The sequence below is a fragment of the Rhodococcus sp. NPDC003382 genome (assembly GCF_053589135.1).
Window position 1 is genome coordinate 1 of record NZ_JBSFRH010000052.1, and the last position, 45437, is coordinate 45437.

The window sequence follows — 45437 nt, forward strand, 5'->3', positions numbered from 1 at the left end:
AAGTCCGAGTCCGACATCCGCAAGATCGTGATGGACAAGCTCGAGCTGGTCGGTCTGCTCGGGGCCGAGGACAAGCTGCCCGGTGAGATCTCCGGCGGTATGCGCAAGCGTGCCGGCCTGGCCCGGGCGCTGGTGCTCGATCCGCAGATCATCCTGGTCGACGAGCCGGACTCGGGGCTGGATCCGGTGCGCACGACGTACATCTCGCAGACGTTGATCGACATCAACGCCGAGATCGACGCGACGATCCTGATCGTCTCGCACAACATCAACCTGGCGCGGACGGTGCCGGACAACATCGGCATGCTGTTCCGTCGCGAGCTGGTGATGTTCGGTCCGCGCGAGGTGCTGCTGACCTCGGACGAGCCGGTGGTCAAGCAGTTCCTCAACGGCACGATGATCGGTCCGATCGGGATGTCGGAGGAGAAGGACGAGGCGCAGATGGCGCACGAGCAGGCGCTCGTCGACGCCGGGCATCATGCCGGTGGTGTCGACGACGTCGAGGGCATCGTGCCGCAGATGCAGGCCACGCCGGGCATGCCCGAACGCCGCGCCGTGGCGCGCCGCCAGGACCGTGTCCGCTCGATCCTGCACACGCTGCCCGAGGCAGCGCAGCACGCGATCCGCGAAAGCCTCGGAGCCGAACCGGCATACGCCGAGTACCGGGACTTCGACACCCCCACCGAAGAGATCCCGGCGGTGGTCGTCCGATGAGCGCACCCGCCATCGCACCCCTGGCGGAAAAGAAGCGGGGGATGTCGGGCCTGTCGCGCCTCGCGAAGTACCTGACGAGCAAGCCGGCCGCATCCCTCGCGACGAGCGGCCGGTCCGCCCGCCTGGGCGGAAACGTCCTGCGCTACTGCGTCACCGACACCATCGCGATGAAGCTGCCCTTGCGTGAAGTCATCGAGCAGATGTGGATCCTCCTGAAGGTCACCGCACTGCCGGCGCTCCTGATGGCCGTCCCGATCGGCGCCGAGGTCTCGGTCCAGGTCGGCGGCATCATGAACCAGGTCGGCGCCAACTCCCTCGCGGGCGCGGCCAGCGGCCTCGGCGTCGTCGGCCAGGGTGCGCCGATGGCGGCGGGTCTGCTCATGAGCGGCGCGGCCGCCTCGGCGATCGCCTCCGACCTCGGCGCCCGATCCATCCGCGAGGAGATCGAGGCGATCCGGGTCATGGGCATCGACCCCGTCCAGCGCCTCGTCGTTCCCCGCTTCCTCGCGATGATCGCGATCGCCCCGATGCTGTGCATCGTCATCATCGCCGCCGGTGTCGCCGCCGGCCTGACCATCTCTGCCAACGTCAACGACGTTGTGCCGGGCAGCTTCTGGCAGTCCTTCGGCGCCTTCGCCACCCCCACCGACCTCGCATTCTCGGTCCTCAAATCGGTGATCTTCGCCGCGATGGTCGTGCTCATCGCCGGCCTGCGCGGCCTCGAGGCCAAGGGCGGACCGACCGGCGTCGCCAACGCCGTCAACGCTTCCGTCGTGCTGAGCGTGTTCTGCATCTTCATCGCGAACCTCGTCGTCAGCCAGCTCCAGCTGATGTTCTTCCCGGCAAGGCTCGCGTGATGACGACCGGAACACCCGCGCATCGCGGGATTCGCAAGCACACACCGGTGTCGGCCCGACTCGGTGCGGTGACCCGACGCGCCAGGGGAGCGGTCGAGGAACTCGGCCAGATCGTGCTGTTCACGGCCCGCACCTTCTACCTGCTCCCGAAGACCGTCAAGCACTACCGCAAGCAGACCCTCGCGACGATGAACAACATGGCCTGGGGCAACGGGTCGCTCGTCGTCGACGGCGGTGTCATCAGCCTGATGTTCTTCCTCGGTATCGCAGTCGGCGCGGTCGTCGCCATCCAGGCGTTCATGGCCTTCGACCTGCTCGGCTTCGGCGCCCTGACCGGCATCATCGGCTCGTTCGGCAACGTGCGCGTCATCGCGCCGATCATCACCGGCATCGGCTTCGCGGCCCAGGCCGGTTGCCGGATGACGGCCGAGATCGGGTCCATGCGCATCTCCGAGGAGATCGACGCGACCGAATCGATCGGTCTGCAGGCTATCCCGTTCGTCGTCGGACCCCGCCTGATCGGCAGCATGCTCGTGGTCCTGCCCGGCTACCTCATGGCGCTCGTCGTCAGCTTCATCACCGGTGGTCTTGTGGTCAAGAACTTCCACGACCAGCCGAGCGGCACCTACGACCACTACTTCGGCCAGTTCCTCAACGTTCCGGATCTGGCCGCGTCGGTCGCCAAAGCCCTGATCTTCTGTGCCGTCGTCACGATGATCCACTGCTACTACGGGTATTTCGCGTCGGGCGGGCCGGCGGGCGTCGGCTCGGCGTCGGGACGTGCGATCCGCGCGAGCCTGGTCGCCATCGTCGTCCTGAACTTCGTGATGACGGTGATCATCTGGGGCCTGAGCCCCGAACTTGTCTTCAAGGGATGAGGAAACGAACATGTCGAGAAGCCAGGACTTCCTGCGCGGAACAGCGGCAGAGCAGTCGCGGAGGCTGGCAACGACCGGAATGGCTACCCTCGCGGTACTCGGGGTCGCAGCCGCCGTCGGCGCGACGATGTACCCGAAGTGGTCCGCCCCGAAGGGAATCGACGTCGCAGTCGACGTCGCCTATGTCGGACCGGGCGTCACGGAAGGAACGAAGGTCGTGTTGCGCGGCCGGTCCGTCGGAACCGTCACCGAACTCGAACGCACGGACACCGAATCGGTGCGGATGCACCTTGTTCTCGACGAGGAGCAGATCGGCGGACTCACCGACCGGTTCGAACTCGACTTCCGGCCCGAGAACTACTTCGGCACGTCCGCGGTGAACCTCGTCGCGCAGCCGGGTGGCAACCCGATCGCCTCCGGGATGGAACTCGCACGTGAACCACAGGGCGACTACACGATGTCGACGATGATCGAGCAGGGCTCGCTGACAATCGACGGCACCCTGACCGACGACATGATCTCGTCGCTCGACAAGACCGTCCACTACCTCGACGGACTGACGCCGTGGATCGACACCGGCGTCGAGGTCGCCGATCACGTCGCCGACACCCAGCAGGAACTCCCGACCGTCCAGATCGCACACTTCAACGACATCCTCGAGGCGATGCCCGGATTCAGCGAGCAGGCGATCGCGTCCCTCATGGCCATCTACGACAGCAACTACAACCACCTCGCGGACGGCTCGATCGGCGTCGACGATGCGGTGTTCGACGAAGCGAATGCGGGTCTGACGCTCGCCGCGAACCAGCTGTTCGGTCAGGCCGGCGCCCTGCTGGCGTCGCACGGCGGTGAACTCACCCCGTTGATCGACACGGTGGTCGTGGCCTCGGACGTCTTCCCGCACCTCGTCAACGGCGGTATGACCCCGGCCGCGGCCCGCGAGATCGTGCGGCGCCTCGACTCGACCTTCGTCGACACCCCCGACGGACAGCGCCTGCGCCTGCGCATCCTCGTCGACGGTTTCCCCTCGTTCACAGCGCCCCTTGGACTCGGAGCGGCACCGGCCCCGGAAGGAGGCGAGCGATGACGACCCGAGCCACCTACATCGCGACCATCGTCAAACTCGTGATCGCGGCGGTCATCTCGGTCATGCTGTTCGGTCTGGTCATCAGCGCGATGCGCAGCCCCGTGGACGGCGCCACCCGCAGCTACACCGCGGAATTCTCCGACGTGTCCGGTCTCGGATCCAACGGCGACATCCGCACCCGAGGCGTCCGCATCGGGAAGGTCGAGTCCATCGACCTGCACCGCCGCGACGGCAGCACCATCGCCGAAGTGCGATTCACGATGGAGGAGCCTTACACCCTCACCGACGACACCACCCTGGCGGTCAAGTACCAGAACCTGACCGGCGTGCGGTACATCGACGTCGACTTCGGATCCGGGTCCGGTACTCCGGTGGATCACGTCGCGCTCGACCGGACCCGGCCGTCGTTCGACATCACCGAGCTGTTCAACGGCCTCCAGCCGGTGCTCGCCACGATGAGCACCGAGGACATCAACCGGTTCGCCGCGAACGCGATCTCGCTGCTGCAGGGCGACGGCAGCGGTCTCGCCCCGATGATGGACGACGCGCAGAAGCTCGCCGACCTCGCTGCCGACCGCGAGCAGGTCCTGTCCACCCTCGCCGACAATCTCGCCCGGATCGCGGACAGCATGGGCGGCCGCTCCGACGGCGTCGTCGAATTCCTTCGCTCCGTGAGCTTCCCGATCGGAAAGGCCATGACCGTTCTCGACGAGTTCCCGAAGACCGCGTCCTACGGTCCGCAGTTCCTGACCCCCGTCAAGCGACTGCTCGACGCCTACGGCCTCGCGCCGGGTGCGGACGTCGACGCGATGGTCGCCGAGGCGTTCACGTCGCTGGAGGAAGCCGCGGACGCGATTCGGTTGCTGCCCCCGGCGGTCGCCGGCCTGCAGTTGCCGGCGAGTCTGCCCGCTGGAGCGGGAGCGGGCTGCACCCACGGTCTCGCCCAGTTGCCGACCGATGTCCAGGTTCTTCTCAACGGTAGTGAGGTCGTCGTATGCAGCGCGTCATGAGCAAGGGACGATTCGGATCGGGCCGCATCGCGGCGTGGTTCGACAACGATCTCCGGATCGGCGCGGGCGTCGCGGCTCTCGTCGTCCTGGGTCTCGTCGCCACCGCGGTCCTGTACACGAATCCGCCCGGACGGAAGACCATCTCGTTCGAGACGACCGACGTCTCGGCCATCTCGGTGGGGCAGGACGTGCGCGTCGCGGGTGTGTCCGTCGGCAAGGTGTCCGACATGCAGCTCGGTGACACCTCGGTGCGCGTCACCGCCGAGGTCGACGACGACCTCGAGGTCGGCACCGACACCCGCGTCGAGGTTCGCATGCTCACCCCCGTCGGCGGCTACGCGGTGACGCTCGTTCCCCTGGGCGAGGTTCCGCTCGGCGGCTCCACCCTCCCCGCCGCGCAGGTCACCGTCCCGTACTCCATCGGCGACGTGCTGCAGGCGGCTCCCAACGTCACCGACAACGTCGAGGCTGAGCTGATCGACGCCAACCTCGCGCAGGTCGCGGAGGCCCTCAACAAGAACCCCGGCTCCGTCGAATCGGTGATCGCCGGAATGAGCGCGGTCGCGCGCGTCATGGACCACCAGCGCGCCCAGGTCCACACCGTCGCGAGCCTCGCCTCGGAGTACCTGACGACGTTCAACGCGAGCCGCCAGATGGTGTTCGACCTGATCCGCGAGATCGACATCGTGTTCGCCACCTACAACACCACCCACGCGGGCTTCAACGAGGCGTACCGCCTGCTCGGCCACGTCCTGATGACGGTCGCGCCGTACGAGGAGTACTACCTCGACCACCGCGAGGAGGTGGCGGCCGGCATCGCACAGGTCCGCGGCATGATCGAGCAGTTCAACGCGGAGTTCGGGCCGTCGATCGACGCACTGGCCGCAACCCGCGATCAGCTCGCGAACTGGCTCACGCCCACCGGCATCGCCGAGATCGGCGGCGGCACCCTGATGGCCTCGGACATCTGTGTCCCCGTACCGGGACGCCAATGCTGATGCAGCCCTCGACATTCCGTCTTGATGACACGAACGGCAGGTTGTTGTGAAGAGAACGACCAGAATGACGATCATCGCGCTGACCACCACCGCGATCGCGTCGTCGTGCGGCGTCGCCGTCACCCACGCCCAGGCGAACGACACCGGGGCACCGTCCGAGACCCTGTGCGCCGAGATGCCCGACGGCATCGGCCTCTACCCGGGAAACCCCGTCACGCAGATGGGTTTTCCGGTCGGCAAGGTCGACTCGGTGGTGTCGAAGGGCGATCACGTCGAGGTCGTCTTCACGACCGACGGCGGACGTCTGTTCCCCGCCGACGTCCAGGCCGTGACGCGGTCGAAGTCGATCCTCGCGGACCGCAGCCTCGAACTCGTCGGGAACTACGAGTCGGGGCCGACCCTCGAACCCGGATCGTGCATTCCGCTCCGGAACAGCCACACACCGAAGACGATCTCCGAGGTCGTCGGATCGGCCGCGGACTTCATCGAGGCGCTCTCGCCGGAGGGTGGTGAGGACACCATCGAGATGGCCGTGACCGGATTGAACGAGTCGCTGCGAGGCCAGGGACCGAACGCGCGGGCGATGATGGAACACGCCGCCAGTGCGATGGAGAACCCCGACCGGTTCGTCGCGGACATCGGCTCGTCCATCGACAACATGGCCCCGCTGACCGAGGACGCCCTCGCCCAGTGGGCGGCGATCAAGAACATCGTCGCGAATATGCCCGACGTCGTCGACGCCGGCATCGACCTGTGGCCCGGAACGATCGACGTCTGCGTCGGCATCGGATGGCTCGTCGCCCTGCTCGACGACGTCCAGAACAGGTACGGCGACGAGATCTGGCCGTTCGTGCACGGCCAGGCGACCGATGCGATCGCTCTCGCCGCGGCCCGCTCCGGCGACATCGGCGACCTCGTCTCCACCGTGCCCTCCCTGAAGGGAGCCGTGGACCAGCAGACCGCACAGTCCGGGCCGCTGACGGCAGGGTTCACCCCGCCCGCGATCGCTCTGAAAGACGAAGAAGCAGAACGGCTCTGCGCTCTCCTCGAATCGCTGAGCCCGGGAAGCTGCAATCGTGCGGGCTCGGGAGAGAAGATCACCGAAGAGGGCCTGCTCGGTCTGCTCGACCTGAACGGAGCGGTGCGATGACCTCGACCACGATCCGGCGCGGAATCCGGACCTTCACGGCGCTGGCCCTCATCCTCGTCGCCTCGGCGTGTTCGCTGCGCCCCGAGGACCTGCCGTCCGTGCGCGGCGGTATCGGCGACGGCTACGAGATCTCGATCGAGTTCGCCAGCGTGATGAACCTGCCGTCCGGCGCCGACGTCATCATGGACGGCGTCCGCGTCGGCGAGGTCCGCGAGGTTGCCCTCCAGGACGACAGCGTCGCCGTGACGGCCGGGATCCGCTCCGACACGCGCGTGCCGGCGAGTATCCGTGCGATCGTCCGCCAGAACACCCTGCTCGGCGACACCTACGTCGCGCTCGTGCGGGACCCGCAGGGCAAGACGGGGGAGTACCTCCGCGACGGCGCGACCGTCCCCACCGAGCGCACCACCTCGCCGCCCCAGCTCGAGGACACGATGGCCGTCCTCGCGACCTTCATCAACGGCGGCAGCATCCGCCGCATCGAAGAGGTGATGGGTCGCGTCAACTCCGTCATGCCGGACGTGCCCGAGATCCAGCGTCTCGCTTCGACCGTCGCCGTCGACCTCGACGATCTCGGCGGGCGAACCGCGGAGATCGACCGCATGCTCAACGGGTTGGACGCCACCGCAACGACTTTGAACAACAACGCGGAGTCGCTCGAGACGATCTTCGATGCGGAGACCGTGCACTACTGGCGTCGCCTCGCGGTCGATGTCGTCTCGCACATCGGCCAGATCCTCCCGTCGGTCGGCAGCCTCTACGAGGGCGGCCTGTGGTTGATCCCGATGTTCGAGTCGCTCGCCGACACCACCGACATCTCACGTGGCACCCCGTCCGCGGCGGTGGACCTGTCCAACTTCCTGCGGACCACGCTGATCCCGTTCGCGCAGAAGCCGGCCGTCGACGTCGTCGCGGTCGACTCGACGAACGGCGACCAGCTCGTGTCCGACGCCGAGAACATCCTGCGAATGTTGGGAGCTGTGAAGTGATGCGGCGAACCGTACTGTCCCTCGGCGGCATGGCCGTCATCGCGGCCCTGTCCTTCGGATACATGAGCCAGCAGGGTCTGCGCACCGGACTCATGGAGGACGTCTACACCGCGCAGGTCGAGGTGCCCGACACCAACGGGCTCGTCGTCGGATCGCGAGTCCTGCTGCGCGGCATAGACATCGGTGAGGTCACCGACATCACGGCGTCGGCCGACGCCGTCATCGTGTCGTGGAAGTACGACCGGAACACCCCGATTGCCGCGGACAGCACCGTCCGCCTCGACAACCTGTCGGCCCTCGGGGAGCCGTTCCTCGCCGTGTCACCCGGCTCGGACGGTGGACCGTCCCTCGAGGACGGCGCCGTGCTCGCGTCGGACCATGTGGTCGTGCCCACGACGTTCGAGGAACTGTCCGAGCGGCTCACCAATCTGCTCACGCAGGTCGAACCCGACGGCGTCCGGGAGATCTTCCGCACCCTCGACATCGCACTGCCCGACGACCAGCGCGTCTACAGCAACCTCGAGCGGTCGGGGGAACTCATGGCCGCGACGATCACGCAGAACTCCGACACCTTCACCACGCTGCTCCGCACCGTCCAGCCTCTGCTGCTCGACAGTGGAACCATTCCCGAGGGGATGCGCGCCACCGAACCCCGTGTTGCCGAATTCGGTAGTGGTTTCAAGGATCTGCTCGCCGGTATCCGCTTCGCCTCCGACCGCGGCCCCCTCAACGCCGGCATCAAGTACGGCGCGAGCCCGTTCATCGGCGAACTGCAGAAGTTCCTCGACGCCACCGCGCCTGACCTCCAAACCATCGGCGTCAACCTCCTGCCTGCCGTGTCCGAAGCCGCGAACAGCATCCGCAGCATGGACATCGGCACGCTGATGAACAACGTCCTCACCTCCACCGAATCCGGGGACGCCCTCACCCTGAAATTGGAGATGCCCGGCAACTGACTGTCCCCCTCCCCATCCCGGCCAGCCACGACAGACGAGGAAACGATGAACGTCACCACCCTGCCCAACGCCACCGACCGCACCGATCTGGTCGAAATCACCGCCGACCGCAAGCGGTGGACCCCGCCCCGCGCCGCGGTCGGGGCCGCCGGGGTGGTGCTCGTCGCCGCCCTCGGCCTGACCACCTGGCAGTGGCTCGACGCCCGCAGCGAACGCGACGCGCTCCTCGCGGACGCGGCCGGTCGCGAGCAGGCCGAACAGGTCGCCCTCGACTACGCCATCGGCGCCGCCGAAATGGACTTCCGCGACCTCGGAGCATGGAAGGGCCGCCTCGTCGCCGGCACCACCCCCGAACTCACCGACCGCCTCACCAGGGCCGCCACGTCGATGGAACAGATCATCGTGCCCCTCCAGTGGTCGTCCACCGCCGAACCCATCACCGCCAAGGCGGAAGCCGGCCCCGACGGCACCTACACCGTCGACTGCTTCGTCAGCGTCCACACCACCAACGCCCAGGCACCCGAAGGAATCCAATCGACCGCGACGTATCGCCTGACCCTCGACAGCGACGACGAATGGGCGATCACCGAGATCAGTGGGATCGGGGGAGAGGCACTGCCCGAACAGCCCCGGTGACGCTTCCGTCCGGATCCGCGCGCTGATCGGACAACCGCCGACGTCCAGGACCGACGTTTCTGTCCGTCCGGCGAGCGGATTACGCCCTCGGGTACATCCGGTCGGTGCGGTCCGCGATGGAGACCATGTGCTCCCGAGCCTTCCGAAGTGCCCACAATGCGTCCGAGAGTTCGTCGGCGACCACCTTCAGCACATCGGCCGTGGCCGTGTCCGACAGGGTGCCCAGTTCCGGGTCGATCGTCTGAATCTCGGCCGGGTCGAGGGCGGCGAACTTGGGAATCGCGAACTCGACGAGGATCTCGGCGGACTCGAGCGCGTCGGCGGTGACGCGCATGTTGACGGAGAGCTTGTCGATATCGACGGGTGAGGGGATCGGGTCGTCGTTCATGTCAGGTGTACTCGAATTCGTGATGGTGTGATCGGGGCGGGACCGGACGGAGCGTTGACGATCCGAGGTCCCAACCCGATCGGGATGGTCGGCACAGTGTGCCATTCGAGGCCGACAGATCAACCAGGTCCCCGTTTCCAGGCGTGTCCGACGAGGAGTCGCGAGAGATGCCGTTCTTCGGATTGCGCGTCGGCAGGAACAGATTCCCTGGCGTACTGCAGCAGGCCGGTTGTGACGGCGGTTACCTGGCGGAGCTGGCGACGCGGGACGTGATCGTGCCGCAAACGTGCAGGTCAGGACGTTCGACGAAAAGTGTTGCACTGGCGTAACAGTGCAGACCCGTGCAGCGGTGGCAATCCGGCGACATCTGGCGCATCTTTCCCTCAGCTAACTAGGAGGTGAAGATGGCCGGAAGACCTGGAATCGACGAGATCATCGGCGTCGCGGAACGCCTGGGAATCGGAATCACGTCAACAGAGGCGGAGGTTTACCAGAGCCATCTGGTGAACGTCCTCGAGGAGTTCGACGCGTTTCTCGGTTCGGACCTGCCCGAGGATCCGCCGCCGCAGTTCGCGACGGCACGGCCCGCCGGGTATCGGCCGAGCGAAGCGGAGGATCCGCTCAACGCCTGGATGTGGAAGACACGCATCGAGGGTGCCGAAGGCGGACCTCTCCACGGACTCACTGTCAGCTTCAAGGACCACATCGCGGTGGCCGGGACGCCGACGGCGTACGGATTGCAGGCCCTCGAGGGCAACATCGCGGACTACGACGCCACGATCGTCTCCCGCAGCCTGGCTGCCGGCGCAACGGTCGTCGGGAAGAACGTCATGGACGGCCTCGGCGGCGGCTTCGGCTTCGGCGGAGGGATCGGGGACTTCGGACGAGTCTTGAATCCCCATGATCACAAGCATCTTTCGGGTGGCTCGTCGTCGGGATCGGCGGCCGCGGTGGCGGTCGGAGACGTCGACATCTCGTTCGGAGGGGACCAGGGTGGTTCCATCCGGATCCCGGCGTCGTGGTCGGGCACGGTCGGCCTGAAGCCGACCTTCGGCGCGGTCTCGCACTTCGGCGCAGGGTTCGGCTCGGATCAGAGCGTCGATTACGTCGGGCCGTTGACCCGGACGGTGCGGTTGGCCGCGGCTGCGTTCCAGGCGGTGGCAGGGCGTGACGGTCTCGACCCGCGGCAGTCGGCGACGACACCCGAGTGCTTCGACGTTCTCTCCGGGCTCGAGGGCGGGGTCGAGGGGATGCGTATCGGGATCCTGGGTGACGGGTTCGCCGATGCCGATCCTGCGGTGGCCGAATCGGTGATGGCGGCCGCCGAGGTCCTGGCCGGCCTCGGTGCCGAGATCGTGGAAGTGTCCGTGCCCGCGTTCGCCTGGGCTTTGCGTGCGCAGACGGCGCTGATGCCTGAAGGCGCCCGGGCGGTCTTCGACACCGGCTTCTTCGGGGTGTTCACGCGGACGTGGTACCCGGCGGAGAACATCGAGGCGATCAACCGGATGTGGGCGAACGATGCCGACGGGTTGGATCCGCGGATCAAGCTCAACTATCTCGTCGCCGATTTCAGCCGGCGACTGTACGGCGGGCGCGTCTACGCGAAGTCGCAGAACCTGCGTGGCCAGGTGATCGGCGAGTTCGATCGTGTCCTGGCCGGAGTCGACGCACTCGTGATGCCGACGACGCTCACGACGGCACCCGAGTACGAAGCACCCGCGCCCGGCGAGGCGCTCGCGGTGAAACTGGCCGGTGCGGTCGTCGGCAAGGCTGTCCGGAACACCCGGCCGTTCAACTACACCGGTCATCCCGCGCTCGCCGTGCCGTGCGGAATGATCGGCGGTCTGCCCGCGAGCATGCAGCTGGTGGGTCGATTCTTCGACGAAGGAACACTGCTTCGCATCGCATATGCCTTCGAGCAGGCGAAGCCCGACCTTCAGGAAGAGCTGGTGTCGAGTGCACGAGCGACCGTGACCGTATGAGGCGCCGGAACAACTCCGCACGACACGAGGGGCGGGTGTTCCGGTCACTCACGGTCCCGAACTATCGCCGCTATTTCTGGGGAAGTTTCGTCAGCAATATCGGCGTGTGGATGCAGCGGACGGCCCAGGTCTGGGTCGTCATGCAACTCTCGGGCGGCAACGGCGTCGCACTGGGGGTCGTTGCATTCCTGCAGTTCGCCCCGACCCTCGTGTTCGGTTTGTACGCCGGCCTGGTGGGGGACAGGTTCAGCAGGGCGAAGATTCTGCTCGTCACGCAATGCGCCATCAGTGCCGTCAGCGCGCTGATGGCAGTCCTCGATTTCGCTGGGCTGATGTCACTTCCGATCATGTACGTGCTCGCCGCCGTGGTGGGAATTGTGACGGCATTCGATGCGCCCATTCGACAGACGTTCGTTTCCGATCTTGTAGTCGATCCCGAATTCATCGGAAATGCGGTCGGATTGAATTCTGCTGCATTCAATTCGGCGCGTTTGATCGGGCCGGCGGTGGCAGGCGGAATCATGGCGGTCACCGCGACCTGGACCGTATTCCTGTTGCACGTCGTGGCATCGCTGGGAATTATCGTCTCGCTCTATTCGATCGGCCGCAGCGTGCCCGGAGGTGGACGTGTGCCACGGGAGAAGGGGCAGCTCCGGGAGGGGATCCGGTACGTCCTGTCGTCGACGGACCTCGTCGGTTTGCTCCTCATCGCCGGAGTCATCAGCGCTCTCGGTCTCAACGGCATCCAGGTGTTCATCCCGCTGGCGTCGGGTGAGCTGTTCGGTCGCGGGGCTCTCGCCTTCGGAATGCTGACGTCGGCAATGGCGATAGGTTCCGTCTTCGGCGCGCTCGTATCGAACTTCCGATCGGGAATGCCGAAGCGGCGAACCGTCTTCGGTGGTGCTGCCGCGGCGGGAATCTGCGAGTGCATCCTCGGTGTGATGCCGACGTACGAGCTGTTCGCGGCAATGCTGATTCCGACCGGGATCGCGCTGATGTACTTCGTGGTCGCGGTCAACACCCGAGTGCAGATGTCCAGTGCGGACTGGGTGCGAGGGCGGGTCATGTCGTTGTACATGATGGTGTTCTTCACCGGCGCCGCACTCGGGTCGACCGCAACGGGCGGCCTGTCGGAGCTGCTCGGAGTTCCGCTCGCTGTCGTGACCGCGGGGGCGTCGATGATCGCGTGCGCGCTTCTCGTCGGTGCAGCATTGCTTGTTCGAACCGGAAGGCGCGCTTCGGATGAAAGTGACGGCGTGACCGGCAATTCCGATTCTGCAATTGCGACGAAGGTCACGTCGACGGTTTCCTTGCGCGCAAAATCGCGGGTGTGATCCAGGCTGTGCGCTCTACTGTGTAGGGCTGCATTTGTCCGTCGATCAGTTCGATTGTTACGAAATGACCTGTGCTGTAACACTCGGTGCAGTTTCAAGAAACAACACTCTGGAATATTGGTCCTCGAAAGATCAAACGGGCCCGATCATTTCACGATTCATCGGATGCCCACACGAAGATGCACACTTTCTCCTTCGTTCGGTGCTGCGACGATGCCGGCCGCGATGAAGCGAGTGACACGGACGCGAGGAGGCGTTCGTCATCGAGGATTTCGCCCACAGATCAGCGGCAACGTGAAAGGAAGGGTGAGTTGATGAGCCAGGCAGTTGTGAAGGAGCCGGTCGTTGCTACCGGAGATCAGTTGCACGTTTCGGCGCCGGCGCTCGAAGTTCGCGACCTCGTCACCGAGTTCCGCACGGAGAAGGGCAATCTGAGAGCGGTCAACGGTGTCTCGTTCTCGGTGCAACGCGGTGAGGTTCTCGCCGTGATCGGAGAGTCGGGCAGTGGCAAGAGCGCAATGCTGCGGTCGATTCTCGGCATCCAGCCGCCGAGCACCTTGATCGAAGGTGAGGTGCGGCTCGGGGGCCGGGACCTGCTCGCGATGAGCAGCCGCGAACGCCGGCGCGTTCGCGGACGAGACGTCGCGATGGTGTTCCAGGACCCGCTCACCGCGCTCGATCCGGTCTATACCGTCGAGCAGCAGCTGGTGGAGACGATTCTCGTCCACCAGAAGATGTCTCGCTCTCGTGCCCGAGCCCGGGCGCTGGAACTGCTCGAACTCGTCCAGATTCCCTCGCCGGAAACGAGACTGAAGGCGTATCCGTCCGAGTTGAGCGGCGGCATGCGGCAACGGATCGTGATCGCCATGGCGATCGCGGGAACCCCGCAGGTGCTGCTCGCGGACGAGCCCACCACTGCCCTGGACGTCACCGTGCAGGCCAGGATGATCCGGCTGTTCCGCCGGATCCAGATGGAAGCGGACATGGGACTCATCGTGGTCACCCACGACCTCGGTGTGGCGGCCGAGCTGGCCGACCGCGTGGCGGTGATGTACGCCGGGCGGATCGTCGAGTACGGCACAGCCAAAGCGGTGCTGACGAATCCGCAACATCCCTACACGGAAGGGCTGATCGAAGCCAACGTCCGACCCGGGCAGGATTCGCGTCCGCGGGCGATCATCGGGGCGCCGCCGAGCTTGAAGCGGCTTCCTCCGGGTTGTTCGTTCGCGCCGCGATGCCCGGACGCCGTCTCGGAATGCTGGTCGGAGCTACCGGCATTGGCAGAGATCGGCGAAGAGCGATTCAGTCGCTGTGTTTTCAGTCCACGTGCCGAAATGGCACTCAGTACCAGGGAGAACTGACCTATGCGGATGGGATTGGTGCGCCGTGGCAGCCGAGCTTCTAAGCCTCGGCGGCTACGGCTTCTGGCCCTCGGCCTCGCCGGAACGATCGCACTCACCGCGTGTGGTTCCGCAAGCGGGGCGGATGGTGGGGACCAGGTTCTGCGGATCGCGATGTCGGCGGGAAACATTCCTTACCCCGCGACTCCGCCGAACGAAGGCTACGAGGGCTACCGATTCGTCGGGAACAACATCTACGATGCTCTGACCCGACTGAATCTCGATCAGGCCGAAGAACTTCCGACGCCCCAGCCGTCTCTGGCCGAATCGTGGGAATCGAGCGAGGATCTGACCACCTGGACGTTCAAGCTGCGGGAGGGAGTCAAGTTCCACGACGGCACGGACTTCAACGCAGATGCGGTCATCTTCCAGTTCGACCGGATGCGCAACCCCGACTTCGAATTCTATTCCGCCACCGATGCCGGCCGCGGCGCGGCTGCGTTCCGCTTCATCTCCGGCTGGGAGAAGGTCGACGACTACACCGTCACGATCCGGACCTCACAGCCCTACGCCTGGGTTCCCTGGGACGTCGCATCGATCTACATCCCCAGCCCGACCAAGGTCAAGGAAGTAGGCAACGACGCCTACAACCAGTTCGCAACGGGAACCGGGCCGTTCGTCATGACCGAGTACGTCGACGGCGAAGTGATGGAGCTGACCCGGAACGACGACTACTGGGGCAATGTGCCGAAGCTGGACAAGATCGTCCTCTACCCGCAGGCCGAGGCCGCGTCGCGTTTCGCCGCGCTGACGTCCGGTGAGGTGGACTGGGCAGAAGTGCCGGCTCCGGACTCGATCGCTCAGCTCGAGGCGGAAGGTTTCAACATTCAGCTCGGCAAGTACCCGCACGGAATCATGCCTCGGTTCAACCAGTTCCGGGCTCCGTTCAAGGACAACCTGGCGCTCCGGCAGGCCCTGAACTTCGCGCTGGATCGTGAAGGCACCGCCGCGCTGATCAACGATGTGGGCTACCCGGCCTCGCAGTGGGTGTACGACGGTCATCCCGCCTTCGACGTGGACAACAACTCCGGGTACACCTACGACGTCGAGAAGGCCAAGAAGCTCCTCGCCGAGTCGGGAACCCAGCCCGGAACGCTGAAGCTGACGATGGCCTACCCGACGGGTGGATCCGGGAACATGTTCCCCGACGTGATGATGCAGAAACTGCAGGCGGACTTCGCGGCGATCGGGGTCGACGTGACGCTGGAACCGATGGAGTGGAACACGCTGCTCACCGCGAGCCTCGAAGGTCTCGACAAGCCGCAGTGGCAGCACATCGACATCCTGTGGGCGTCGCCGGCGGCGGGAATGATGCCGTCCCTGTATTCGACCGCCTTCATGTGCGTCCTTCCCGGCGGTTCGCCCAACGCCTCGGGCATGTGCAACCAGAAGGCGACGGACGCGCTTCTTGCCGCCGCTCAGCAGCCCGATGTGGCCGAGCAGGACCGCTATCTCCAGGACATGATGGGCGCGGCAGTCGACAACGCCGACTTCTTGTTCTGGATGCACGACCTGAACCTGCGTGTGCTCTCACCCAGGGTTCAGGGCTACGTACATCCGCAGTCCTGGTGGGTGGATTTCACCACCATCTCCATGGAATAGCTTCGAGGGGGAGTCAATGCTCTCGGTGATCTTGAGACGTACCGCGCTGGCGGTGCCCACGCTCTTCGGTGTATCCATCGTCGTCTTCCTGCTCATGCAGGTCCTACCCGGTGACCCGGTCGCGTCCTTCATGACCGAGGATTCCACCGACGCAGAACGTCAGGCCATGCGTGCCGAACTCGGCCTCGACCGACCTCTGCCGATCCGCTACTTCGATTGGCTGACGGCGGCCCTCCAGGGTGATCTCGGCTATTCCCTGCAACGACGCAGGGAAGTCCTCGATCTTCTGACCCAGGCGATCGGCAACACCATGGTCCTCGCGCTCGCTTCCGCGGTGTTCGGCATCGTCGCCGGCGTCGCAATCGGATTCATCGCAGGTATCCGCCGCGGTTCGGTCGTGGACCGGGTGGTGTCGGTGATCAGCCTGTCCGGCCTGAGCATCCCGTCGTTCTTCCTTGCGATCGTGCTCCTGGCGGTGTTCTCCGGAGGATTGAAGTGGTTCCCGTCCGGCGGGGCGGTCCTCGACGAGGGTCTCGGCACGGCGCTGCGGCACCTGACGCTTCCCGTCCTCGCCGGATCGCTGGTCACGATGGCGATCACGGCCCGGGTGACCCGGGCGAGTGTCGTCGACGTGTACAGCGCGGACTTCATCGAGACACTTCGAGCGAAGGGCCTGAGCTCCACCCAGATCAACCGGCACGTCATGCGGAACGCGATCTCCCCGGTGCTCACCACGTCCGGTGTCCAGATCGGTGCGCTGCTCGGCGGATCGGTCCTCGTGGAGACGATCTTCCGCTGGCCCGGCATGGGAATGCTCGTGTTCAACGCAATCTCGTCGCGTGACCTCCTCGTCGTGCAGGGCGCCACCCTTGTGATCGCCCTCTGCTTCGTCCTGATCAACCTGGCCGTCGATCTCGCCCAAGCGGCAATCGATCCCCGAGTGAGAGCAGGTGTCGCATGACCACTCTTCTCCTGCAACAAGGACCACTCGCCGGCAGCGCGCCGACGACCGAATCGAAGGTGGAGGCGGAGCGACTCCGCGAAGCGTGGCTGGCGCAGGAAGAGAGCGTTCGCAGCCAGTCGTTCTGGAAGGAGACCGGCCGCCGATTCCTCGCCAACAAGGTCGGTGTCGGTGCCGCGGCCGTCGTGCTGCTCCTGGTCCTCGCGGCAATCTTCGCGCCGCTGATCACGAGCCACGACCCGCTTGTCGGGAACCCCGCGGACCGCCTGCTCGGGGTGTTCAGCGGAGGGCACATCCTCGGCACCGACGAACAGGGCCGGGACATGTTCGCCCGCATCGTCTACGGCGGACGGCTGTCGCTGGTGGCCGGCTTCGTGCCCACCCTCGTCGCGGCACTGATCGGCACCGCGATCGGCGTCACGGCGGGCATGGTCGGAGGGCTGATCGGCAGCGGTCTGATGCGCGCGATGGATGTGCTGTACGCATTCCCGGCCATTCTGCTGGCCATAGCGGTCGGCGCCTCCCTCGGCCCCGGCCTGACCAACACCGTGATCGCCGTGACGATCGTGTTCATCCCCCCGGTCGCACGTGTCGCGGAATCGGCGACCCGCCGGGTCGTCTCCCGCGAGTACATCGAGGCCGCCCGGCTGACCGGAGCATCGCGCATCCGGATCGCCCGCAGCCAGGTGCTGCCGAACGTGTTGAACGACATCATCGTCTACTCGTCGGGCCTGGTCGGCGTCGCGATGATCACCGCGGCGAGCTTGAGCTTCCTGGGCCTGGGCTCCCCGCCGCCGGCACCGGAATGGGGCTACATGCTCAACAGCATGCGTGGCGCGCTCTACGTCGAGCCGCTGGTGGCCATGATTCCGGGCATCTTCATCTTCCTTGCCTCGGTCGCATTCAACATGGCGAGCGACGCCCTTCGCGAAGCAATGGATTCGCGTCTGTGACAAGACGATCGACGGAAGGAGCGTGAAATGACCGTCACGACTGAAAATCCCGATCTATCCACGCCGAAGTCCCGGCACCCGGTTCTGGAAATCCTCGACGTCTCCAAGTCGTTCGCCGTGCGGGACGGATTCAAGACTCGTTCGCTGTCGGCCGTGGACCACGTGTCGCTCTCGGTCGACGAGGGCACCACACTCGGCATCGTCGGCGAATCGGGTTGTGGCAAGTCCACACTCGCCCGGATCATCGTCGGTCTCCACACGGCGAGCACCGGCGAGATCATCTTCGACGGCAAGCAGATCTCGACCACCGGCAAGCGCGACCGCGCCGCCGTCGAGCAGATGCAGATGGTGTTCCAGGACCCGTCGTCCGCTCTCAATCCCCGGGCCACCATCAGCGAGTCGATCGCCTTCCCGCTGCGGGTGCAGGGTGTCGCCGCCGACGAGATCGACAGACGCGTCGCGAAGGTCATGGCCGACGTGGGCCTGCCCAGCAACTACGCCGGCAACTACCCGCATCAACTCAGCGGCGGGCAGCGCCAGCGCGTGAACATCGCTCGCGCACTTGCGTTGCAGCCCAAGCTTATCGTCCTCGACGAGGCGGTCTCGGCACTCGACAAGTCGATTCAGGCGCAGGTGCTGAACCTGCTCGAGGATCTGCAGGAAGAGTACGGGCTCACCTACGTATTCATCAGTCACGATCTCAACGTGATCGAGTACATCAGCGATCGCATCGCGGTGATGTACCTGGGGCAGGTCGTCGAATCCGGTGCCGCGTCGGACCTCTACGAGCATCCCCTGCATCCCTACACCCAGTTGCTGTTCTCCTCCATTCCGAATCTCGATCCCGACGAGAGCCGGCGCGACGATCCGGAGGCCGTCGACGCGGGCGAGATTCCCAGCCCGCTGAACCCTCCGAGCGGGTGCCGGTTCCGGACCCGATGCTCGTTCGCCCACGACCGGTGCGCGAGCGAGGCGCCGGTGCAGGTCGAGGTGTCGGCCGGGCACGCCGTCGCTTGCCACCTCTACCCGGAAGGAGGTGCGCGAGACCTCGTCGAGTTCCTTCCAGGAGTTTCCGAGCATTGAAATCGAGAAAGGCACCAATGATGGCTGTTTCACCGAACGACATGGTTGCGGCGATCCTGTCGGCCGCACAGTTGACCGTGAGCGAACGCGAATTCGACACCATGGTCAGGGACTATCCGGTCATGCGGGCAGCGGCGGACTCGCTGTACCTCCCGGAACTCGAGTTCGTCGAGCCGGCCGTGACCTTCGATTCGAGGACTGCATTTCTTCCCGTGTAGGCGCTGAAGCTCAGAAAGGAAAACTCCTGTGACAAGCGATATTCCGCTGACGATCAAAGAGGCCGCGGAGGCACTGCGATCGGGCGAGACGACGTCGGTGGCGATCACCGAGACCGTGCTCGCCCGGGTCGAGCGACTCAACGACGAACTCGGTGCCTATGTCACCGTCACCAAGGACCAGGCCCTCGAACAGGCGGCCGCCGCAGACGCGGATCTCGCTGCCGGGAAGGACACCGGTCCGCTCCAGGGAATTCCGCTTGCGATCAAGGACATCATCGCGATGCGGGGCGCAGGTACCACGGCCAACAGCCGCATCCTCGACGGCGGCTGGTGCCCGGACCACGAGGCCCCTGTGGCGGCACGCCTGCGGGCCGCCGGGTCGGTCTTCGTGGGTAAGTCGACCACCAGCGAGTTCGCGCTGGGTCTTCCGGACCCGGACAAGGGCTTTCTCGTACCGCACAACCCGTGGAATGTGGCCCACACGCCCGCAGGTTCGAGTTCGGGCACCGGAATCGCGGTCGCGGCCGGGTTGGCGCTCGGCGGTCTCGGAACCGACACCGGCGGATCGGTGCGCGGCCCCGCGGCTGCGAACGGCCACACCGGCCTGAAGGTGACCTTCGGACGTGTGCCGAAGAGCGGCGTGGTCCCGCTCGGGTACAGCCTCGACAGCATCGGGCCGATGGCCCGCAGCGCGTACGACTGCGCGCTCATGCTCGAGGTGATGGCCGGACACGATCCCAGCGACCCGAACGCCGCCGACGTGCCCGTTCCCGCGTACTCCGCGCAGCTCGACGGGGACGTCGACGGGCTGAAGATCGCGCTCCCGATGCCGTACTTCTTCGACCACGAGATGCTCGACCCTCAGGTGCGCGAAGCTGTCCTGGCAGCGGTCGGCCGGCTGGGCGAGATGGGTGCGGCCGTGGCGGAGACCAGCCTCGCCTACGCCGCGGAGGCCAAGGAAGCGAACCACATCATCCTGGTCGCCGAGGCATTCGCGTACCACCGCAACAACCTCGTCTCGCGCTGGTCCGACTACGGCGCGTTCACCCGCCCCGCCCTCGCCCGCGGAGCCTTCTTCTCCTCCGCCGACGTGATGCAGGCGAACAGGCTGCGGACCGCATTTTCGGCGGAAGTGGCTGCGCTGCTCCGCGAGCACGACGTCATCGTGACGCCTGCCGCGGCCACACCGGCCGAGCGCGCCGACACGATGGACGTCAGCAAGCGACTCAGCCAGCCCAGCTACACCGGCCACTGGAATCTCACCGGCCTGCCCGCAGTCGCCATTCCCGTCGGACTCAGCGCCGAGGGACTGCCCATGTCGATGCAGATCATCGGGCGGCCGTTCGCCGAAGCGACGGTCCTCAAGGTCGCCGACGCCCTGCAAAGCGTCACGGATTGGCACCTGCTGGTGCCGCCGATCGCTCAACCCGCCGCTGTGTGACAACGGGCTCCGCCCGGTGACCGCACACACCGGGCGGAGCGCGTGCCGTCCAGACCGATGAATGGAGGATCGATGGATCAAGACGTTTCGAAGGCCCGAACGCTCGAGATGCTGGAGCTCGCAGGACTGACGATCCCCGAGGACGAGGTTCCCTACCTGGTCGAGGCGTTCGAGCAGTCCCGCTTCCACGCCGACCGCGTCCGGTCGATGGCGCAGACGCGTTACGAGGAACCGGCCATCGTGCTGCGTGTGGGGACGGTGTCCGCATGACCACCTATCGGACTATCGCGGGGAGCGCGGCCCAACTGCGCAGTGGTGAGATCACCGCGGTCGAACTCGTGGAGGAGTCGATCGCCAACGCTGACCGCACGAACACGGAGATCGGCGTCTACCTCCGCCGTTTCGACGACGAAGCGCGCGCCGCAGCCGAGAAGACCGACGCCGCTCTGAAAGCCGGGAACGACCCGGGACCGCTCGCCGGGATTCCGCTCGGCGTCAAGGACATCATTGCGACCGAAGGTGCCCCCACCACCGCGCAGAGCCTGGTGCTCGATGCGGAATGGTCTGCGGCACTCGGCGATGCGCCGGTGGTCGCGCGACTGCGTGCGGCGGGCGGCGTCATCACCGGCAAGACCACCACCATGGAGTTCGCGACCGGCGTCCCGGATCCGGAGAAGCCGTTCCCGATTCCCGTAAACCCCTGGGATACGACGCGCTGGGCGGGCGGGTCGAGTTCCGGGACCGGCAGCGGTGTCGTCGTCGGCGCCTTCCTCGGGGGACTCGGCACCGACACCGGGGGCAGCATCCGGATGCCGGCCGCGTTCTGCGGTATCTCGGGGCACAAGCCGACGTTCGGGCTGGTACCGAAGTCGGGATGCGTTCCGCTCGCCTACAGTCTCGACAACATCGGGCCCATGGCCCGGACGGCCGAGGACTGCGCGATCATGCTGAACGCCCTCGCCGGGTTCGACCCCAGCGACGCGTGCAGCGCCGAGGTCGCAATACCCGACTATGTGGGAATGCTCCAGCCCGATCTCACCGGGCTGCGCGTCGGAATCGACACTCTCGAGCGCTTCCCGACCTCCTTCGACGAGCCGGAAGTCTTCGCTGCGCTGCGTGCCGCGGCCGAAGTTCTCGAATCGCTGGGTGCGATCGTCGTCGAAGTCGAGGTGCCGTACTACGAGGAACTTTGTTCGGCGGCGCGGATCACGTCGAGGTCCGAGTCGTTCGCGTATCACGCGGACGATCTGGCCGCACGGTGGGACGACTACTTCCGTTCGACGCGCCGAGGGGTGAGCGGAGGCGCGTTCTACACCGCAGCCGAATACGTTCAGGCTCAACGAGTCCGACGCGTCGTGCAGCGAGCGCTCGCCGAGCTCTACACCACGGTGGACGTGGTGATCACACCGACCGCCACGGTGTCGGCGTTCCTGATGGACAACCTCGACTCGCTGCAGGGGGAGCGGTTCGTGGCGCTGAGGACGAACTACTGGAACGGCTCCGGAAACCCGGCGCTGTCGGTGCCGATGGGGTTGTCGGCCACCGGCATGCCGTTCGGAATGCAGATCGTCGGCCGCCACTTCGAGGACGGGACCGTGCTTCGCGTCGGCGACGCCTACCAACGCCGAACGACATGGCACGAACGCGTTCCCGCCGGCTCGCAACTCGTCGCTGCCGGATCGGAGGAATGACATGGCGGAAACACGAATTCTCTCGGGGACCGCGGAGAAGATCGGGGTCCTGGCTGCGGTCGCCGGATTGGATCTGACCGCTCAACGGATCGACGCGCTGAAGGCCTCGGTCGAGGACATGTGGCTGGCGGCGGCACGTGTGCGCGCGATCGACCTGGGTGAGGTCGCGCCGGCTGCCGCGTTCGACCCGGAATGGACGTGACGATGCAGCCGTACGAACTCACCATCCAGGAAGCCGCGCAACGCATGGCGGAAGGTTCGCTCACCGCCGTCGAACTCACCGAATCCAGCCTCGACCGGATCGGGGAAGTCGAGCCGGCCTTGAACGCGTTCGTCGCGGTGACCGGCGATACCGCGCTCCGGCAGGCCGAGGAGGTGGATGCGGCACGACGCGCCGGCGTCACGTTGGGGCCGCTCGCCGGCATCCCCATCGGCGTCAAGGATCTCTACGACATCGGCGGGATCCCGACGACGTCGAGCTCCCGGGTCCGAGCCGACTACGTTCCCGACCGGGATTCGACGGCCGTGGACAAGCTGCGGCGGGCCGGATCCGTGCTGGTCGGCAAGACTCACACGCACGAGTTCGCCTACGGTGGAATCACTCCCACCACGCGGAACCCCTGGAACACCGGCCACATTCCCGGAGGTTCGAGCGGTGGCTCTGCCGCCGCCGTGGCAGCGGGGGAGTGCATGGCCGGTCTCGGCAGCGACACCGGCGGTTCGATCCGGATGCCGGCTGCCGCGTGCGGTGTATTCGGGATCAAACCGACCTACGGGCTGGTATCGCGTCGCGGCGTCACCTCGCTCTCGTGGTCGCTGGACCATGTGGGCCCGTTGACCCGCACCGCGCTCGACTCCGCATATGTGCTGGCCGCGATGGCGGGGTACGACTCCGGTGATCCGGCCTCGGCCGACCGGCCACCGGTCCAGTACGCCGAAGGGGTGCTCGCCGCCGCCGGCCGAGACGTCGATCTGCGAATCGGGATCCCGCAGAACTACTTCACCGATCGGGTCCAACCCGAAGTTCAGGAGGCAGTCGAACGCGCGGTGGAGGAACTGGTCGGGCTGGGGGCGACCACTGTTCCGGTGGAGATACCGTTCGCCGACGAGTTCGCGGCGGTCTCGCGGCTCATCGTCGGGGCAGAGGCTGCGGCGTATCACCGGACGATGCTGCGCGACCGTGCGGACCTCTACACCGACCAGGTGCGAACGGCACTCGAAACCGGCTCGCTGGTGATGGCCACGGACTACATCGATGCTCTGCGGGTCCGAGCGTTGATCCAGGACGCGTGGAAGGTCATGTTCGACGGCATCGACTGCCTCGCGGCGCCGGTCTCGCCGATCGTCGCGCCACCGGTCGAACTGGGCCCGATCGAGTGGCCGGACGGCACGGTCGAGGAGTCGGCGCGCGCGATCGGCCGGTTCTCGGCACCGGCCAATCAACTGGGCCTTCCCGCCGTGGCCGTGCCCGTCGGAGTCGCCGACGGCATGCCGATCGGGATGCAGTTGATCGGGCGTCCCTTCAGCGAACTGCCGCTGCTGTGTGCCGCTGCGGCGTACGAAAGTCTTTCCACCGTCAGACGTCCCGTGGACGTGTGCGTCCGCTGAGAAAGGAGGACAGGCGTGGCGACGTCGCTGGTCGTCGAAAATGAGACATCGTCGCCGCGAGGACTACCGATCGGCTTTCACCTGTTCTCGATGCTGGCAGGTTTGTCGCTGGGCCTCACTGCACCGCTGACGGCCGGATTCGCGGTTGCTTTGGGGTCCAGTGCCTTCCAAGCGGGTCTGTCGGTGGCATCGCTCACCGCGGTGGTGTTCGTGATGGATATCTTCGGGACGCGACTGCTTCCGTATATCGAGGCGCGGCGCTCGATCTGCTTCGGGATGGCGTTGTGGAGCATCGGTTCCTTCGGTTCGGCACTGTCGCCGAACATGCCGATCATGGCATCGTTCCGGCTGCTCCAGGGCCTCGGACTGGCATTCTTCGCGTCCGCGGCGCCTCAGGCCGCGGTGGCGATGGCGGGTCCGGGCAATGTGGGGAAGGCCCTGGGGCGGTTCACGGCATGCATGGCATTGGGTTCGGTGGTCGGCCCGCTGGGCGGGGGTGCCCTTGCGGCGATCGGCACCGGAGATACGGGTCTGCGCATCGCATTCCACGTGTGCGGGGTACTCGCTGCGATCTGCGCAATCAGTGTGTGGTGGGTGATCCCCGAACACGGAGCCGGGTTTCCTTCGATGGAGCGACCGCGGCTAAGTCTGCCGCGGTTGCCGGGAATCCTCCGCCCGCGGTCGCTGATGGGGCTCGGCCTCGGTGCGACCGGCCAGGGGGTTCGGAGCGCGCTCGCGATCACGCTCCTGCCGTTGGTGGCGGTCGAGGACTTCGGGTTGTCCTCCGTGGGGATCGGTGTGGTCCTGTCGTGCATGTTCCTGCTGGAGGTGGTGATCATGTCGGTCGGAGGCGCTGCGTCCGACCGGCGAGGCAGACGGCCGATCCTGACCGCATCCTCGATCTTGGGAGTGGGTGCGGTCATGGCAGGGGTCGCGGCGCTGTTTCTCGAATCGGTGCCGTTGTTCATCGGGGCGGTCATCGTGCTGGGCGTCGCGTGCGGTGGAATGATGTCGCTGCCGCCCGCGATGGCCGTGGATTTGGCCAGTAGTCCGCAGGTCGGCCTGGCGAGCTATCGCATCTCGAAGGATTTCGGATTCACCTTCTACACGGTCCTGATCGGGGGAGCGATCGGGGCGATGGGGTCGGCCGCAGCGCTCGCCTTGTGCGCGGTGTGTTTCGCGGTCGTGCTGGTTCTGGCACTGGCAGTGGGGGAGACGCTTCCACCCCGAACGTGACCAAATCTTCACAATCCGGACCACCATCTGCAACGCCGACGACGAAAACTGGGTGGCCGGCGGCAGTTCACGACTCCTGCCGCCGGCGTCGTCGGCTGTGTCGCAGGTGGAGGTGAGTGTGTCTCCTTACGGTGGGGGAACCGCGGTGCGTTCGAAGATCGGAGCGCTCTTCTGGGTGCGGGGCCTGCTTCGGGCGGAGGTCTTATCGGGACGCTTCGCGCAGAACCCACTTCCGAGCGAAGACCGGCTTCAGAGCAGGTACGGTGTCGGTCGCGCCACCATCCGTGAGGCGCTGCGCATCCTCACCGACCAAGGACTCATCGAGAGGGTTCGCGGCGCAGGCACTTTCGTCGTGTGCCCCGAGGTCTTCAGGCATCGTGTCGTGAACTCGTGGGACCTGGTGCAGAATTCCGAGGCCGGACCCAACCGGGTCGCGTTCAAACTCACCCACCTCGAAGTGATGCCCGCACCCGGACATATCGCGGCCAAACTCGAGGTCGGCGAGGACGACGATGTCATCGTGTTCGAGCAGCTCAGCTTCCTCGACGGAAGCCTGCTCAGCCTGCGCTGCGGGTGGTGGCCGGGGGATCTGCTCAGCGCGGCGCTGACGGAAGGTGCCGACCTCGACCGCTCGCCCTACGAAATCCTGGAACGAACCGGTCGCGTCCTGGTCGGCGACACGGATCTCATCGTCAGCGCATCTGTGGCAGACGAACACGTCGCACAGCTCCTGGGAGTCGCCGCCGGCGCCGCGCTGCTCGACACCGAACGCGTCATCTACAACCTCGACGGGCGGCCGGTGGAGTTCAGCATGTCGCACGCGAGGGGTGACCGGATCACGATGGGAACCTCGATGCGCTCGCTGCACGAGCGTTGAGCAGCTTGTTGGTGCTTGTGTATCCGGGCATGCCGACCCCGCCGACGACTGACTGTGCAGCCGGATCTCGTGCAGCGATAGCATCCGTCTCGATGTGTGATCATTTCGATGATTGCACGGACGGTTATGTCTTCACGCGCGATATCGAACTGGCGGCGGATGCTTGCGCTTCATGGTTTCGGGACGTGCTGGGCGCGCCCGCTCTCGACGAGATCGGGCGTGACTACGAGTATCCAGTTTCGCTTCTCCGTCACGATCGGGCTCGGTAACTTGCACTCCAGCCAATCGTCGATGTGCTCGTCGGCGATTATCAGTCGTCCCCGCGTCACCATCGAGTGCGACGGCGGGCAACGTTGGGCACAGTGAACTTGTTGTGTCGGATTGGACGGCGCGATCACGTGTGAAGTTCGCTCTCCAGGCGGTCGCTCCCGTGGACGGGTAACCCGGCGACAAGTCAGCGAGCGATTGCTTGACGAAGTTCCTCGTGACGAGGGATTCTGAACGTCGGCGTCACGGAGGGGACTGGTCATGATTCCGACGCTCGCCGGCGTTCACCATCTGAAGTTGCCCGTCGCAGATCTCGCGCGCTCGGTCGAGTGGTATCGGACGCGACTCGGTTACGAGGTGGCGGTCGAGTTCCACGAAGAGGATCGACTCATGGGTGTTGCGATGCGGCATCCGGCAGGCGGGCCGGTGATGGCACTTCGGCTCGACCCGGAGAAGGCTGCAGCAGCGGCAGGATTCGACTACTTTTCGATCGGCGTGCCCGACCGCGATGCACTCGAAGCGCTGGCAGGACATCTCGACCAGCTCGGCGACCAGCACGGTGGGGTGCACTTCGCATCAATAGGATGGATTCTCCCACTCCTTCACGATCCCGACGGGCACGAAGTGCGCTTCTACACGGTCGAATCCCATACCGAAACCCCTGAATCGGAAGTGCGCACGGTCGTGAACCCAGTGGAGTCGGCGGCAGAGGAAGAAGTACGCCGCGGACTACGCTGATCCCTCATGTCTACCCGGGTTGCAGTGCAGAAAGCGGGAAAGGCAGGTCGTCTTCCGCAGCACCGCCGCAATGGTCCCGCAAGACTTGGCTATGCCTGTCACCAGGCTGCTGTAGCCACCTGGTAGTGATCAGCGAGCGCCGTGAGGTAGGGCCCATCCGCGATGACTACGCCGCGCAACTGTTGATAGTCGCCGTACTCATCCAGTGACGGTGCTAGCACTACCGACCGAGTTTCGGGATCGATGGCCATCAACCCAGCGTCGAATAGCTGATGTAAGTCGGAACGCAAGAGTAGGCCTTCGTTCAGGTCGTGCGATTCATGCTCCGCGAAGCCACGCAGGTGCGCTGCCTGCAACACTGCTGCCGGGCAGGGCCCTGTCACTGCGCATCGCAGCCCGTACCGTTCCAGGAGACCCTGACGAAACTGCTTCTGCCCATTGCGTACTCGTACAAGTGCCTGCCGCCGTCCTCCCTTTGGGGAACTAGTCCGTGGCGCCGGGGTGGATGGGAGCGGCACCGAGAGTTCCTCGAGCACCTTGCGTAGGCCGTCCGGATCGCACCGTCGAATCGCGTTCTGTTGTGCGTTGTCCAACAGTGGCTCGATTGCATGGAAGGGTAACGCGCCATCCAGTGCCTGCCACTGCGCACCGTAGCTGGCGACATAGCGTGTAACGGGCACTTCCAGCGGAAGTGGTTTATCGAACTCGTTCCGGCAGGCCTCGTGCCTGCACAGATACTTGGGTGCTTTGTTCTTACGAGGTATTTGTCCTGGCCTCTCGCACCGCGGGCACACATATCGGATCTTCACGTCGGGCTGGGTATCGATCCGGTCGATCCGCGAGACACCATGGATCGACCTGGAGTCGCGGAGGAGGATCATATCTCCTACCTGGACGCGGAGGTGGTTTGCGACTCCGCTGTCGTTAACATACGTCGACCCGATCTCATCGGGGTAGCCGTCGTTGCTCTCCCAGCTCCGGCTGTCCAACTTCGACAGCAGCGCCCACGCCTTCACTTCGGTCCCCTTCAGATGCTGGCGACCCTGCGGGCCGCGCTATCGCTAAGGGTACGAAGCCGATGTGACACTCGGCTTGTTGGACCGGACGGCTGCGACTGTAGATGGATGTTTTCCTCAAAGGGGCAGCGAGGGCGAGCGAAAGCCAGCTTTTCAAGATCAATGACGTGCGGAAGACCTAGAAAGCCCCGTATGTGTAACGCGCAGTATCTGCATGTTCGTGCGCTCCTATCGGGTGCTGGAAATTTGTCGGTCGGATCGCTACATGGCGAATTGTGATCGATCATCAAGATAGGGCTAAAGTCCCCGTAACGGAGACGGGTCGACCGTCGATTGATCGTTGAACTATGCCGACATCTGTAGCAACACCGCTGCCGGATGCGCGGCCCAGACCCGACCCCGAGGGACGCCCGTGCAGTTACCGTCGAACTTCGACTTCACCGAGTATTCGAGCTCGCGGGACGGAACCGATACCCCTTCGCTGAATCCGGGCAGGGCAGGGTGGGGATCGGACGCTCCCACCTTCGGATTCGCCTCCGACCCGTTCGGAGGTTCGGCCGGTTCCTCGATGGCGTCGCCGGCCGACATGTTCGCCCTCCAGCAGACCCCCGTCTCGGCAGGTGTCGAACAGGGACGCACGCCTGTCGGGTGGGCGGCTGGAGCCGCAGCCGTCGCACTCGTGGGTCTGGTGTTCGCCCTCGTCGCCGTCAACGGTGGATCGGTCCTGTTCGCGGCAATCGGCTGGGTCATGTCGGTACCTGCAGCGTTCCTGTTGGCCAAGCACATCTCCGCGGACACGACGCAACGCACCCGTGCCGTCTACCAGCCATCGGTGTTTCCTCGGATCGTCTACTGGTCTGCGGTGGCACTCACCGGTTTGGGAATCCTGCTCAACGCGTGGCAGATCGCGGACTGGGCAGGCCGTCTGTGAAGAAGCTTGCAGTACTCGGCGCCGCACTCATCGGTTGCCTGCTCCTCACGCCGTCGGCATCGGCTCAGCCCACCGAGTCGGCAGTCGCGGACTTCGGCGGCTGCCTCGCCGCGCAACGCGAAGGCGACCTGCTGCTGATGATCGACGAGTCGGGCAGCCTGCAGCAGTCCGATCCGGATGCCGCTCGCGTTCAGGCCGCGAACTACCTGCTCGAGCAACTGAGTGCATTCGGGAGCGCGGCAGGTGTCTCCCTCGACGTGGCCGTGGCCGGGTTCTCCTCCGACTTCACGGTGCACGCGCCGTGGACACGACTCGACACCGGATCGCTGCCCGATCTGAAGGATGAGGTCGACGCATTCCGCTCGCGGACCGCCGGGCTGGACACCGACTACTGGACCGCACTCGATGGCGCGCGGAGCGCACTCGCCGACCAGGCGCAGTCGGGGACGGCATGCCAGGCCATCGCGTGGTTCTCCGACGGCAAACTCGACTTCAGCACGCGCGACGACGAGAAGCCTTACGCACCCGGCATCTCCTTGAGCACGGACCAGGGTGTCGCACAGGTCGTGGCAGCGGCCCGCGAATCGATTTGCCGCCCTGCCGGTATCGCCGACCAGGTGCGATCCTCCGGTATCGCGACTTTCGCGGTGGGCTTGGCGAACGGGACGGCAGCGGCCGCCGACTTCGACCTGATGCGCGCCATCGCGACCGGCGCACCCGCTGCCGGTCAGGCGTGCGGCGCGAGGACGCAGCCGTCCCCGGGCGACTTCTACCTGGCTCAGAACATCGACGACCTGCTGTTCGCATTCGACGCGTTCTCCAGCCCCGGCCAGGCGCCGTTGGAGAGCGAGACCGGTGTCTGCGCGTACGAGGTGTGCGACGCGGGAAAGCACCGATTCGTCCTCGACGATTCGATCGGCTCGGTCGCCGTGCTCGCCTCTGCCGACACCGACGGGCTCGTGCCGACGCTCGTCGCACCCGACGACACCGAGCTGCCGATGAAGCAAACCGCAGCTGCGGCCACGACTGACGTCGCAGGTGTCGGTGTCGAATACCGCTGGCTGTCCGAGCGGTCGGTGTCGTTCACGATGCAGAAGCCGGACGGCGAATCCGGCGAGTGGCAGGGCATGTGGGCACTCGTCTTCGTGGACCCCGACGCGTCGCATGCCGATGCGCGATCCAAGTCGAACATCCACATCTCCGGCAATCTCTTCCCTGCTTGGCTCGGCCAGGATGTGACTGCCATCCACGCGGGAGAAACGACATCCGCCGTGCAACTCGGCATCGTCGATTCCGATCGCCAGGAGATCGACCCGTCCGAGCTGTTGGGTTCGGCGTACCTGTCGGTGTCGATCACCGATGCAGCCGGGGTGGATCACCCACTGGCTTCACGTATTTCGAAGGACCGCATCGACGCTCCCATCGAGCTCAACTTGACGAACATCGCGCCGGGTGAGGCCACGTTGCGGCTGGCGCTCGAGGTCACGACCGCCGATGCGACCGACAGATGGGGCACCCTGATCGCGCCGGGTACGGACCTCGCACCCCAGTTCGTGGACGTGCCTCTCACGATCGCTCCGCCGATCGGATATCCGACGCTGCCGAACCGGATCGACCTCGGCACGGTGGAAGGTGCCGGCACATTCGCACGCGAGGTGCCGATCACCGGACCCGGTTGCGTGTGGGCCGACGCCGCATCACCCGCGCGCGTCGACGCGGTACCGGACGGCGTCGGGGATGCGGAGGTCCGAGTTGCGGGTGCGACCTCGGCCGACAACTGCATCGCCGTCGCGGAGGGCGAGACGGGTGTACTGCCCATCGAGCTGGTCGTGCCCGAGGCCGGCAACGGTGCATTCAACGGGTCGGTCCGCCTGATGGTCGCCCCGACAGGCGAACCCGATCGTGCAATGCCCGTCGACGTGCCGTTCACGTCGGAATTGCTGAAGCCGCTCGACACCGGTCGATTCTGGCTCGTGTTCGCTATCGTGTTCGCCCTCGGTGTGGCGATTCCGCTCGCGCTGCTCTACTTCCTCAAGTGGCGTGAGACGAAGATTCCGGCCGAGACGTTGAAGGCGCAGAGTTTCCGGGTCACCATCTCCGACGGTCGGCTCCACCGAAACGGGAGAGCGTTCGCGCTCGAGGGTACCGACCTGCGCGACCCCGTCCGCGGCCTGGACAAGCCGGCACGCAAGCTCGCGGTCGACGGTGCCGAGCTCGAAACCCGAATGGGCGCATCGCCGGTCGGGACCGGGTACGTGGTCGTGCGTGCGCCCGGAATGCGCGGCGCATCCGGTTCCACCCCGTCGACCGATCGCCACGGTAATGCGGTCCTTCCGCTGGCCGTGCACAACAACTGGGTTCTGTTGCACGACCCGGAAGGTCCCGCAGACCACGCGACGCTGCTGTTGCTCGTCGCCGGTGGAGCGTCGTCAGGACGTGTGCAGGAACTTGTCGACCAAGCCGGAAGACGCGCCGAAGGGCTGATCGGTGAGCTGAGGAAGCGGTCCGCGCAGGTCGACGACCGTCCTCCCGCCTCGGGAGCCGGGCCCACCATGGCGCCTCCGGCGCCGGCCGCGGCGTCCCCGTTCGATCCGTTCGGTGTCCCGGCCGCGACCTCGGCGCCGACTTTCGGTGCGCCACCGTCGTTCGGCGGTTCGGGATCCGGTGCGTTGCCGCCGTCCGGACCGGCATCCCCGGGGCAACCCTTCGACCCGTTCCGGCCGCCCGGTGCCTGACAGACGTACAGCTTCGAATTCTCTCGATATGGAAGGCCCGTAATGAGGCGTTTTCTTGTGGTGGGTTGCGGTGGATCCGGTGCCGTCACTCTCGCGTACATGATGGATCAGCTTCGCTCCGATCTCGCGGCAGCGGGGATCGACAAGATCCCCGGTGGTTGGCAGTTTGTCAGCGTAGACGTGCCGACCGCCCCCGAGGCTGGGCCGGACGGGCTCGGGAACGTGCGCGACCAGGGCGGCTACTACTTCGGCAGTGGGCCGCAGGGTGATTCGTACGCCGTTCTCGACAACGCGCTCAGCAATCAGCTCGCTGCCCGGAACAGTCTCGGCGAGATCGCCACGTGGGCACCGCGGGACCCCTCCGCGGTGACGGTGCCGATCGGATCCGGTGCCGGTCAGTACCGTGCGCTCGGGCGCATGATCACGTTGAGCAAGGCCGGGGGTATCCGCGACACGTTGCAGAACGCCTGGGACCAGTTGTTCACGGTGCAGACCGCCACCGAGATGTCCGCGCTCAACATTCCCGGTGGAGGGAGTTTCGAGCAGGAGGAGTCCCCGATCGTCCTCGTCGTCTCGTCGATGGCCGGCGGCGCCGGCGCGTCGATGGCCCTGGACGTGTGCCGGCTGCTGACGTTGATTCCGAAGCTCGATCCGCGCCTGATGGGCGTGTTCATGGTTGCGCCGGACATCTTCGACGGTCTCGGTCGGAGCGCCACCACCGGTGTTCGCGCCAACGCGCTCGCGATGCTCGGTGAGATCGTGGCGAGCCAGCTCGGATCCGCCCGCGAGCACGACGTCGAGATCCTGCGTGCGCTCGGCCAGCAGAGCGGTGCGGGGGAGAAGGTTCCGTTCGCTCGGGTGTTCCCGGTCGGCCGCCGTGTCGGTGTCGAGGGTGCGCCGTTCGGTGACGGTTCGCAGAAGGCGATCTACCGAGGCCTCGCCCGCGGGCTCGCCGGAATGATGATGAGTGGCGCGGCGACTCGTCAGTTCGTGCAGTACGACCTGACCAACGGTGCCGGTCTGTCGGGGCAGCGCGACAACATCGGCTGGGGCGGCCAGTGGGACAACCTGCCGTGGGGCACCTACGGATTCTCGAGTCTGAGCATGGGCCGCGACCGCTACGCCGAATACTCCGCGCAGCGTCTGGCGCGCAGCGCGGTGGATCGGCTGCTCGAAGGCCATCGCAATCCCGCCAACGTTGCGTCGGACGACGACCAGGTCACCTCGATCCTCGACAGCCAGTGGCAGACCCATCTCGCAACCATGGGACTTCCTGCGGTGCAAGCAGATCAGCGTGCGGCTCAAATCGGGGTCGGTCCGTGGCTCACCCAGGTTGTGCTGCCCGCGGAGGACGGACTGCGGATGGCGCGGCAGATCGTCGAGGCGGAGCTGCGGGCGTATCTTCCATCCGGTAGCGGTCTGAGTGCCGCCCAATGGGTTCCCGAGATCACGCGGGTTCTGGGTGCCCGACGCCAGACCTTGACGACCTCCGCGGAGCATCACGCGCTCGGACACGCATTCCAATGGCACCGGACCCTCGCGGACAACATCGAGCGGGTCGTGGCGAAGGCGGTGTCGGATCTCGGTCTCCCGTATGCGACCGCGCTGGTCAACCGCCTGTCGGTGCTCCTGAAGGATCAGGTGCGTGCCGGGGCGGAGGAGCTGGCGAAGCAGACCCCGGCGGACATCACCGCGCAGTCTGCCGACACCGCACAGATGCTGGCGTCGCTCAAGGGCAACATCGAGAGCGATGCCGACATCCTCGACCGTGTGCTCACCAGCTGCAGCCAGAACGTCTACCGGCAGTTGTATGCGTCCTTGTCCGGGAAGGTCGCCGAGGTCGCCACGGCGCTCGTGCCGGAGATCGTGCAACCGCTGCTCGACGCGCTCAACGAGTCCCAGACCGCCCTGCGGAAGGCACGCAGCAAGCCGGCGAGCGATGTCGGTCTCGCCCGGCTCGCGACCGACCAGTACGGCGCGTGGCCCGCGGACAAGGCCGACCGGGTACCGAAGCGGTTCGCCGAGGCCAACAACGAAGTGATGCTCACGCCGTCGGCGGACTTCATGGATCAGTACCGCACCGACCTTCCCCTGGCCGTTGCGTCCGACGGACTGGGAACGCCGCCGTTCGAGACCGCTGTGCAACGTGCGGTCGCGGATGTGGTGACCGGAGTCTGGCCCACGATCGACGGCAGCCGGTCGCCCGGCGAGGAACACCCCGTCCTCGAACGGACGTCGGCGTGGCGGACTCGTGCGTTCCCCTACGATCCCGGAACCCGCGAAGCACTCGTCCCGTCCGCCGCACGCTACGACGTTCATGTTCGACCGGCTGAAATCCTCGGCCGCGCAAGGCAGTTCGTCGCACGAACCGGCGAATCGTTCGACCGGTTCTGCCGGGTGTCGCTGCGCGAATACATCGAGGACATCGCGGTGCCCGAGTACGCGCTCGAGGAGCGGCGTGAGCGTCTGCGGTCGAAGTTCGTCGAGGCGCTCTCACTCGCGCGGCCCCTCGCGAGCGTCAACCAGCAGGCACTCGAAGCGCTGCACCCCGGTCAGCAGATCGAGTACCGGTACAAGTTCACATCGGTGCCGTTCCTCAATCTTCCCGTAGCGGAGATGCTTTCGCAGGTGCTGCAGAAGAACCCGATGATCGACCACGAAACCCGGTCCGAGTTCACCCGGCTGCTGACCGAGGAGGACAAGCTCACCCGCATCGACATCTTCGGCTCGTATCCGAACTATTCGCCGCTCGCGTACGACTCGGTCATCGCGCCGGCTGCGAAGCAGTGGGCCGATTCCACACCTGCCCAGCAGGAGGCGTTCTGGCAGTGGCGTCGTGCCCGGCCACTCGCCGCGTCGCTGCCGATGCACGACAGCGAACGGCGTGCACTCACCGCAGGTTGGTTCCTCGGGCTCGTCGTCGGCCGGCTGCGTTTGCCCGCTGAGCCGTACAACGAGCCGGTGCGCGTGTGGGACGCCGATACCTCCGGGTGGGTCGATTTCCCGAATCCGCTGCTCACCCCGCCGGCGCGGTTCCTCGCCAACAACGATTGGTTCCCGGCGGTTCTCGAATCGATCCTGCTCGCGATGGCGCGGTCGCACGAGTCGCCGGTCATGAGTTCGATGCTGCCGTATCGCGTACTGCGCGCGATCTACGACGCGTCCCCGGAGAAGCCGGCCAGCGGCATCCTCGAGGTGTCGGCCAAGTCGGTTCTGACCGAGTGGCTGCGCAGCGGCGACACGGGAACCGGTTGGCAGTCCCAGGTCGCCGATACCGGCCCTGATGTCTCGATCGATGTCCGCGCGAAGAACGCGATAACGTGGCTGACCGTCGTTCGAGACCTTGCCGGCACCCACTACATGGAACCGGGCCGGGACGGAGCTCCCGGTGGGGGCGTGTTCTCGTCGATCCATCTGCGTGAGCAGGCATCCCAGACCCCGATCTTCCGGGACATCGCCGCAGACGTGTATTGGGCTGCCGGCGAACTCATCGATCTGATCGAGGAATGCAAGGTCCGCGCCGAGCAACCGGACCGCCCCGCCACCGTCGACGTGCCGTCCGGTCCGTCGGTGCCGTCGGCGCAGACCTTCCAAATCCCCGACATGGGGCAGTTCTGACATGGCGGGCGCCGATACGAAGGTGCTGACCCTGTTCGTCGCGACCCCCGGTCCGGCCGACGGCGTTCGGGACGTGCTGCGCGATCTGTCCGCGGCGGAACTCGTCTCACCGTTCGTGTGGGTGGACGACTCCCGACTGGGCGAAGTTGGTGCTCCGATCCCGGCAGTGGAGACCGTTAGGGGAGTGGATCGCACGCTCACGCTCCAGGACGTGCTCGCCTCGCGCCACTACGATCTGGTGCGCCTGTGCGTGCTCGTGCCGACCGCAGCCGACGCCGTTCCGGTGCGACTGCGAACGGAAACAGCGTTGGCCGAGCTCATGTCGGCCAACTCGGGTGGGGCGCGGTGCGTGCGCATGCGTCTGCTGCTGCATCGGCCGGCTGACGAGCAGTCGGGACTCGCGACCCCGGCGCTGGCAGGTTGGCACAACCTGCTCGTGGCGCCGGAGGACTCCCGAGGGCCGGGCATGGGTCACGAGTCGCTGGCGACGACCATCGATCCGGTCGACACCGGCCGGCACGCAGCGCCCGTCATCGTCGGCGTAACGGGGCTGTGGACGGATATCGATCACGCACCGTTCGACGACGAACCTGTCCTGCCCGGTAATTCGCTGCGGGTCGTGCGTTCGTTCTATCGCAGGCTCGACACGTCGCACGCGGAGCACCAGTTGCACGCCGAATTGCTGGACTTCGGTGGGCAATTGCCGCTTCCCCGCGACGCGGGTACTGCGGTGCTCTACGTGGACGACGTGCCCGCGGCCTCACGTCGGATGGCCCAGGCGCTGTGGACCAAGCACGGTCATCTGCTGACCAGTGCGCGCGTCAAGACACCGGCGGCGGCTGCGCCCCGCGTTGTGTCGTTCAGGGATGCGCTCCGCATGTTCGGACGGTTCATCCTGGCGGTTCTCACCAACGCGCCGGCGAGGCTGTTCGGCCGTATCGCCACAATGTCCTCTGCGGCGCTGGCGTCGGCCACCCAGAACGCGTTGTTCGGTTCCGCGTCCGGTGCCTATCGCGTCGTCGTGGGTGGTATCGACGCCGATGGTCAGCGGGTGGCGTGGACCGAGTACGAAGCCGCGTCCCGCCAGATCGGGGCCGCCCTCGACAGCGCGAAGGGTGCTCCGCAGTCGGCCGCACCCGACCTCTCGGCGCTGTGGCGGGACTACGCGCGGGCCGCGCTGACCCTGGCGGACGCCAGCGAACGCTCCCCGGGGCTGCCGCCGATCCAGGTGGGTGCGCATCGTGCCGTGTTCCGGTCGGCGTCCGACATCGTTCCCGGCCCCGCCGACGACTTCACCGACATTCCGGGCGTGGTCTCGGCGACCGTTCACACACATGCGGTCGAGGCGTCCGATGTGCTCGGAATCGCGGAGATGTGCGACCGTCTGCGAGGACTGGAGCAGGACCCGGTGATCGGCCTGGACGCGCGGCGCACCGGTGCCGCGATCAAGTCCTGGTCGGCCACGACTCGCCGGAGCTTCGCGAGCACGTTCGGTTCGGCCCTCGCCGATCGACTCACGGCCGATGTCGCCGAGACCCGGACACTGCTCGAACGGGTGAAGAACGCGGAAGAGCTGCGCGACCCGGCCGAAGAGAGCGCGGAAGAGCACGCCCGCATGTTCCGCAAGGTGCATCTCGCGACCGTCGTCGCAGTTGCGATTGCGGTCGTCGCCGGCGTGCTCGCGTGGAAAGACTTCATCTCGTGGTGGAAAGCCGGTCCGGCCATCGCCCTCTGCGTCCTGGGCTGGGCCACCGCTGTCGTCGTGATCTGCCGCCGGTCCCAGCAGTTCCTCGAAGACCTGTTGGCACGTCGCGAGGCGGCGACCGCGGCCGCCGAAGCCGATCGCGCCAACCTGCGGGCTGTGCTCCGCGAGGTCGAGGTTCTCACCGGCGCCTACAAGCAATACCTGTCGTGGAATCGAGCACTCGGTGCGTTCCTCGCCAAACCGCTCGGGACACCCGAACACCACCTCGCGTCGCGGCGACGGATCGAATGGGGCCTGCCGCGGCACAGCGCCATCGGATCGGGTAGTCCGGGCGACGTCGACACGTCTCGCGTCGCCGACGAACTCCGTCAGGATCTGTTCACCGTCGGATGGCTCACCGACCCGTGGGACACGCTCGTGGGCTCGGCCGGCGCTGCGGTCGGTCTCGCTGCACGCGACGTCGAGCGCGACCCGAGCCTGCTCGCGGTCAAGGCCGGTGCCGGATCCGGATCGCCGCTCGACGAGTGGTCGATCCGGTTGCACCGAGGGGAGCTGGAATCCACCGGTGCGGCCGTACTCTGGGACCGCGCGCTGCGCGAATTGAACGGTCCGCGTGCCGAGCTCGCCCGGGAGCTGCTGGGGGTCGTCGAATATCGCGTGGACGGAGTCCTCCAGCGGACCGACGTCGACGAGTTCCTGGCCGGCGTCGGTACCGCCGCCGGGGCGGGCTTCTTCGACCGGTCCGCATTCAGTGGCACCGCGTCGATGAAGGGGCTGACCCGCGTGGCCGGCGAGGTGGCGTCGTCGTCACCGGCCGGGTGCGGACTGGTGGCGGTGACCACCCAGTACACCGAGGGAATCTCGGTCGAGGATCTCGCGGTTCCGCAGGCGCCGACGGCGTCGGTCGAGATCGCCGAGGTCCCGGACATTGCACTGCGTCCCGCGCAACCGGCCGTGCAGCGCGCGGATCGGCCCGGCGCCGGAATGTTCAGCGCCCCGGTCATCGACGGCATCAACTTCTGAGAGCGAGGAATCCAGTGTCGGAGGCAGTCTTCGAGGCGCTGCAACAGTGGCGCCAACAAGAGATCGACGAAGGCCGTCTGCGCCCCGGTCTGATCAAGGACACGAACCTGCGGCAGATCCTCCGGCACAACCGGCGAACCGGTGAGGAGATCGCAGAGATGTTGCCGGGACACGCGAAGCCATTCGTCGAGGGCATCGTCGCGGTACTGGAATCGCACGCACCGCGCTGGGAGATTCCGGTGTCGGTCTCGAATGAGACTCCGGTCGAGGAGGAGGCGCCGAAGTTGGAAGTTCCTCCCGCCGAACCGCTTCCGGGAGACGAATTCCTGGTGGATCTGCGCACCGAGGACTTCTGCGAGTATCTGCACGGCGAGTCGGACCATGTCGTCGGTGGCCTCACCGTCACACCCGAACCTCGCGGTGGCCACTGCATCGACTGGGAGCCGCTTCCGGCCGTGCCCGGGACGATCGTGCTGTACCGCGTGGTGGCGGGGGAGACGCATCGTGCCTACAAGCCCGAGGCGGGCCGACTCGTCGGGGTCACCCGGGGAACCAGGATCGTCGATCTCGAACCGCCCGCTGCCGCGGTCCGGTATCTCCAGGTGTGGGCTCATGTCGGCAGCAGCGAGCGGGACGCGGCGCAGCGCCAACCGATCCTTGTTGCCGAAGGGCATGTGCTCAGCCCGGTCGAAGGCTTCGTCGTCATCGAGGACGACGGAGCGGTGATCGGCCAGTGGTCGGCGTGGCCGGGCGTCTCGCGTGTCCGAGTATTGCGGATCCCGCTCGACGGGAGTGGGCCCGTCTCCAACGATCCCCGGCATCGGATCCTGGCCGACCAGCCCAATCTCAGCGGGTTCGTCGATCGTGAGGCGCAGCGCGGGCACCGCTACCTGTACCGCGCCATCTGTGAAGTGGAGGTCGACGGACACACACGGCTCTCGCCCGCTGCGCAGGACGAAGTGCTGGTTTCCGCGGTGCTCGAACCGGTCGCGGATCTGGAGGTGGTCACACATCGCAACGGTGACGACCTTCATTTCGATCTGACGTGGACGCCCCCGGCGATCGGGAACGTCGTCATGTACCGAACCCGGAGCACGCCCCGCGCCGGGATCGAAGGCACGCTGCTGTCGTCGGGTGCTCTGGAAGTATCCGGCGGATTGTCCGAGGCGGACCGTCTCGTGCATCCGGTGGTGGCGGGCGACGCCGGTCGTCACAGCATGACCAACGTGTCGTGGCCACGCGGTTGGGTGCGCGCGTATTTCACCCCCGTGACAGTGCTCGACGGGCAGGTACAGGTGGGGCACACCGTCATTGCCACCCGACCGTTGCCGGCCTTGAGGGATGTGCGCGTCGTCGAACGATGCACCGAGCAGGTCGTAACGTTCCCGTGGCCGGACGGCGCTGCGTCGGTATCGGTGTACGTGAGCGCTCCGCAGGTTCCCGCCGAGCATGCGATCGAGCAGCGGCCGGTCGCGGAGGTCTCGCGTTCGCAGTACGACCGTGACGGTGGGCTGCACCTGAGGGATCGGCTTCCGGAGCTGGGATGCTCGGTGCACGTCGTGGCGGTCGCATACACGGCAGGAGAACGGAAGGTCGGGATCCCGACGACCGTCGAGTATCCGGGGTTGTTGCGTATCGAGTACACGGTCGAAGTGCGGCACGCCCCGGAAGGTGGCGTGTTCCTCGCGATCCGGCTGGCGTCCGAGATCGAACTGTCCACCGCTCCTCCCTTCGTCGTCGTGCACAACGAACATCGGCTGCCGTTGAGTGCTCGGGACGGCCATCCGCTCGAGGTGCGGGTCAGTGGCGAGACGCAGCCGGGGGCCCGCAATTTCCAGCCGCGAAGCCTTCGTCGCGAATGGAGTCAGCCGTGGCTGGTCGACGTCACCGGGATGCGAGGCTTCGTCCGCGTCTTCGCCGACGTTCGCCCCGAGAAGGCCCGCACCATCGCGTTGCTCGACCCGCCGATCGAACGGATCAACCTCGACTTCGCAGCATGGTCGCGACCCGAAGAACAGGCGTTGTGACATGCCCGACGTCGAGCGGCCACGCTTCGGTCAGCTGACCTACACCTCGTTCGACCGCCCCGATGCGGCCACGGGCGGAGGCTGGCAGGTCAAGGAGGTATCGGGAGCACTCGATCCTGCGGAGGAGGAGGCACTCTGCGCGGGGGTGCTGACCCGCTTCGAAACTGCCGGTCCGCTCCCGCGGTTTCCCAGCCCCGAGGAGATCGAGGACCGCCCTCGGCGGTTGATGTACACCGCGGGGAAGCACGGCGGCATGTACTGGCACACGGTTCCGGCAGGACCGGACGCTTCGGGCAGGCCTGGGAATGTGTTCGCGCACGCGCTACTCGACCGCGGAACGTCCGAGGCATCGCGTGCACGTCCGATCGAGCGGTGGCATTCACCGGATTGGCTCGTCCCGTACGGCGCTGAGCAGGTTGCTGCCGCGACGCTGCCTGCAGACGAACCACGCCTAGGGGATGCAGTCTCCCGCGAGGCGGTTCTCGCGTTCCTGCTTGCTCCCGACACCTGGCGAATCGGGATCTTCGGTGTGCTGCTGGACGCAGTCGCGCGTGCGCTGGACGGTGGGCCGCCCGTGGTGCTCGGGTGCCAGGACCCGAACAGTGCGGCGCTGTGGATCGCGGCGGTCTCACAGTTCATGTCGCCGGGGGCGTGCCATCGATTCGGGTGGTCTACTTTCGACCGCCTGCACAGCGTCGACGACGCGATAGCGCGGGGAGCGCACCTGTCGGCGGTGCCGCTCGACGATCTTCCCGGCGACGCTACCGGGTGTGTTGTGTTCGGCGAGAACGAATCTCCGGAGCTCGGCGAGCTCGACGGCGATCCGCACTGTGTCGCCAACGGTGACCTGGTGCCGGTCTCGCCGTGGTCGCTGTTGGCCCAGACGGCCCTCATCGACGTCGAGGTCGCGGCCCGGGCTCTGGCTCAGCAGGACGAGATCGCTGCCGAGGTGGGTGACCGCGGGCTGAATCCGATGTGGCCGCTGGCGATGGCGGTGGTGGCGAACGGTGACCTTCACGACGCGCTGGACGAAGCGACCACTGTGCTTCTCGAGCACAGTCCCGAGTCGGTGTCCGGCACCGATTTCGAACGGTTGATCGTCGACGTCATCGATCACAGCCTGGGCGAGACCACCGAGCATGCGGCGCAGGCGCTGTTGCGGTGGCAGTCGGACCGCACCCTCGCCCAGGTCGTGCAGGATCTGGCCGGCACCGTGTTCGCGTATCGGGCGTTCGGCGACTCCGAGTGGGTCTGCCGCGCCGAGCCGTCTCGCCTTGTGCTTGTCGAACAGTGCTGTCGAACAACGGAACTCGTAGCGGACGCTGGTCGTGTACTGGATGACCTGCGTCGTCGCGCCCGCGCGGCACTGCACCCGGACGAGCTCGCGACGGAGGCCCTTCGATACGTGGATCTCGTCGTCCGCGCAGGGCTGGTCGACGACCGAAGTGCCGATGTGATCGTCGAGCTCCTGGGGCTCACCGTCGTGCCGGTCCTCTACGATCCCGACCGCGGCCCGGCCTTCGTCGCCACGATCGACACCCTCGCGGACTCCACGCACATCGACTACCTGCAACACGCGGTGGTCGCCAGCACGGAGTTCACCACGCGGCCGCTGGGATCTCGCCTCGTCCCCGAAGTGATCGACTGGCTCGCCGGTACGTTGCCCGGCGCACCGAGATTCGACGACTTCGTTGCAGATCGCTCCCTGGTCTACACGCCAACGTGTGCGCTCGTCGCCGAGGGCGTGTTCGTCCTTGCCGGAGACGGTAAACGTGTGCGTCCGGAGCTCGGAACTGTTGCACTGTGGCGGGCACTTGCCGAACTCGATCGAGGAACGATTGCATCGGCCCACCTCGATGCGGTTGTCGATGGTGTGTCCTGGACGCCGGCGCAATGGCGAGCGGTGATCGCGGCGTATCCGCGTGTGGTCGCGCCGCGATTTCTTGCCGACACGATCATCCGGGCGGACTGGAGCGAATACGTCGGCGACATCGGGCGTCACCTCGACGACATACTTCGCGGTGGGCTGCCCGAGCTGCGGATGCCGATGTCGCAGCGTGATTCGCTCGTGCTGTCATGGGCTGCGATTCGCCTTCAGGAGACGTGGGACGACATCAGTGCCGGCGCGTTCCGGCGTGCGATCGAGAGCCACGGTCTCCCGGTGCTCACCGACTATGCCACGAATCGCCCGGCGGAGCTTGCGGACGATCTGCTGGCGCGATTGGCGGTCTTCGTCGTTGCAGCGTGTGGCTGCGGGGTCGGAATCCATCCGCTTCCTCCAACGCACGAGGATGCACTCGTCGAAGCGGTCGTGCGCAACGGCGAGTACGTGGTCGAAGCGTTGGTGGCCCTCGTGTACAGCGGTGCGATCGATGAGAACCGGATCATCGCCGACGCGGTTGCTGCGTATCGCGACGCGCAGAACGCACGCGATTCCGCTGACTCGGTCGACTTGCATTCGCGCTTCGTGATCGGGGATCCGTCGCGTCGGCGAACCGTTCTCGACGAGGTCGTCAATCGGATCCTGGCGGAATCCTGGTACCGCGGGCCGCGCAGCGCGGCCGAAATCGTGGCGGTGTTGCCCGTCGAACCGTGGGACCAGGCTCGACGTGACGGCTGGGAGGCCGTGGTCGAGGACTGGTTCGAGCAGCGACGGCGTGACGTCCACCAGGCAGCGGCGGAGCACCGGAGGACGCTGCGGTGACGACAGCATTGGGACACAAGGGTTTTCGAGTGGGAGAAGGACAGATCTGATGCCCGGTTACGTACTGGACGGCGCAGGCCGGGTGGACCTGCCGCGACAGCCGCTGGCGGTGACGGTGACCGCGCTCGATGTGCCGGTGGTGCTGCGCGTCCTGACTGCGGACGGCGCCGATTCCGTGTCGGCGTTGTATCCGAAGCCGGGCTTCGCCGTGTTGCCCAAAATCGATGCCGAGATCGTCGTGGTGGCTACGCCTGGCACCGTGACCGGGTTTCCGCAGGGTACCGTCCTGCAGACCACGATCGCGGTCGACAGCGGCCAGACCCTGGACCCCGATCGCGCCGAGCTGACGCCGCTCGACGTGTCGGGGCTGCACCACGTGGAACTTGCGACCGTCACGCCATACGGTGATCGGCTCACCGTCACTGCGCGGAAGACCGCCGTCGACGTCCCCCTCAACGATCTCGGTGCGCGCGCCCGCTCGGCGGCGCGTGGCGTGCTCGGCGTCGACCGGCTCCCCGAAAGTCGTCAGGTGCGGGTCGAGGTGGACGTCGACACCACTATGTCCATGTCTCCCCTGATCGACGACGGCAGCGTGCGCGAGATCGTCGATCTGCTGACCGGCGTCGCCGCCGTCGTCGGACGTCGGGAAGAGTTGCACGTCAACCTGATCGGGCACACCGTCACGCCGGTTCGCGTATCGGATCTGCGCTCGGCAGCCGACGAGGTGCAGGCGGCACTCGACTCGGTGGGACTGGGTATCGGATTCCGTTCGACCGCTGTAGATCGATCCGGTTGGAGCGAACCGACTCTGGTCTACACCGTGACCGATGGCATTCCGGCCGATGACGTTGGCGGCAGCAGTACCGACGTTCGGCGGCGTCCGATCATCCTGAGCGCCCAGGCCGAGACGATTCCCGCAGCCGGGACGACGCCGCTCGTCGGTGGCCCGTTGCGTAGGGGTAGCCGGCTGGACGATCCCGCAGAGCTGTTCGAAACGGTGCAATCGCTTGTAGCGGGGCTGGCCTCCGCTTCGGATTCGGAAGGCCGCCCGTCATGACCAAGTGCCCTCGGTGCTTCACCCCGCTGCCCGACGACCGTACGTCGTGGCTGCCCACGGCACCCGGCGACGTCGAGGTAGACGACATCGCGACCGCGTTTCAGGGCACACCTGTGCGCTCCGGAAAGGTCGTCGACCTGGACCGGCCCGCCACTGCAGACGACGATTGGTCGCCTGATCCGTTGGCGGTCGAGGAGAAGGTGGGCGGCCCGGCCGTCGAGGTGTGCCCATCCTGCCACTATCGGCTGCCCGTTGGTTGGCGGACCGCGCATGCCACGTGCATCGCCATGGCCGGCGCCCGCGCGACGGGCAAGACCGTCTACATTGCGGTGCTGGTCAAGTCGCTTCAGCTCCTGGGTGAGCGGCTGAACTGTGTGGTTGAGCCGGCCACGGCCGAGACGGAATTGGCGTACCGCGAACTGTACGAAAAGCCGCTCTATGAAGAACGGGGAATTCTCGAATCCACGCCGGCCGCGCACACGAGCAACCAGCATCAGCGGGAGCCGCTGATCTTCTCGCTCGGCACCTGGAACGGCACCCGGCAGTTCCTCGTCCTTCGTGACGTGGCGGGGGAGGACCTCGAGAATCCGAACAACGTCCATGTCCAGCACATGCGGTTCTTCGCGCAGGCCGACGGTGTGGTGTTCATGTTCGACCCGCTCAAGGTCGAATCGGTTCGGCAACAACTCCACGACCTGGTTCCCGTTCAGGAACGCGTCGGTGGAGACCCGCGCTCGGTATTGCGAACCGTGCTGTCGATCATCGGGGACGCCACCCCGAATCTCGCGGTCGTCCTCTCCAAATTCGATGCGCTGCAAGCGCTCCAACATGTCGAGGGAAGCGAATGGAGCGAGATCATGTCGCAGCCGGGTGCGGCCTTCTCCCGCGATCCGAGCCTGCAGTACGCGCCGTACAACGAGATCGACGGCCGGCTGCTGCACCACGAAGTCCGTAGCCTCCTCGACAAACTCGAAGCCAAGTCGATGGTGATGGCCGTCGATCAGCCCCACACGGGAGCCGCAGTGAACAGCCGCTTCTTCGCGGTCTCGGCGCTGGGCGAATCGCCGGTAGGGGACCGGCTGCACCACAACGGCATCTCACCGTTCCGCTGCCTCGACCCGGTGCGCTGGGTCCTCGCGCAGCGGGGAGTGTGGGTCTAGAGCTTTTCTGTTAGGAGCGTGTCTCACGTAGGGAGTCTCTGGAGCAGGACAATGCAGCGGTGAGTCCGAGGAAGGCGGCGAGCTGTTCTCGGACCGTTCGGAGCGGACGATCAGGGATTTCCGAGGCCTTCCCGTAGTTACTGACCTTGGCCCTGATCGGAGTTGGGCGGAGGTGATGCAGCAGAGTCTGCCGCGCGTTCTGCAGCAATGAGGTTTTCTCACCAGGCGGGGGCTTGTAGGTGAAGAAGCACGAGGGCGGCAGCGGTTATCGTGCCGATCCTCCACGGACACAGACTGATTCGTTGTAAGGCCTTCCAGCGGGTCTTCAGCAGGGCATTCGCACGTTCCGCCGGAGCGCGCATCGCGGACAGAAGTGTGTTGCGGCATCGAGTGCCGGCATCGAGGTC

At 66.2% G+C, this 45437-nt stretch carries 37 protein-coding genes and 1 pseudogene; 34 read left to right on the top strand and 4 right to left on the bottom strand.

Features of this window, described 5'->3' with window-relative positions:
• The 10 genes from ACWDUD_RS25865 to ACWDUD_RS25910 form a co-directional block, all read left to right on the top strand.
• On the top strand, positions 1-714 hold a 714-nt coding region (locus ACWDUD_RS25865), incomplete at its 5' end, for an ATP-binding cassette domain-containing protein (protein ID WP_450111177.1).
• A 41-nt stretch (positions 715-755) separates the two neighbouring features.
• Complete coding sequence (locus tag ACWDUD_RS25870) at positions 756-1571, top strand: ABC transporter permease (protein ID WP_248674658.1); 816 nt, start codon at positions 756-758, stop codon at positions 1569-1571.
• Positions 1571-2449, top strand: coding sequence for an MlaE family ABC transporter permease (locus tag ACWDUD_RS25875; RefSeq protein WP_248674646.1), 879 nt, complete (start codon positions 1571-1573; stop codon positions 2447-2449). Before ACWDUD_RS25870 ends, ACWDUD_RS25875 begins: the two co-directional genes overlap by 1 nt.
• 10 nt (positions 2450-2459) lie before the next feature.
• Complete coding sequence (locus tag ACWDUD_RS25880) at positions 2460-3536, top strand: Mce family protein (protein WP_450111178.1); 1077 nt, start codon at positions 2460-2462, stop codon at positions 3534-3536.
• Positions 3533-4546 carry an MlaD family protein gene (locus tag ACWDUD_RS25885; RefSeq protein ID WP_450111179.1) on the top strand — a complete coding sequence of 338 codons (1014 nt, stop codon included), beginning with the start codon at positions 3533-3535 and terminating at the stop codon, positions 4544-4546. The genes ACWDUD_RS25880 and ACWDUD_RS25885 overlap by 4 nt, the downstream gene beginning before the upstream one ends.
• The gene (locus tag ACWDUD_RS25890; RefSeq protein ID WP_450111180.1) at positions 4543-5544 is read left to right on the top strand and encodes an MlaD family protein; all 1002 of its coding nucleotides are present in this window, start codon (positions 4543-4545) and stop codon (positions 5542-5544) included. Before ACWDUD_RS25885 ends, ACWDUD_RS25890 begins: the two co-directional genes overlap by 4 nt.
• Before the next feature lie 64 nt (positions 5545-5608).
• Complete coding sequence (locus tag ACWDUD_RS25895) at positions 5609-6694, top strand: MlaD family protein (RefSeq protein ID WP_450111181.1); 1086 nt, start codon at positions 5609-5611, stop codon at positions 6692-6694.
• Positions 6691-7683, top strand: a complete 993-nt coding sequence (locus tag ACWDUD_RS25900; RefSeq protein ID WP_450111182.1) for an MlaD family protein — start codon at positions 6691-6693, stop codon at positions 7681-7683. The genes ACWDUD_RS25895 and ACWDUD_RS25900 overlap by 4 nt, the downstream gene beginning before the upstream one ends.
• Positions 7683-8639 carry an MlaD family protein gene (locus ACWDUD_RS25905; RefSeq protein ID WP_450111183.1) on the top strand — a complete coding sequence of 319 codons (957 nt, stop codon included), beginning with the start codon at positions 7683-7685 and terminating at the stop codon, positions 8637-8639. The genes ACWDUD_RS25900 and ACWDUD_RS25905 overlap by 1 nt, the downstream gene beginning before the upstream one ends.
• Positions 8640-8684: 45 nt before the next feature.
• Positions 8685-9275 (top strand): hypothetical protein, encoded by a 591-nt coding sequence (locus tag ACWDUD_RS25910; RefSeq protein WP_450111184.1) that lies wholly within the window; start codon positions 8685-8687, stop codon positions 9273-9275.
• A 79-nt stretch (positions 9276-9354) separates the two neighbouring features.
• Here the strand turns inward: ACWDUD_RS25910 and ACWDUD_RS25915 are convergent, their stop codons facing one another.
• A complete protein-coding gene (locus tag ACWDUD_RS25915; RefSeq protein WP_450111185.1) occupies positions 9355-9663 on the bottom strand; it encodes a hypothetical protein in 309 nt (102 codons plus the stop codon).
• Between the two features lie 404 nt (positions 9664-10067).
• Here ACWDUD_RS25915 and ACWDUD_RS25920 point away from each other — a divergent pair, with 404 nt between their 5' ends.
• The 16 genes from ACWDUD_RS25920 (at position 10068) to ACWDUD_RS25995 (ending at position 27054) form a co-directional block, all read left to right on the top strand.
• Complete coding sequence (locus tag ACWDUD_RS25920) at positions 10068-11645, top strand: amidase family protein (protein ID WP_450111186.1); 1578 nt, start codon at positions 10068-10070, stop codon at positions 11643-11645.
• Positions 11642-12979 (top strand): MFS transporter, encoded by a 1338-nt coding sequence (locus ACWDUD_RS25925; protein ID WP_450111203.1) that lies wholly within the window; start codon positions 11642-11644, stop codon positions 12977-12979. The genes ACWDUD_RS25920 and ACWDUD_RS25925 overlap by 4 nt, the downstream gene beginning before the upstream one ends.
• 86 nt (positions 12980-13065) lie before the next feature.
• The gene (locus ACWDUD_RS25930) at positions 13066-14340 is read left to right on the top strand and encodes an ABC transporter ATP-binding protein (protein WP_450111187.1); all 1275 of its coding nucleotides are present in this window, start codon (positions 13066-13068) and stop codon (positions 14338-14340) included.
• 153 nt (positions 14341-14493) lie between these two features.
• Positions 14494-15981, top strand: coding sequence for an ABC transporter substrate-binding protein (locus ACWDUD_RS25935; RefSeq protein WP_450111188.1), 1488 nt, complete (start codon positions 14494-14496; stop codon positions 15979-15981).
• A gap of 25 nt (positions 15982-16006) precedes the next feature.
• Complete coding sequence (locus ACWDUD_RS25940) at positions 16007-16942, top strand: ABC transporter permease (protein ID WP_450111189.1); 936 nt, start codon at positions 16007-16009, stop codon at positions 16940-16942.
• Positions 16939-17895: an ABC transporter permease gene (locus ACWDUD_RS25945; protein WP_450107529.1), complete on the top strand. Its 957-nt coding sequence runs from the start codon at positions 16939-16941 to the stop codon at positions 17893-17895. The genes ACWDUD_RS25940 and ACWDUD_RS25945 overlap by 4 nt, the downstream gene beginning before the upstream one ends.
• A 27-nt stretch (positions 17896-17922) precedes the next feature.
• Entirely contained in the window at positions 17923-18978 is a 1056-nt protein-coding gene (locus ACWDUD_RS25950) for an ABC transporter ATP-binding protein (RefSeq protein ID WP_450111190.1), read from the top strand.
• 20 nt (positions 18979-18998) lie between these two features.
• Positions 18999-19196, top strand: coding sequence for a hypothetical protein (locus tag ACWDUD_RS25955; protein WP_450107531.1), 198 nt, complete (start codon positions 18999-19001; stop codon positions 19194-19196).
• Positions 19197-19224: 28 nt separating this feature from the next.
• The gene (locus ACWDUD_RS25960) at positions 19225-20637 is read left to right on the top strand and encodes an amidase (RefSeq protein WP_450111191.1); all 1413 of its coding nucleotides are present in this window, start codon (positions 19225-19227) and stop codon (positions 20635-20637) included.
• 72 nt (positions 20638-20709) lie between these two features.
• Positions 20710-20907 (top strand): hypothetical protein, encoded by a 198-nt coding sequence (locus ACWDUD_RS25965; RefSeq protein WP_450111192.1) that lies wholly within the window; start codon positions 20710-20712, stop codon positions 20905-20907.
• Positions 20904-22328 carry an amidase gene (locus ACWDUD_RS25970; RefSeq protein WP_450111193.1) on the top strand — a complete coding sequence of 475 codons (1425 nt, stop codon included), beginning with the start codon at positions 20904-20906 and terminating at the stop codon, positions 22326-22328. Before ACWDUD_RS25965 ends, ACWDUD_RS25970 begins: the two co-directional genes overlap by 4 nt.
• Position 22329: 1 nt before the next feature.
• The gene (locus tag ACWDUD_RS25975) at positions 22330-22530 is read left to right on the top strand and encodes a hypothetical protein (RefSeq protein ID WP_450107535.1); all 201 of its coding nucleotides are present in this window, start codon (positions 22330-22332) and stop codon (positions 22528-22530) included.
• Between the two features lie 2 nt (positions 22531-22532).
• Complete coding sequence (locus ACWDUD_RS25980; protein WP_450111204.1) at positions 22533-23936, top strand: amidase; 1404 nt, start codon at positions 22533-22535, stop codon at positions 23934-23936.
• 15 nt (positions 23937-23951) lie between these two features.
• The gene (locus ACWDUD_RS25985; RefSeq protein ID WP_450107536.1) at positions 23952-25172 is read left to right on the top strand and encodes an MFS transporter; all 1221 of its coding nucleotides are present in this window, start codon (positions 23952-23954) and stop codon (positions 25170-25172) included.
• A gap of 145 nt (positions 25173-25317) precedes the next feature.
• Complete coding sequence (locus ACWDUD_RS25990; RefSeq protein ID WP_450111194.1) at positions 25318-26049, top strand: GntR family transcriptional regulator; 732 nt, start codon at positions 25318-25320, stop codon at positions 26047-26049.
• Between the two features lie 528 nt (positions 26050-26577).
• Positions 26578-27054: a VOC family protein gene (locus tag ACWDUD_RS25995; RefSeq protein ID WP_450111195.1), complete on the top strand. Its 477-nt coding sequence runs from the start codon at positions 26578-26580 to the stop codon at positions 27052-27054.
• A gap of 98 nt (positions 27055-27152) precedes the next feature.
• On the opposite strand, the gene ACWDUD_RS26000 is transcribed toward ACWDUD_RS25995, so the two are convergent.
• Both ACWDUD_RS26000 and ACWDUD_RS26005 read right to left on the bottom strand, forming a co-directional pair.
• Positions 27153-27305, bottom strand: a complete 153-nt coding sequence (locus ACWDUD_RS26000; protein WP_450111205.1) for a hypothetical protein — start codon at positions 27303-27305, stop codon at positions 27153-27155.
• A pseudogene (locus tag ACWDUD_RS26005) lies at positions 27306-27935 on the bottom strand (HNH endonuclease); the annotation flags it as partial.
• A gap of 547 nt (positions 27936-28482) precedes the next feature.
• On the opposite strand from ACWDUD_RS26005, the gene ACWDUD_RS26010 reads away from it, so the two are divergent.
• From ACWDUD_RS26010 to ACWDUD_RS26045, 8 genes are read left to right on the top strand one after another with little or no spacing between them, the layout of a single operon-like run.
• Positions 28483-29001 (top strand): hypothetical protein, encoded by a 519-nt coding sequence (locus ACWDUD_RS26010; RefSeq protein WP_450111196.1) that lies wholly within the window; start codon positions 28483-28485, stop codon positions 28999-29001.
• Entirely contained in the window at positions 28998-31736 is a 2739-nt protein-coding gene (locus ACWDUD_RS26015; RefSeq protein ID WP_450111197.1) for a vWA domain-containing protein, read from the top strand. Before ACWDUD_RS26010 ends, ACWDUD_RS26015 begins: the two co-directional genes overlap by 4 nt.
• A gap of 42 nt (positions 31737-31778) precedes the next feature.
• Entirely contained in the window at positions 31779-35354 is a 3576-nt protein-coding gene (locus ACWDUD_RS26020; protein ID WP_450111198.1) for a tubulin-like doman-containing protein, read from the top strand.
• Between the two features lies 1 nt (position 35355).
• Positions 35356-38082 carry a magnesium transporter gene (locus ACWDUD_RS26025; RefSeq protein WP_450107543.1) on the top strand — a complete coding sequence of 909 codons (2727 nt, stop codon included), beginning with the start codon at positions 35356-35358 and terminating at the stop codon, positions 38080-38082.
• Between the two features lie 14 nt (positions 38083-38096).
• Positions 38097-40109, top strand: coding sequence for a hypothetical protein (locus tag ACWDUD_RS26030; RefSeq protein ID WP_450107544.1), 2013 nt, complete (start codon positions 38097-38099; stop codon positions 40107-40109).
• Between the two features lies 1 nt (position 40110).
• Complete coding sequence (locus ACWDUD_RS26035) at positions 40111-42813, top strand: GAP1-N2 domain-containing protein (protein WP_450111199.1); 2703 nt, start codon at positions 40111-40113, stop codon at positions 42811-42813.
• Between the two features lie 49 nt (positions 42814-42862).
• Positions 42863-43870 (top strand): hypothetical protein, encoded by a 1008-nt coding sequence (locus tag ACWDUD_RS26040; RefSeq protein WP_450111200.1) that lies wholly within the window; start codon positions 42863-42865, stop codon positions 43868-43870.
• Entirely contained in the window at positions 43867-45030 is a 1164-nt protein-coding gene (locus ACWDUD_RS26045) for a TRAFAC clade GTPase domain-containing protein (RefSeq protein WP_450111201.1), read from the top strand. The genes ACWDUD_RS26040 and ACWDUD_RS26045 overlap by 4 nt, the downstream gene beginning before the upstream one ends.
• 218 nt (positions 45031-45248) lie before the next feature.
• On the opposite strand, the gene ACWDUD_RS26050 is transcribed toward ACWDUD_RS26045, so the two are convergent.
• A partial coding sequence (locus ACWDUD_RS26050; protein WP_450111202.1) for a transposase family protein occupies positions 45249-45437 on the bottom strand: 189 nt, incomplete at its 5' end.

What these genes read in the sequence shown, in the direction of transcription:
- ACWDUD_RS25905 (WP_450111183.1), top strand. Translation starts at nt 7,683, where the DNA reads ATGCGGCGAACCGTACTGTCCCTCGGCGGCATGGCCGTCATCGCGGCC.
- ACWDUD_RS26025 (WP_450107543.1), top strand. Translation starts at nt 35,356, where the DNA reads ATGGCGGGCGCCGATACGAAGGTGCTGACCCTGTTCGTCGCGACCCCC.
- ACWDUD_RS25895 (WP_450111181.1), top strand. Translation starts at nt 5,609, where the DNA reads ATGACGATCATCGCGCTGACCACCACCGCGATCGCGTCGTCGTGCGGC.
- ACWDUD_RS25935 (WP_450111188.1), top strand. Translation starts at nt 14,494, where the DNA reads ATGTCGGCGGGAAACATTCCTTACCCCGCGACTCCGCCGAACGAAGGC.
- ACWDUD_RS25965 (WP_450111192.1), top strand. Translation starts at nt 20,710, where the DNA reads ATGGATCAAGACGTTTCGAAGGCCCGAACGCTCGAGATGCTGGAGCTC.
- ACWDUD_RS25910 (WP_450111184.1), top strand. Translation starts at nt 8,685, where the DNA reads ATGAACGTCACCACCCTGCCCAACGCCACCGACCGCACCGATCTGGTC.
- ACWDUD_RS25920 (WP_450111186.1), top strand. Translation starts at nt 10,068, where the DNA reads ATGGCCGGAAGACCTGGAATCGACGAGATCATCGGCGTCGCGGAACGC.
- ACWDUD_RS26000 (WP_450111205.1), bottom strand. Translation starts at nt 27,305, where the DNA reads ATGGCCATCGATCCCGAAACTCGGTCGGTAGTGCTAGCACCGTCACTG.
- ACWDUD_RS25885 (WP_450111179.1), top strand. Translation starts at nt 3,533, where the DNA reads ATGACGACCCGAGCCACCTACATCGCGACCATCGTCAAACTCGTGATC.
- ACWDUD_RS25870 (WP_248674658.1), top strand. Translation starts at nt 756, where the DNA reads ATGTCGGGCCTGTCGCGCCTCGCGAAGTACCTGACGAGCAAGCCGGCC.
- ACWDUD_RS25995 (WP_450111195.1), top strand. Translation starts at nt 26,578, where the DNA reads ATGATTCCGACGCTCGCCGGCGTTCACCATCTGAAGTTGCCCGTCGCA.
- ACWDUD_RS26020 (WP_450111198.1), top strand. Translation starts at nt 31,779, where the DNA reads ATGAGGCGTTTTCTTGTGGTGGGTTGCGGTGGATCCGGTGCCGTCACT.
- ACWDUD_RS26040 (WP_450111200.1), top strand. Translation starts at nt 42,863, where the DNA reads ATGCCCGGTTACGTACTGGACGGCGCAGGCCGGGTGGACCTGCCGCGA.
- ACWDUD_RS25875 (WP_248674646.1), top strand. Translation starts at nt 1,571, where the DNA reads ATGACGACCGGAACACCCGCGCATCGCGGGATTCGCAAGCACACACCG.
- ACWDUD_RS25915 (WP_450111185.1), bottom strand. Translation starts at nt 9,663, where the DNA reads ATGAACGACGACCCGATCCCCTCACCCGTCGATATCGACAAGCTCTCC.
- ACWDUD_RS25880 (WP_450111178.1), top strand. Translation starts at nt 2,460, where the DNA reads ATGTCGAGAAGCCAGGACTTCCTGCGCGGAACAGCGGCAGAGCAGTCG.
- ACWDUD_RS25970 (WP_450111193.1), top strand. Translation starts at nt 20,904, where the DNA reads ATGACCACCTATCGGACTATCGCGGGGAGCGCGGCCCAACTGCGCAGT.
- ACWDUD_RS25925 (WP_450111203.1), top strand. Translation starts at nt 11,642, where the DNA reads ATGAGGCGCCGGAACAACTCCGCACGACACGAGGGGCGGGTGTTCCGG.
- ACWDUD_RS25980 (WP_450111204.1), top strand. Translation starts at nt 22,533, where the DNA reads ATGCAGCCGTACGAACTCACCATCCAGGAAGCCGCGCAACGCATGGCG.
- ACWDUD_RS26045 (WP_450111201.1), top strand. Translation starts at nt 43,867, where the DNA reads ATGACCAAGTGCCCTCGGTGCTTCACCCCGCTGCCCGACGACCGTACG.
- ACWDUD_RS25975 (WP_450107535.1), top strand. Translation starts at nt 22,330, where the DNA reads ATGGCGGAAACACGAATTCTCTCGGGGACCGCGGAGAAGATCGGGGTC.
- ACWDUD_RS26035 (WP_450111199.1), top strand. Translation starts at nt 40,111, where the DNA reads ATGCCCGACGTCGAGCGGCCACGCTTCGGTCAGCTGACCTACACCTCG.
- ACWDUD_RS25945 (WP_450107529.1), top strand. Translation starts at nt 16,939, where the DNA reads ATGACCACTCTTCTCCTGCAACAAGGACCACTCGCCGGCAGCGCGCCG.
- ACWDUD_RS25890 (WP_450111180.1), top strand. Translation starts at nt 4,543, where the DNA reads ATGAGCAAGGGACGATTCGGATCGGGCCGCATCGCGGCGTGGTTCGAC.
- ACWDUD_RS25900 (WP_450111182.1), top strand. Translation starts at nt 6,691, where the DNA reads ATGACCTCGACCACGATCCGGCGCGGAATCCGGACCTTCACGGCGCTG.
- ACWDUD_RS25950 (WP_450111190.1), top strand. Translation starts at nt 17,923, where the DNA reads ATGACCGTCACGACTGAAAATCCCGATCTATCCACGCCGAAGTCCCGG.
- ACWDUD_RS25955 (WP_450107531.1), top strand. Translation starts at nt 18,999, where the DNA reads ATGGCTGTTTCACCGAACGACATGGTTGCGGCGATCCTGTCGGCCGCA.